The 56739-nt window shown below is 59.0% G+C and carries 53 protein-coding genes, 1 tRNA gene and 1 pseudogene (1 of these 55 only partly in view); 22 read left to right on the top strand and 33 right to left on the bottom strand.

Annotated features, from left to right (window positions below; genetic code table 11):
* The 3 genes from EOK75_RS17130 to EOK75_RS17120 form a co-directional block, all read left to right on the top strand.
* Positions 1–1181 carry the 3' end of a phage tail protein gene (locus EOK75_RS17130; protein WP_168199281.1) on the top strand. It extends 2116 nt beyond the left edge of the window, so only the last 1181 of its 3297 coding nucleotides appear in the window; its start codon lies off the left edge, out of view; it ends in the stop codon at positions 1179–1181.
* A gap of 268 nt (positions 1182–1449) precedes the next feature.
* Positions 1450–1773: a hypothetical protein gene (locus EOK75_RS17125; RefSeq protein WP_137195230.1), complete on the top strand. Its 324-nt coding sequence runs from the start codon at positions 1450–1452 to the stop codon at positions 1771–1773.
* Between the two features lie 748 nt (positions 1774–2521).
* Positions 2522–2875, top strand: a complete 354-nt coding sequence (locus EOK75_RS17120) for a DUF1353 domain-containing protein (RefSeq protein WP_137195229.1) — start codon at positions 2522–2524, stop codon at positions 2873–2875.
* A 13-nt stretch (positions 2876–2888) separates the two neighbouring features.
* Here EOK75_RS17120 and EOK75_RS17115 read toward each other — a convergent pair whose 3' ends face one another.
* The 10 genes from EOK75_RS17115 to xdhA form a co-directional block, all read right to left on the bottom strand.
* A complete protein-coding gene (locus EOK75_RS17115) occupies positions 2889–3209 on the bottom strand; it encodes a GH25 family lysozyme (RefSeq protein ID WP_338053355.1) in 321 nt (106 codons plus the stop codon).
* Positions 3210–3309: 100 nt separating this feature from the next.
* Complete coding sequence (locus EOK75_RS17110) at positions 3310–3648, bottom strand: carboxymuconolactone decarboxylase family protein (RefSeq protein WP_137195227.1); 339 nt, start codon at positions 3646–3648, stop codon at positions 3310–3312.
* A 115-nt stretch (positions 3649–3763) separates the two neighbouring features.
* Complete coding sequence (locus EOK75_RS17105) at positions 3764–4840, bottom strand: NAD(P)/FAD-dependent oxidoreductase (RefSeq protein ID WP_137195226.1); 1077 nt, start codon at positions 4838–4840, stop codon at positions 3764–3766.
* A gap of 120 nt (positions 4841–4960) precedes the next feature.
* Positions 4961–6052 (bottom strand): BMP family ABC transporter substrate-binding protein, encoded by a 1092-nt coding sequence (locus tag EOK75_RS17100; RefSeq protein ID WP_137195225.1) that lies wholly within the window; start codon positions 6050–6052, stop codon positions 4961–4963.
* A 59-nt stretch (positions 6053–6111) separates the two neighbouring features.
* The gene (locus EOK75_RS17095; RefSeq protein WP_137195224.1) at positions 6112–7044 is read right to left on the bottom strand and encodes an ABC transporter permease; all 933 of its coding nucleotides are present in this window, start codon (positions 7042–7044) and stop codon (positions 6112–6114) included.
* Positions 7044–8126, bottom strand: a complete 1083-nt coding sequence (locus EOK75_RS17090) for an ABC transporter permease (RefSeq protein WP_137195223.1) — start codon at positions 8124–8126, stop codon at positions 7044–7046. The genes EOK75_RS17095 and EOK75_RS17090 overlap by 1 nt, the downstream gene beginning before the upstream one ends.
* A 44-nt stretch (positions 8127–8170) precedes the next feature.
* Positions 8171–9706: an ABC transporter ATP-binding protein gene (locus tag EOK75_RS17085; RefSeq protein ID WP_137195222.1), complete on the bottom strand. Its 1536-nt coding sequence runs from the start codon at positions 9704–9706 to the stop codon at positions 8171–8173.
* Complete coding sequence (xdhC, locus tag EOK75_RS17080; protein WP_137195221.1) at positions 9703–10641, bottom strand: xanthine dehydrogenase accessory protein XdhC; 939 nt, start codon at positions 10639–10641, stop codon at positions 9703–9705. The genes EOK75_RS17085 and xdhC overlap by 4 nt, the downstream gene beginning before the upstream one ends.
* Positions 10634–13057 carry a xanthine dehydrogenase molybdopterin binding subunit gene (gene xdhB, locus EOK75_RS17075; protein WP_137195220.1) on the bottom strand — a complete coding sequence of 808 codons (2424 nt, stop codon included), beginning with the start codon at positions 13055–13057 and terminating at the stop codon, positions 10634–10636. The genes xdhC and xdhB overlap by 8 nt, the downstream gene beginning before the upstream one ends.
* Positions 13054–14430 (bottom strand): xanthine dehydrogenase small subunit, encoded by a 1377-nt coding sequence (gene xdhA, locus EOK75_RS17070; RefSeq protein WP_137195219.1) that lies wholly within the window; start codon positions 14428–14430, stop codon positions 13054–13056. The genes xdhB and xdhA overlap by 4 nt, the downstream gene beginning before the upstream one ends.
* A gap of 217 nt (positions 14431–14647) precedes the next feature.
* On the opposite strand from xdhA, the gene dnaE reads away from it, so the two are divergent.
* Positions 14648–18100 carry a DNA polymerase III subunit alpha gene (gene dnaE / locus EOK75_RS17065; protein WP_137195218.1) on the top strand — a complete coding sequence of 1151 codons (3453 nt, stop codon included), beginning with the start codon at positions 14648–14650 and terminating at the stop codon, positions 18098–18100.
* 1 nt (position 18101) lies between these two features.
* Here the strand turns inward: dnaE and EOK75_RS17060 are convergent, their stop codons facing one another.
* The gene (locus EOK75_RS17060) at positions 18102–18287 is read right to left on the bottom strand and encodes a SlyX family protein (RefSeq protein ID WP_137195843.1); all 186 of its coding nucleotides are present in this window, start codon (positions 18285–18287) and stop codon (positions 18102–18104) included.
* 96 nt (positions 18288–18383) lie between these two features.
* Between EOK75_RS17060 and hisS the strand changes: the two genes are divergently transcribed.
* From hisS to hisG, 3 genes are read left to right on the top strand one after another with little or no spacing between them, the layout of a single operon-like run.
* Complete coding sequence (hisS, locus tag EOK75_RS17055; protein ID WP_137195217.1) at positions 18384–19871, top strand: histidine--tRNA ligase; 1488 nt, start codon at positions 18384–18386, stop codon at positions 19869–19871.
* Positions 19868–20962 (top strand): ATP phosphoribosyltransferase regulatory subunit, encoded by a 1095-nt coding sequence (locus EOK75_RS17050; RefSeq protein WP_137195216.1) that lies wholly within the window; start codon positions 19868–19870, stop codon positions 20960–20962. Before hisS ends, EOK75_RS17050 begins: the two co-directional genes overlap by 4 nt.
* Positions 20959–21663 (top strand): ATP phosphoribosyltransferase, encoded by a 705-nt coding sequence (hisG, locus tag EOK75_RS17045; protein WP_137195215.1) that lies wholly within the window; start codon positions 20959–20961, stop codon positions 21661–21663. The genes EOK75_RS17050 and hisG overlap by 4 nt, the downstream gene beginning before the upstream one ends.
* On the opposite strand, the gene EOK75_RS17040 is transcribed toward hisG, so the two are convergent.
* From EOK75_RS17040 to EOK75_RS17030, 3 genes are read right to left on the bottom strand one after another with little or no spacing between them, the layout of a single operon-like run.
* Entirely contained in the window at positions 21660–22091 is a 432-nt protein-coding gene (locus EOK75_RS17040) for a DUF1489 family protein (protein WP_137195214.1), read from the bottom strand. The two genes, hisG and EOK75_RS17040, sit on opposite strands and share 4 nt — an antisense overlap.
* Positions 22092–22151: 60 nt before the next feature.
* Complete coding sequence (locus EOK75_RS17035) at positions 22152–22934, bottom strand: alpha/beta fold hydrolase (RefSeq protein WP_240794078.1); 783 nt, start codon at positions 22932–22934, stop codon at positions 22152–22154.
* 15 nt (positions 22935–22949) lie between these two features.
* The gene (locus EOK75_RS17030; RefSeq protein WP_137195213.1) at positions 22950–23942 is read right to left on the bottom strand and encodes a threonine ammonia-lyase; all 993 of its coding nucleotides are present in this window, start codon (positions 23940–23942) and stop codon (positions 22950–22952) included.
* A gap of 160 nt (positions 23943–24102) precedes the next feature.
* On the opposite strand from EOK75_RS17030, the gene EOK75_RS17025 reads away from it, so the two are divergent.
* On the top strand, positions 24103–24774 hold the full coding sequence (locus EOK75_RS17025) for a hypothetical protein (protein ID WP_137195212.1): 672 nt from the start codon (positions 24103–24105) through the stop codon (positions 24772–24774).
* Here EOK75_RS17025 and EOK75_RS17020 read toward each other — a convergent pair.
* Positions 24746–25591, bottom strand: a complete 846-nt coding sequence (locus EOK75_RS17020; RefSeq protein WP_137195211.1) for an alpha/beta fold hydrolase — start codon at positions 25589–25591, stop codon at positions 24746–24748. The genes EOK75_RS17025 and EOK75_RS17020 overlap by 29 nt on opposite strands.
* 140 nt (positions 25592–25731) lie before the next feature.
* Here EOK75_RS17020 and EOK75_RS17015 point away from each other — a divergent pair, with 140 nt between their 5' ends.
* Positions 25732–27516, top strand: coding sequence for an ABC transporter transmembrane domain-containing protein (locus tag EOK75_RS17015; protein WP_137195210.1), 1785 nt, complete (start codon positions 25732–25734; stop codon positions 27514–27516).
* Between the two features lie 140 nt (positions 27517–27656).
* On the top strand, positions 27657–29546 hold the full coding sequence (locus tag EOK75_RS17010) for an acyl-CoA synthetase (RefSeq protein ID WP_137195209.1): 1890 nt from the start codon (positions 27657–27659) through the stop codon (positions 29544–29546).
* A 3-nt stretch (positions 29547–29549) separates the two neighbouring features.
* Here EOK75_RS17010 and dtd read toward each other — a convergent pair whose 3' ends face one another.
* The 10 genes from dtd to EOK75_RS16960 form a co-directional block, all read right to left on the bottom strand.
* Positions 29550–29993, bottom strand: coding sequence for a D-aminoacyl-tRNA deacylase (dtd, locus tag EOK75_RS17005; protein ID WP_137195208.1), 444 nt, complete (start codon positions 29991–29993; stop codon positions 29550–29552).
* Positions 29990–30907, bottom strand: coding sequence for a carbohydrate kinase family protein (locus EOK75_RS17000; RefSeq protein ID WP_137195207.1), 918 nt, complete (start codon positions 30905–30907; stop codon positions 29990–29992). The genes dtd and EOK75_RS17000 overlap by 4 nt, the downstream gene beginning before the upstream one ends.
* A 20-nt stretch (positions 30908–30927) precedes the next feature.
* Positions 30928–31884: a phosphoribosylaminoimidazolesuccinocarboxamide synthase gene (locus EOK75_RS16995; RefSeq protein WP_137195206.1), complete on the bottom strand. Its 957-nt coding sequence runs from the start codon at positions 31882–31884 to the stop codon at positions 30928–30930.
* Between the two features lie 150 nt (positions 31885–32034).
* Positions 32035–33138, bottom strand: coding sequence for a TFIIB-type zinc ribbon-containing protein (locus EOK75_RS16990; RefSeq protein WP_137195205.1), 1104 nt, complete (start codon positions 33136–33138; stop codon positions 32035–32037).
* 1 nt (position 33139) lies between these two features.
* Positions 33140–34249, bottom strand: a complete 1110-nt coding sequence (locus EOK75_RS16985) for an SPFH domain-containing protein (protein ID WP_137195204.1) — start codon at positions 34247–34249, stop codon at positions 33140–33142.
* Between the two features lie 10 nt (positions 34250–34259).
* A complete protein-coding gene (locus tag EOK75_RS16980; RefSeq protein WP_137195203.1) occupies positions 34260–35237 on the bottom strand; it encodes a DUF2927 domain-containing protein in 978 nt (325 codons plus the stop codon).
* A 15-nt stretch (positions 35238–35252) separates the two neighbouring features.
* Positions 35253–36449: a toxic anion resistance protein gene (locus tag EOK75_RS16975; protein WP_137195202.1), complete on the bottom strand. Its 1197-nt coding sequence runs from the start codon at positions 36447–36449 to the stop codon at positions 35253–35255.
* Between the two features lie 33 nt (positions 36450–36482).
* Positions 36483–37358 carry a 5-bromo-4-chloroindolyl phosphate hydrolysis family protein gene (locus tag EOK75_RS16970; protein WP_137195201.1) on the bottom strand — a complete coding sequence of 292 codons (876 nt, stop codon included), beginning with the start codon at positions 37356–37358 and terminating at the stop codon, positions 36483–36485.
* A complete protein-coding gene (locus EOK75_RS16965; RefSeq protein ID WP_137195200.1) occupies positions 37358–37564 on the bottom strand; it encodes a hypothetical protein in 207 nt (68 codons plus the stop codon). The genes EOK75_RS16970 and EOK75_RS16965 overlap by 1 nt, the downstream gene beginning before the upstream one ends.
* A gap of 128 nt (positions 37565–37692) precedes the next feature.
* Complete coding sequence (locus EOK75_RS16960; RefSeq protein ID WP_137195199.1) at positions 37693–38577, bottom strand: pseudouridine synthase; 885 nt, start codon at positions 38575–38577, stop codon at positions 37693–37695.
* Positions 38578–38718: 141 nt separating this feature from the next.
* Here EOK75_RS16960 and EOK75_RS16955 point away from each other — a divergent pair, with 141 nt between their 5' ends.
* On the top strand, positions 38719–39174 hold the full coding sequence (locus tag EOK75_RS16955; protein ID WP_137195198.1) for a nucleoside deaminase: 456 nt from the start codon (positions 38719–38721) through the stop codon (positions 39172–39174).
* Between the two features lie 3 nt (positions 39175–39177).
* On the opposite strand, the gene EOK75_RS16950 is transcribed toward EOK75_RS16955, so the two are convergent.
* Positions 39178–39870, bottom strand: coding sequence for a metal-dependent hydrolase (locus EOK75_RS16950; protein ID WP_137195197.1), 693 nt, complete (start codon positions 39868–39870; stop codon positions 39178–39180).
* A gap of 75 nt (positions 39871–39945) precedes the next feature.
* On the opposite strand from EOK75_RS16950, the gene EOK75_RS16945 reads away from it, so the two are divergent.
* Positions 39946–40470 (top strand): hypothetical protein, encoded by a 525-nt coding sequence (locus tag EOK75_RS16945; RefSeq protein ID WP_205965508.1) that lies wholly within the window; start codon positions 39946–39948, stop codon positions 40468–40470.
* Here the strand turns inward: EOK75_RS16945 and EOK75_RS16940 are convergent, their stop codons facing one another.
* From EOK75_RS16940 to EOK75_RS16930, 3 genes are read right to left on the bottom strand one after another with little or no spacing between them, the layout of a single operon-like run.
* On the bottom strand, positions 40471–41028 hold the full coding sequence (locus tag EOK75_RS16940; RefSeq protein WP_137195195.1) for a TadE/TadG family type IV pilus assembly protein: 558 nt from the start codon (positions 41026–41028) through the stop codon (positions 40471–40473).
* A gap of 11 nt (positions 41029–41039) precedes the next feature.
* Positions 41040–41597 (bottom strand): TadE/TadG family type IV pilus assembly protein, encoded by a 558-nt coding sequence (locus tag EOK75_RS16935; protein WP_240794077.1) that lies wholly within the window; start codon positions 41595–41597, stop codon positions 41040–41042.
* Positions 41594–43186, bottom strand: coding sequence for a VWA domain-containing protein (locus tag EOK75_RS16930; protein ID WP_137195194.1), 1593 nt, complete (start codon positions 43184–43186; stop codon positions 41594–41596). Before EOK75_RS16930 ends, EOK75_RS16935 begins: the two co-directional genes overlap by 4 nt.
* A 398-nt stretch (positions 43187–43584) precedes the next feature.
* On the opposite strand from EOK75_RS16930, the gene EOK75_RS16925 reads away from it, so the two are divergent.
* Entirely contained in the window at positions 43585–45015 is a 1431-nt protein-coding gene (locus tag EOK75_RS16925) for a Glu/Leu/Phe/Val family dehydrogenase (protein ID WP_137195193.1), read from the top strand.
* A 56-nt stretch (positions 45016–45071) separates the two neighbouring features.
* On the opposite strand, the gene msrB is transcribed toward EOK75_RS16925, so the two are convergent.
* The 3 genes from msrB to EOK75_RS16910 form a co-directional block, all read right to left on the bottom strand.
* Positions 45072–45557, bottom strand: coding sequence for a peptide-methionine (R)-S-oxide reductase MsrB (gene msrB, locus EOK75_RS16920; protein WP_137195192.1), 486 nt, complete (start codon positions 45555–45557; stop codon positions 45072–45074).
* Between the two features lie 94 nt (positions 45558–45651).
* Positions 45652–46386, bottom strand: coding sequence for a hypothetical protein (locus EOK75_RS16915; protein WP_137195191.1), 735 nt, complete (start codon positions 46384–46386; stop codon positions 45652–45654).
* A 301-nt stretch (positions 46387–46687) separates the two neighbouring features.
* The gene (locus EOK75_RS16910) at positions 46688–46894 is read right to left on the bottom strand and encodes a cold-shock protein (RefSeq protein ID WP_137195190.1); all 207 of its coding nucleotides are present in this window, start codon (positions 46892–46894) and stop codon (positions 46688–46690) included.
* 246 nt (positions 46895–47140) lie between these two features.
* Between EOK75_RS16910 and EOK75_RS16905 the strand changes: the two genes are divergently transcribed.
* On the top strand, positions 47141–47458 hold the full coding sequence (locus EOK75_RS16905; protein ID WP_137195189.1) for an antibiotic biosynthesis monooxygenase family protein: 318 nt from the start codon (positions 47141–47143) through the stop codon (positions 47456–47458).
* Between the two features lie 121 nt (positions 47459–47579).
* Here EOK75_RS16905 and carB read toward each other — a convergent pair whose 3' ends face one another.
* The gene (carB, locus tag EOK75_RS16900; RefSeq protein WP_137195188.1) at positions 47580–50909 is read right to left on the bottom strand and encodes a carbamoyl-phosphate synthase large subunit; all 3330 of its coding nucleotides are present in this window, start codon (positions 50907–50909) and stop codon (positions 47580–47582) included.
* Between the two features lie 171 nt (positions 50910–51080).
* Between carB and aspS the strand changes: the two genes are divergently transcribed.
* The 8 genes and pseudogenes from aspS to EOK75_RS16855 all read left to right on the top strand — a co-directional run.
* Positions 51081–52856, top strand: a complete 1776-nt coding sequence (aspS, locus tag EOK75_RS16895; RefSeq protein ID WP_137195840.1) for an aspartate--tRNA ligase — start codon at positions 51081–51083, stop codon at positions 52854–52856.
* Positions 52857–52986: 130 nt separating this feature from the next.
* Complete coding sequence (gene infA / locus EOK75_RS16890) at positions 52987–53205, top strand: translation initiation factor IF-1 (protein ID WP_050527196.1); 219 nt, start codon at positions 52987–52989, stop codon at positions 53203–53205.
* Positions 53206–53208: 3 nt separating this feature from the next.
* Entirely contained in the window at positions 53209–53787 is a 579-nt protein-coding gene (locus EOK75_RS16885; protein ID WP_137195187.1) for a Maf family protein, read from the top strand.
* A complete protein-coding gene (locus tag EOK75_RS16880) occupies positions 53784–54818 on the top strand; it encodes a ribonuclease E/G (RefSeq protein ID WP_137195186.1) in 1035 nt (344 codons plus the stop codon). Before EOK75_RS16885 ends, EOK75_RS16880 begins: the two co-directional genes overlap by 4 nt.
* Positions 54815–54991 carry a DNA gyrase inhibitor YacG gene (locus EOK75_RS16875; RefSeq protein WP_137195185.1) on the top strand — a complete coding sequence of 59 codons (177 nt, stop codon included), beginning with the start codon at positions 54815–54817 and terminating at the stop codon, positions 54989–54991. Before EOK75_RS16880 ends, EOK75_RS16875 begins: the two co-directional genes overlap by 4 nt.
* A gap of 75 nt (positions 54992–55066) precedes the next feature.
* A tRNA-Phe gene (locus tag EOK75_RS16870) sits at positions 55067–55142 on the top strand.
* A 240-nt stretch (positions 55143–55382) separates the two neighbouring features.
* Positions 55383–55625: a helix-turn-helix transcriptional regulator gene (locus EOK75_RS16865; RefSeq protein WP_137195184.1), complete on the top strand. Its 243-nt coding sequence runs from the start codon at positions 55383–55385 to the stop codon at positions 55623–55625.
* Between the two features lie 427 nt (positions 55626–56052).
* Positions 56053–56535 (top strand): annotated as a pseudogene (locus EOK75_RS16855) (transposase); the annotation flags it as partial.
* Between the last annotated feature and the right edge of the window lie 204 nt (positions 56536–56739).

Below are 56739 nucleotides of genomic sequence, written 5' to 3'. Positions count from 1 at the left end.
AGGGAACAATAACTTGGTCTAATCTTGGCGCAGGACTACAAGACGTAATTGACGGGAGCCAAGGCGCACTTGATGCAGAGGAATTTGCACTTCAAGCATCCAACAGCGCAATCGCGGCTGCAACAAGCGCGTCAAATGCTTCCATTACTGAATCTAATGTAGCTGCCGCCGTATCTGATGCTGAAGATGCCGCTTCTGCTGCCCAATATAGCCGTGAAGTTGCGGCTAGAATATTTGGCGGACCCGTCAGTTATAACCCTCAGTTTGCAATCTGGTCAGACAAAGCTGCTGCGCCTGAATCATACACATTTCTAACTAATGAAGGTAGTGCAGGATATATTGCATCTGATATTGGCGATAATTGTGTACTACTCGAAACAGCGGACCCTCCAACTACAATTAGACCAACAATATACACGCGAAGCAGTGAACGTGGAAATACCAATCTGTTAGCAAGTGAAACTGAAACTGTTGTTATGACTTGCCGTGCAGAACTACTTGCGGGTGAGTGGGGCGGCGCGAGAATGTCCGTGGCTTGGCAAAGTGGAGACAGTATTCCTTATCAGCATAAATATCTACGAGACGAAGGTGTTAATAATGATATTGGGGTTGTAAAGGAAATCACTTGTATCTTTGAGCGTCCGTCAGGTTGGACACTCGGAGGTGATGATAAAATTGTTGCCCATTTCTATTCAGCATCTGGCGGCGGTGATGGATACAAATACAACAAAATACGTCTGCATAGTATGTCCTTTGAAGCAGTGGAAACCCACTCTACTTCGGGCATAACACAAAAGGCTGTTGCAGATATAAACGGCACTCTTGAATCTAGTATTATGCTTAAAACAAAGGCTGGTACTGCTGGCGCTGAACTTGAACTAGCATCTTACTCAAGTGGCGGACTTGATCTCTCCCTTGCCAGAATATCGGCGGATAATATTATTCTCGACGGTACCGTGAAGGCAACTCATCTAGATGCTGAATCCGTCACGACTGACAAACTGGATGCAAATTCAGTTACTGCGGCGAAGATTGATGTAAGTGAATTGTCTGCAATAAGTGCAACTATCGGAATATTGAGAACTGCAACTTCGGGCGCAAGAATGGAAATACACAGCGACAAAGTACTTGTTTATGATGCATCTAACGTAATTCGGATGAGAATGGGTAACTTAAGTTAAAAGATAGGAAAAGAAATGGCGATACATGTTTTTAAAGACGAAAATTCAACTGTAGTTAATTGTGATAGTTGCGGCTACGCAGAAGCTACAAACATAGCAGATGGAGTAGCACCGAATGAGTGGAAAACAGGACAATTGTGGCTTGATGTGTCACTTCAAAAACAGCTTCACGTACCTTTGGTCTTTTGTCCAACGTGTTCGGGCGGGATTTTTGAAGCTAATACTCTCCGTATATCATCTTATAGTCCCACCGAAGGAGAGTGAGGATATGAGCTACGGCACACAAATCCGCAGCATAGGATTGGAGAATGGAACGCTTGAGGAAATGCAAACCGCAAGAATGGTTAGAGTTCTTGAGTGCAGGGCTTGGAGTGGAAGTGTAACAGTTTCCGAATATGATGCTGACGAAGGTTTCTTTTTTGCATCTCAAATAGGAACATCGGGCGGTACATTTGCAGCACTTGTTCCAAGAATGGTATTCAACAACACAACTAAAGTGTTCTCGTGGTCTGACGGCGGCATTGGTAATCTCAATGATGGTACTTGGTCTAGAAACTTCAATGTTATGTTCTTTTCGAGTATTCCATCATGAGTTACGGCGTTCAAACATTCGATTCAACAGGAAGATTAATATATGATTCAAATGATCCTACTCTAGTTTTAGAGCGGGTTGTGTCATTAACTGGTTCTCCTATCTATTACAACTCCAACACAGTACAATCATATTATGCGCATGATTCATCCAATGAATGTGCTAGATTGTCGGGCGCTACTCAATATGAGCGGTATCCTCGCATAGGAAACTACGAGTATAATATTACAACTGGTGTTTTTGATGGAGACCCAACCGCTGATTATGCAGTGCTTGCATTTAGAGTAATACTTGATGATCTAGTCTTTTATGACAGAGGATACTCACACGCAAGAATGTGGTCCAGATCACAAGCAACCACACAGATTGGCGTCTTTAAGCCCGCTCATCTAGTTCCACTTGGTTTGGATTATGTTGGCGCAATAGCATATGATGAAAACTCAGATGTTACTTGGTCAAATAATAGACCCGTCATGACTATTCAGGGTCCATTGAGCATGGGAACAATTTCGCCAACCAATTGGTTTGTATTAAGTGGTAATAGACGCAGACGCTTAGTCGATGGTACAAATGGTGTTAATCTTCCCATTGGTATTCATAGGAACTCCAACACTTCAATTCAGACGAAGATGGGTCCGGTCAGGTTCGCGAGTGGACCGACTGACAGTTATGGTTGTGATACAGAGGACACTCCGGGGTTTGTTCTCAAGGCGATAGACGATCTAGCCAGCATGATCTAGGAGGATAAATGTCACAATACACTGATCTTAATAGCTGGTACACGCCAGACGGTGATTATTCCTATCTTACAATCAAGCCCATTACTTGGGAAGTCGGCAAGCTTGGTTCCGGTTTAATAATTGAAATTCCCGTTGGCTACAGGTTTGATGTGAGTGTGCCTTGGTACGGTCGTTGGTTTGTAGACCCTACGGACAAGAGAGTTTTGAAGGCAGCTTGCCTACACGACTACACGCTGGAGATACTCAAGTGGGATCGCGTCACGGCTGGTGGGGTCTTCAGTGAAGCACTTCGCGCCGATAAGGTGAGCAAGTTCAAACGGTTTATAATGGTTCTGGCGGTGTCGTTCTTCAAGTTCCGGTAGGGTTTACAATTGGTCATAATAATAAATAGTGATAGGCCCCGCGCGGCACCCCGGCACGGCCCGCGCTGCGCCAGTAAGTGTCAAACACAGGGTCAACAAGATCGCCGCCCTCTGTCGCTTTGAAAAACGCAAAGGATACCCCGTTGGCTTTTGCCTTTGGCCAGTCGATCTGTCCCTGCCAGCGTGAGGCATCGATCCCATGCACGGCATAGGTTTCAGGGGCGCGTCCGTCCCAGTCATGCGGATCGGCATCACCAAAACGGGCGGAGTTTGCGGTGAAGCCGGTCGTCGGTGTGGGCTGCCCACCCCCGCAAGCGGCCAAGAACAGGGTCAATATCACTGTGCCCAAGAATATCCGCACGTCTCACCTGCCCATAAGGAAACCGGCCGCCAATCTGACAGCCGGTTTGCCTCTTGTCACCTGCAATCGGTGATCAGTCGTCCGTGAGATCATCCCATGCCGCCAGCGCCTTGGCCGCATACATCAGGGATGGCCCGCCACCCATTTGCACGGCCATGCCCAGCACATCGCCCAATTCCTCCCGCGTGCCGCCGGCTTTGGCTAGTGCTTCGACGTGGAGCCCGATGCAGGCCTCGCAACGGTCCGCAATCGCAATCCCGAGGGCCACGAATTCCAGCGTTTTGACGTCAAGAACTTTCGCCTCTTTCGCCGCTTTGGACAAGGCACCAAAGCCCTTTGTTACCTCGGGGATAGCTTTATTCATCACCCGCAGATGATCACGCATCTCGGCGTTTTTCGATTTCCAATCCATGCTTTAGGCTCCGGTAGATGTTTCAATGGCGCAGGCGTCGCACAGGGGGATGCGCGACGCCTTGATGCATGTCAAAATTCGAATATGACTATCGCCGGAGTGTGTTTTGCGGCCGTCAGCTAAAGCGGCCGGGCCGGAGCGAGGTGATGATGTCCCGGTCGATTTCGCTGGGGGTGCCAGTAAGCAAATCGGCAGCCAACTGGGAGGCGGCGGGGGCTGATTGGAACCCGTAACCCCCTTGGCCCGCAAGCCAGAAAAACCCCGGCACATTGGCGTCAAAACCGATGACGGGCACGCGGTCGGGCGCAAATGTGCGCAGGCCCGCCCAATTCGCCAAAAGGCGGGTGACAGGTTCTGTCACCATTTCCTCATACCGCGCGAGGCCCTCGGCCAGGACCATGTCATCGGCAAAGGCATCATGCGGCACGCTCGGCTCTTCCTCGGCCGGTGAGACGATCAGCGCGCCGGCATCGGGCTTGGAGTACCATGTTTCCCCCGCGCCAAAGATCATCGGCCAGCGGCTGACATCATGGCCGCCGGGGGCCGGGATGCGCGCCATGGACCGGCGCAGCGGGGTAAAGCCCAAGGGGTTAACCCCCGCCATGCCCGCCACCACATCGGCCCAAGGGCCAGAGGCGTTGATCAAAATCCGCGCCGTGAAATCGCCCTTGGCAGAGGTGACACGCCAACCGGCACCGTCCCGCGCAATCGCGGTCACAGGCGCTTTGGTCAGGATCTGCGCCCCGGCGGTGCGGGCCTCACGGGCGAAACCTTGCAGCAAAAGGTCGGTATCGATATCCCACGCGTGATCGGCCACAGCCACATGGGCCACCGTTTCGGGGTTCAGGATCGGGACAATCGCCTGCGCCGCGTCAAAGGACACCGGCGACAGGTCCATGCTTGTGGCATCGGCCTCAAACGCGGCGCGCTCTTCGGCCTTGCCGACGATCATCATCCCACGCGGGGCCAGCACATCCTTGGTTTCGTGGAAATAAGTCCCCGAGGCGAGTGAGAGCGCAACCACAGGGGCCAAGCCGTAGCGCGGCTCATAGAGGGCTGCGGATCTGCCAGAGGCATGATGCGCCAAGGCGTCCTCGGCCTCCAACACCAAAATCGTGCCTCGGCCCGCCAATCTGGCTGCACAAGAAATTCCGGCGATGCCGCCGCCTATGATCAAAAAATCGTATTCCATGGGGTGACCCTGACATGGCTATGCCAACAAGAAAAGCCCCGCCAAGGGCCAGTTCAAAAAAATATCCCGAAGGTGCGCGCCCTCCGGGATATTCCGATGTTATGGCGTAAGTCGCGCGTATTACTGCGGAATATCTGCCGAGATACCTTCGACAAAGAAGTTCATGCCAAGCAGATCGCCATCGGGAGCGGTTTCACCCTCTGCCAACCAGACAGTACCGTCTTTCTTGTTAAGCGGCCCGGTGAAGGGGTGATGCGTGCCAGCGGCGATATCATCGCGCATTTTTTCGGCGGCGGCTTTGACTTCGGCGGGCACGGCGTCGGTGATCTCACCGATTTCCACTTCGCCGTCTTTGATGCCGGCCCAAGTATTGGCTTGCTCATAGGTGCCATCCAGCAACTGACCGACCCGCTCGATATAATAGGGCGCCCAGTTGTCGATGATCGAGGAGACACGCGGGCTTGGCTTATAGGCTTCCATATCCGAGGCCTGACCAAAGCCGACGACACCGGGGGTTTTGGCCGCTTCGGCCAAGGGGGCGGTGGAATCGGTATGGGCGGCGATTACGTCGACGCCTTGCTCGATCATGGCTTTGGCGGCGTCTGCCTCTTTGGCGGGATCAAACCATGTATAGGCCCAAACCACCGACAGCTCGACATCGGGGTTCACCTCTTTGGCGGCAATGTAATAGGCGTTGATGCCCATCACGACCTCGGGGATCGGGAAAGAGCCGATGTAGCCGATCTTGTTCGACTTGGTCATCATACCCGCCATCACGCCCTGCACCGAGCGCCCTTCATAGAAACGCGCGTTGTAGGAGGATACGTTTTCATGGTCACGCTTGAAGCCGGTGGCATGTTCAAACTTCACATTCGGGAATTTGGCGGCAACCTCGTTGGTTGCATCCATAAAGCCGAAAGAGGTGGTGAAGATGATGTTACAGCCGCCAAGCGCCATCTGCGTCAGCACGCGGGCGGAATCGGCACCCTCGGGCACGTTTTCCTGATAGGTGCTGGCGTCCACCTTATCGCCGAATTCGGCTTGCAGGGCCAGACGGCCTTGGTCGTGCTGATAGGTCCAGCCACCATCGCCCACGGGGCCGACATAGACGAAACAGGCCTTTACCTTGTCCATCGCTTCGGCGTGGGCCGCGCCACCAAAGGCCAGCGTCATGCCAAGTGCGGCACTTGCCATCAAAGTTCTACGGTTCATGGTCGTCTCCTCGTTGGGTGGGTCCGTTTGTGGCCCGATTGGTGTTGGCCGCGCGTAAATCAGCGCGCGGCGTGGAAATTCTGGCCCAAGGCGGCGGGCGCATTCAGTGCGGCCCGGCCCCGACCCGATGACATGATCACCAGTACGATGATCGTTATCACATAGGGCGACATCGACAAGTATTCCGGCGGGATCGGAACGTTCGCAACCTGTAAATTCAGCTGTAGTACCGAAATTCCGCCAAAAAGATAGGCACCGATCAGCACGCGCCATGGCCGCCAGCTTGCAAAAACCACAATCGCCAGCGCAATCCAGCCGGCACCCGCCGTGACGCCATCGGTCCATTGCGGCACGCGGATCAGGCTTAGATAGGCACCACCAAGCCCGGCCATGGCGCCCCCGAATAAAATCGCCAGAACGCGGATGCGGGTGACCTTATACCCCAGCGCATGGGCGGCATCATGGCTTTCGCCCACTGCGCGGATGATCAAGCCCATGCGGGTGAATTTAAGCGTGGCCCAGACCGCCGCGATGAACCCGATGGACACGTAAACCATCGGATCATGGCGAAACATCACCCGTCCCAGCACCGGAATATCGGCCAGCGGCCCGAAGGGCACCATCCCAGTGGCAGGCGGCTTGATCCCGACATAGCCTTGGCCCATCAGGCTGGACAATCCCAAACCGAACAGGGTCATCGCAAGGCCCGTCGCCACCTGATTGGCCTGCAACACTTGGGTCAGCAGGGCGAATATCAGGCTAAGCGCCGCTGCGCCCAAGGCCCCGCCAACAAACCCCAAAAACGGGCTTCCGGTTTCCACCGCGGTGATGAACCCGCTGATGGCGCCGATGATCATCATCCCCTCGACACCAAGGTTCAGAACGCCGGCTTTTTCGACCACCAGTTCGCCAATCGCGGCCAACATGATCGGCACCGCCGCTACCATAAGCGAGGCGATCAGAACGGCGGGGTTGATACTGCTCAGGTCCATCAGGCGGCCCTCCCCTTGAAAAAGCGGATACGGTAATTTGACAGCAGATCCACCGCCAAGAGGAAAAACAAAAGCATCCCCTGAAACGCCTGTATTGCGGCCGATGGCAGGCCAAGGTTGGTTGATGCCATCTCACCGCCCACATAGGTCAGGGCCATAACCAATCCCGCCAGCAAGATCCCCAAGGGGTTTAACCGGCCCAGAAAGGCCACGATGATCGCGGTGAACCCGTAGCCAGAGGCGAAGTCGATGGTGATCTGCCCCGCAGGGCCGGTGACCTCAAACATGCCGGCAAGGCCTGCCAATGCGCCCGAAATCCCAAGGCACATAACCACCAGACGGGTCGGGGCGACACCGGCAAAACGGGCGGCGCGCGGCGCTTGCCCCGCCAGCTTGATCTGGAACCCAAGGATATGACGTTGCAACAATACATAGGCCGCGATCACGGTGATAAAGGCCGCAACCACGCCCCAATGCATCCCCGATCCTGCAATCAGCTCGGTGTTGCGGGCGGCAGGAAAGCTGGAGAAATTGCGGCTGCCGGGAAAGCCCATGCCTTCGGGATTGCGCAGAAATCCGGTGGCGGCCTTGGACAGAATGGTCTGCGCCACATAGACCAGCATCAGGGACACCAAAATCTCGTTGGTGTTGAAACGGGTTTTCAAAATCGCGGGGATCATTGCCCAAAGCCAGCCGCCAAACGCGCCGGCCGCGATCATCACCGGAAAGATCCAGCGGCTTTCGGTCGGGTACATCGCAAGGCCGACACCGGCGCCAAAGACAGCCCCCATGATATATTGCCCCTCGGCCCCGATATTCCAGATGCCGGCCCGAAACCCGAGGCTTAGGCCCACGGCGATCAAGATCAGCGGCCCGGCCTTTACCAGCAACTGCCCCCGCAAATAAAAGGCGAATTCGCCAAAGAGCGGATCCCAGAAGATGGTGCGAATGGCATCAACCGGATTTTTCCCCAAAAGGGCGAATAGCCCGCCCCCCGCCAACATGGTCAGCGCGACCGCCAGAACCGGCGTGGCCCATGTCCAGAATTGCGACGGCGATGGGCGTTTTTCAAGCGTGAACATTGCGGCGCCCCTTTTGTGGTTCGGATTCGGTGAGGTGCTTTGATTTAGCCATGGTGGGCCACCTCCATCCCATGTGCGCCGCCCATCATCAGGCCGATTTCTTCGACCGTTAGCCCTTCGGTCGGGCGCGGCGGGGTCAAACGGCCCTCGTTCAATGCGGCGAAACGGTCAGAGACCTCCAGCAAGTCATCAAGGTCTTGGGAAATCACGACCACGGCTGCGCCATCGCTTGCGCGGTTCAAAATCTCTTGGCGGATAAAGGCGGCGGCGGCGGCATCAACGCCCCAAGTGGGCTGGTTGATAATGACCACTTCGGGGGCTTGACTAAGTTCGCGGCCCATCAGGAATTTTTGCAAATTCCCGCCCGAAAGCGCGCGGGCCGCGACCCAAGTGCCGGGGGTGCGCACATCATATTGCGCGACAATCTCTGCGGCCCAAGCCTTTGTCGCGCTCCAGTCGATAAAGCCGTTGCGGGTCAGCCCCTTGCGCACGGCGCCCGACAAAAGCGCATTTTCCACAAGGCTCATATCCGGGGCGGCGGCATGGCCAAGGCGGTCCTCGGGGGCGGCGACAAAGCCCATGGCGCGGCGCTCATTCGGGCCTGTATCGCCAATCGGTGTGCCTTTGTGTTTCACCATGCCCGGCGCGCTGCGCAATTCGCCCGAAAGCGCCAAGAGCAATTCATCCTGCCCATTGCCCGCAACGCCTGCGATGCCCAAAACCTCACCGCGCTGCACCGCAAAGCTGATCTCTTTGAGCGAGGTGCCAAAGGGGATGGGAGAAGATGCGCTTAGGCGGGTCACTTCCAGTGCGGGGGTGGCATCGCCCCAATCGCGGCGCGCTGCACGGGCAGGGGGGGTAAGGACTGCGCCGACCATCAGCTCTGCCATCTCGTTTGCCGAGACTTCGCGCGGGGTGCAGGTGCCCACAACCTTGCCGCGCCGCAAGACCGTTGCTTCATCGCAAAGGGCGCGGATTTCTTCCAGCTTGTGGCTGATATAAAGGATCGCGGTGCCCTCGGCTGCCAGTTGGCGCAGCGTCTGGAACAGGATTTCAACCTCTTGCGGGGTCAGAACCGAGGTGGGTTCATCCATGATCAACAGCTTGGGGTCTTGGAGCAGACAGCGCACAATCTCGACCCGTTGGCGTTCGCCTGCGGAAAGATCACCGACCATGCGCGCGGGGTCCAGCGGCAGGCCGTATTCCTCGGATACCGATTTGATGCGGGCGGCCAGCTCACGCATGGGCGGCGGGTTTTCCATGCCAAGGGCCACGTTTTCGGCCACATTCAAGGCCTCGAACAGGCTGAAATGCTGGAACACCATCGCGACACCGGCGGTGCGCGCCGCACTGGGCTGCGACGGCGCATAGGCCTGCCCGTGCAGCCGCATGGCGCCGCTGTCAGGCTTTATCAGCCCGTAGATCATCTTGACCAGCGTGGATTTGCCCGCGCCGTTTTCGCCCAGCAGCGCGTGGATTTCTCCCTTCGCGATAGAGAAAGACACATCATCATTGGCAACCACGCCCGGATAGGCCTTGGTCACGGCTTCAATGCGTAAAAGTTCGGTCCCTGTTGTCATCCCGCGTTCTCCTGTCGTGACGCGTGTTGTTTATACTTCAATAGGCTAGAGGCGACCCCGATGGCAATCATCTGGGGGTGTTTTCCAAGGGCTGGATCGCCAATTGGGCAATCAATACGGGTAATTGCGGCAGGGCTATGGCCAAGGGCCGTCAGCCGTGCCCGAAAACGCGCCCATTTGGTTTTGGACCCAATCAACCCACAGCGCGCAAAACCGCGTGTCAGCGTGGCATGGCAAAGCGCGAGGTCCAGCGCGTGCGAATAGGTCAGGATCAGATGCTCGGCCCCTGTTGGCGCATGGGCGGCCAGAACGGCGGGTTGGGCTGTGGGGATTGTGGTGACGCCTTCGGGGATCCGGTCGGGAAAGCGTGCGGCATCCACATCAACCCAAGTGATCGCCAGATCGGGCAGGGGCGCAAGTACGTCTACAATCGCGCGCCCCACATGCCCCGCCCCCCAGATCCAGATTTGGCGGGCGGGTTTGGCGACCGGTTCCACCATCCAGCCTTGCACCATGCCAGAGGGGGGGGGCACTCCTTGGCTGCGGGCCTGCGCCAGCAGCCGCGATACCGCGAGGGGCATGTCTTTGGCCGATACGGGGCGGGCAAAGATGTCATCGGGCAGCGCGGCAAGGGTGGCCGCGTCGAAAGTTTCGGTCAGCAATGTCACCATACCGCCACAGCATTGGCCCAGCTTGGGACCAAGCGGCTCAACGTCTAACTGCTGCTGCTTATCGGTTTCCAGCATGGCGCTGGCGCGGCTTGTGGCCTGCCATTCCAGCGCGCCGCCCCCGATGGTGCCTGATTGGCCACCTGCCCAAACCAACATCGCAGCCCCTGTTTCGCGTGGCGATGATCCGGCAACCTCTGCGATCACCACGCGCGCCACAGCGCCATGCGCCGCCACCGCAGACCGGAGCGTGTCCAGATCAAACATCGCGTTGCCGCTGCACGGCTGCCAGCACGCGCTCTGGCGTGGCGGGGGCATCAAGTGCCGGATAGCGCGTGCCATCCCCACATGCGGCCACCGCATCCGACAGCGCCATCAGCGCCGAGATCCCCAGCATGAACGGTGGCTCCCCCACGGCTTTGGAGCGGCCAACGGTATCTTCGCGGTTGGGGCGGCTCCACAGGGCGACGTTGAACACAGGCGGACGGTCCGAACATGCCGGGATTTTATAGGTGCTGGGGGCATGGGTGCGCAGCGCGCCCTTGGTGTCCCAAACCAACTCCTCCATCGTCAGCCAGCCGGCACCTTGGACATAGGCCCCCTCTACCTGCCCGATATCCAGCGCGGGGTTGAGGCTTGCCCCCGTATCATGGAGCAGATCGGCACGCAAAATCCGGTTTTCGCCGGTCAGCGTGTCAATCACCACCTCGGTCACGGCGGCGCCATAGGCAAAGTAAAGGAAGGGCCGCCCGCTGCCCTTGATGCGGTCCCATGTGATCTTGGGCGTTGCATAAAATCCGGTAGAGGACAGCGACACGCGCCCGCCATAGGCCAAGGCCGCCGCCTCGGCAAAGCTGTAGTCAGCCGTGCCGATGACAACGCGGCCATGGGCGAATTGTACGTCTTCGGGGGCCGCCTGATGCCTTTGTGCCAGAAATGCCGCCATCCGGTCGCGGATGGTGACACAGGCCGCCCGCGCCGCCATCCCGTTCAGGTCGGACCCGGAAGAGGCCGCCGTCGCGCTGGTATTGGGCACTTTGGCGGTATCGGTCGCGGTGATCTTGACCGCATCCATCCCCACGCCAAACACGCCCGCAGCCACCTGTGCTACTTTCTGGAACAGGCCTTGGCCCATCTCGGTCCCGCCATGGTTCAGCTGGATTGAGCCGTCCTGATAGACATGCACCAAAGCGCCGGCCTGATTAAGATGGGTCAAGGTAAAGGAGATCCCGAACTTTACCGGCGTCAGGGCTATCCCGCGTTTCAGGATCGGGCTTTTGGCGTTCCATTTGGCAATCTCTGCCTTGCGTCGGGTGTAGTCGGAGGTTTCCTCCAGCCTGGCCACCATCTTATCGCCGATGAAATCTTCAACAGGCATATGGAACGGGGTGTTTTGTACGTTTGCAGGCGGTGGCGGGATCTCGCCATATTCAACCATACCAACCGCCCCGCGAGAGGTCAGATCCTCGCCCTCCTCCACATCAACCGATTTGGCGACAGGTTTGGCGCGCGCGGCAGGGGCGGCGGCTGCGCTGTCCTGCATTCCGCCATAGAAATTCGCGCGGCGCACCGCCAATGGTTCCAGCCCCAGATCGAAGGCGATGTGATCCATCACGCGTTCAATCCCGATCATGCCTTGCGGCCCGCCAAAGCCGCGAAAGGCGGTGGCGCTTTGGGTGTTGGTGCGCAGGCGGTGGCTTTCCAGCCGGACATCCGTCAGGTGATAGCAATTGTCCGAATGCAGCATCGCGCGATCGGCCACGGGGATCGACAGATCAAGCGCCCAGCCGCAGCGAAACAGATGCGTGAACGCCACCCCCGTCACGCGGCCCGAGGCATCAAACCCCGCGCGGTAACGGATGCGCAGATCATGGCGCTTGCCAGTGATCATCATATCATCATCACGGTCATAGCGCATCTTGCAGGGCCGTCCCAAGCGGTCCGCCGCAATGGCGCAGGCGATGGCCAGCGCGTTGCCCTGGCTCTCCTTGCCGCCAAAACCGCCACCCATGCGCCGCGTTTCCACACGCACGGCATGCATGGGGCGGTGCAGGGCGTGTGCAACCTTGTGCTGGATCTCGGTGGGGTGCTGGGTAGAGGAATGGATCAACATATCCCCGCCCTCTTGCGGGATCGCGGCTGCGACCTGCCCCTCAAGATAAAAATGCTCTTGCCCGCCGACCTCCATCTCGCCCTCTATCTGGTGGGGGGCGGCGGTGATGGCGGTATCGGCATCGCCCTTGGACCAGACCACTGGCCCATCCTCAAAACGCGCATCGGCGGCGAGGGCATCATCCACCGTCAGGATGGCGGGCAGGGGAGCGTATTCGACCACGGCCAGACGCGCGGCCTTGCGTGCCGCCAGATGGCTGGTGGCGACCACCAAAAATACCTGCTGGCCAAGGTAATGCACGCGCCCCGTGGCCAAAAGCGGCTCATCATGCGCCGAGGGGGAGCAATCGGGCACCTCGTCAAAGTCATCGGCGCTATAGACGGCCACGACGCCGTCGGCGGCACGCACCGCCGACAGATCCAACGCTGTGATATCACCATGCGCGATGGTCGACAGACCAAAGGCCAGATGCAGCGCGCCGGCAGGCAGCGGGATATCATCGACATAGCGCGCGCTGCCCGTCACATGCAGGGGGGCGGCGTCATGGGGAAGGGCGGATCCGATGCTCATGGGGCCACCTCCAGCACATTCACGGGCGTTCCCGAAAGGTCATGGTAATAGCGGATCATCATATTTCCGGCCGCCGCGGCCCGGTAAGCCGCCGAAGCGCGCATATCGCTGAGGGGTTCAAAATCGCTGGCCAGTGCTTTGCGGGCGGCCTCGGCGGTTTCCATGTTCCATGGTTGGCCGATCAGGGCGGCCTCGGCCCCTTGGGCGCGTTTGGGGGTGCCTGCCATGCCGCCAAAGGCGATGCGGGCGGCGCTGACCTTGCCATCCTGAAGGGTGATGTTGAAACAACCGCATACCGCCGAGATATCCTGATCAAACCGTTTCGACAGCTTGTAGCACCGTAGGTTCGGCGCATCGGTGGGGAAGGTTACGGCTTCTACAAACTCGCCCTTCTGGCGGTCTTGCTTGCCGTATTCGATAAAGAAATCCTCCAGCGGCATATCGCGGCGAATGTTCCCTTTGCGCAGGTGCAAAGTGGCCCCAAGCGCGATCAGCGCGGGCGGCCCATCTCCGATGGGGGAACCATTGGCGATATTGCCGCCGATCGTCGCCGCGTTGCGCACCTGATCGCTGGCATAACGGCGCAACATCTCGGCAAAGGAGGGCAGCTTGGGGGCGACTGCAGCCATCAGATCGTTGATGGTGACGCCTGCGCCCACGCGCAAACTGGCGCCCTCGGTGGTGATCTGTTGCAAGTCCTTGATGCCGCCGAGAAAGGCCACAGGGGCCAGATCGCGCAGCTGTTTGGTGACCCAAAGGCCGACATCGGTGGCCCCTGCGATCAAGGTGGCATCGGGGTTTTGGGCGTACCATTCGGCCAAATCATCGCTGGTCGCGGGCCGCAGGGCAGAGCCTTCGGCGGTGGCACGGGAAGCCGCATCCACCTCGGCGCGAAGCCATTCGGGAACAGGCGCATCCTCAACCGCTTTGGCGGCGCGGATGATCGGGGCATATCCGGTGCAGCGGCACAGGTTGCCCGCCAGCGCTGTATCATGGTCGCTGCGCCCTTGCGCATGGGTGGTGGCCATCGCGACGACAAAACCGGGGGTGCAAAAGCCGCATTGCGAGCCGTGATGGGCAACCATCGCCTCTTGGGCGGGGTGGGGGGTGCCATCTGGGGCGGTAAGCCCCTCAACCGTGCGGACCGATTTGCCGTGCAGCTGTGGCATGAACAAAATGCAGGCGTTCAGCGCCTTTGGCCCCTCGGCATCGCTGACCATTACCGTACAGGCCCCGCAATCACCCTCGTTGCAGCCCTCTTTGGTGCCGGTCAATCCGCGGGCTTCACGCAGCCAGTCCAAAAGTGTCAACGTCGGGGAGCTCCCCGAAAGGCGAACCGGCGCTCCGTTCAGAAGAAACGCGATTTCCGTCATGTTAATATCCGCCGCGGTCTATGCGTCTTGGGTAAATGCGGGCCTGCCCGATGCGGGGTAAAGCAGGTACGCGCCCTAGGGTATTCCGGTATCAAAGCCGTGGTGCGACAAAATAGCAAACCTATTCTGCGCTGCAGGTGCGATTTCTATTTTGAATTTTACCGTGACCCTGCTTGTTGCGCTTTCGCCGGGCTGCGGGCTGGGCTAGTCTTTGCCCATGTCAGCACCCCGATTCATACATCTGCGCAGCCACACTGAATATTCCCTTCTTGAAGGGGCGGTGCCGCTTAAACAGCTTATCAAACTTTGCGCCGAGCAGCAGATGCCTGCGGTGGCCGTCACCGATACGAACAATATGTTCGCGGCGTTGGAGTTTTCGACACTGGCGGCGGGGGCGGGTTTGCAGCCGATCATCGGCTGTCAGGTCTCGGTGGCCTATGATCCGCCGCAGCCGGGAGAAAAGCCGCGCAACCCCGCGCCGGTGGTTTTGTTGGCGCAGAACGAGGCCGGTTACCGTAACCTGATGAAGCTGAACACCTGCCTTTATGTGGATACGGGCGGGCAGTTGCCGCAGGTCACGCTGGAACAGCTAGAGGCGCATTCCGATGGGTTGATCTGCCTGACCGGCGGAGCAGAGGGGCCAGTGGGCAAGCTGTTGCAAACCGCGCAAACGGCCAAGGCAAAGGCCCTGATGACGCGTCTGGCGGCGGCCTATCCGGACCGGCTTTATGTGGAATTGCAACGCCATCCCGGCGCGGGTGGCCAGTTGACCGAGGGTGAGCGTAGCAGCGAGCGCGGCTTTGTCGAAATGGCCTATGCGCTGGGTCTGCCTTTGGTTGCGACCAATGATGTCTATTTCCCCAAGGCCAAAATGTACGAGGCGCATGACGCCCTGCTGTGCATCGCGGACGGGGCCTATGTCGATCAGCAACAACCGCGCCGCCGCCTGACCCCGCAGCATTACTTCAAGTCCGAGGCAGAGATGGCGACGCTTTTTGCCGATCTACCCGAGGCGCTTGAAAACACTGTTGAAATTGCCCGCCGCTGTGCGTTCAAAGTGGCCAAACACGCACCGATCCTGCCCAAATTCGCTGATGATGAGGTGAATGAGCTGCGCCGCCAGGCCAATGAGGGGCTCAAGGCGCGGCTGGCGGTCATTCCCCATGCGGTCAGCGTCGAAGAGTATCAGGCCCGGCTGGATTTTGAGCTGGATATCATCATCGGGATGCAGTTCCCCGGTTACTTCCTGATCGTGGCGGATTTCATCAAATGGGCCAAGGATCAGGGTATTCCTGTTGGGCCGGGGCGTGGGTCAGGGGCGGGGTCATTGGTGGCCTATGCCTTGACGATCACCGATCTGGACCCGCTGCGCTACTCCTTGCTGTTTGAACGCTTCTTGAACCCCGAACGGGTTTCCATGCCCGACTTTGACATCGACTTTTGCATGGATCGCCGCGAGGAGGTCATCCAATATGTGCAAGCCAAATACGGCCGCGACAAGGTCGGGCAGATCATCACCTTTGGTGCGCTGTTGTCCAAGGCGGCGGTGCGCGATGTCGGCCGCGTTTTGCAGATGTCCTATATGCAGGTGGACCGCCTGTCCAAGATGATCCCCGTCGAGGGGGTGAAACCTGTGTCGATCACCAAGGCGCTGGCGGATGAGCCGCGCCTGCGCGAGGCGGCCAAAGAAGAGGTGGTCGCGCGCTTGCTCAACTATGGTCAACAGCTTGAAGGGCTGTTGCGCAATGCCTCGACCCACGCGGCGGGCGTGGTCATTGGCGACCGGCCATTGGACGAATTGGTACCGCTGTACCAAGACCCGAAATCCGATATGCCCGCGACCCAGTTCAATATGAAATGGGTTGAGGCGGCGGGGCTGGTGAAATTCGACTTCTTGGGCCTCAAGACGTTGACGGTGATCCAGTCGGCGCTGGATTTGCTGCGGCTGCGCGGGATTGATATTGATATCTCCTTGATCCCGCTGGATGACGAAAAGACCTATGAGCTTTACGCCGCCGCCAAGACGGTTGCCGTGTTTCAGGTGGAAAGCAGCGGCATGATGGATGCGCTGCGGCGCATGAAACCCACCTGTATCGAGGATATCGTGGCGCTTGTGGCGCTTTACCGTCCCGGCCCGATGGAAAACATTCCGGTTTACTGTGAGGTTAAAAACGGGCTGCGGGAAATTGAATCCGTCCATCCCACCATTGACCACCTGTTGGCCGAGACCCAAGGGATTATCGTTTACCAAGAGCAGGTTATGCAGATCGCTCAGGTCATGGGCGGCTATTCGCTGGGCGGTGCGGATTTGCTGCGCCGTGCGATGGGTAAAAAGATCGCCGAGGAAATGGCCAAGGAGCGCCCCAAGTTTATCGAGGGTGCCAAGGCCACGCATAATGTCGATGCGAAAAAGGCCGGCGAGGTTTTCGACCTGCTGGAGAAATTCGCCAACTATGGCTTTAACAAATCCCACGCTGCGGCCTATGCGGTGGTCAGCTATCAAACCGGCTACCTCAAGGCGAATTATCCGGCAGAGTTTATGGCCGGCGTGATGAACTGCGATATGCATCTGACCGACAAGCTTGCGGTGTATAAGCGTGAGGTGGACCGGCTGGGGATCAAGACCGTGGCCCCTTGTGTCAACGCCTCGCTTGCGACCTTTACGGTGCGGGATGGTACTTTGGTCTATGCGCTGGGCGCGTTGAAAAACGTGGGCGTTGAGGCGATGAAGATGATCGTCGCGGGCCGCCAGACGGATGAGGGCGAAAAGCCCTATGCCACCCTGTTTGATCTGGCCCGCCGTGTTGATCTGAAACGGATCGGCAAGCGGCCCTTGGAGATGCTGGCCCGCGCCGGTGCTTTTGACAACCTTGACCCCAACCGCGCCCGCGTGTTTGAGGCGCTGGACGGCCTCGCCGCCTATTCCGCCGCGATCCATGAGGCGAAAACCTCTAACCAAGTCAGCCTCTTTGGTGACGCGGGCGAGGATGTGCCGGAACCCCGCCTTGGGTCGCGCGATGACTGGCTGCCGGTGGAACGGCTGACCGAGGAACATAAGGCCATCGGTTTTTACCTTTCCGGCCATCCGCTTGATGATTACATGGCCCCGCTGAAACGCAAAGGGGTATCCACCCTGACCGAGATCACTGCCAAGGCCGTGGACGGCGCGATGATTGCAAAAATCGCAGGCTCTGTCAGCTCCAAGCAGGAACGCAAATCGGCGCGCGGCAATCGTTTTGCCTTTATACAACTGTCGGACCCAACCGGCCTTTATGAGGTGACGGTGTTTTCCGACACGCTAGAGGCCGCGCGCGATGTGCTGGAACCGGGGATGAATGTGGTGCTGACGGTCGAGGCCACGCTGGAAGGCGAGACCCTGAAGCTTCTGGCGCGTGGGGCGCAACCGATCGATCAGGTCGCGGCCGAGGCTGGCGGCAATGCGATCCGCATCCATATCGACAAGGCCGAGGCTGCAAGCGCCGTCGCCGCCCTTCTGGCCCGTGTGGCCAAGGATGGTGGGCGCAACAAAAGCCCGGTCACGATCTGCGTGCCCGATAGCGCCACGGGGCAAGAGATTGACCTCGAACTTCCTGCCGAATACCCCATCTCACCCCAGATCAAAGGCGCGCTCAAAGCCGTTGGCGGCGTGGTGATGGTCGAGGAAATCTAGCCTACCAATGCGGTGGGCGCTGGTCGGTAAAGACGGCGCCGCCCTCGTCAGGGGCCTCCATCCGCTCGGTCATCATCGCCATGCGGCGGGTCAGGCGGTCGATCTCGGTCGCCTGTGCGGCCACGATGTCCGAAAGATCATCCACCGTGCGCATTAGATGCGCCATCCGCTCTTCCATCGCGTCCATTCGGTCGTCATTCTGTTCTGGCATATGCATCCCTTGCTTGCCGCGCCTGCCCCCATCCGCTACACCGCCCGACGACAAGCTGCAAAGGGTTTCCCGATGGCCAAAGACAAACAACCCCGCAAACCACGCGCCGAGACGCCAAAAGGCTTTCGCGATTATTTTGGTGCGGATGTGATTGAGCGCCGCGATATGCTGGCGAAAATTTCCGAGGTCTATGAGCGTTACGGCTTTGACCCGCTGGAAACCAGTGCGGTGGAAACGGTAGAGGCCTTGGGCAAATTCCTGCCCGATGTCGACCGCCCGAATGCCGGTGTTTTCGGCTGGCAAGAGGAAGAGGGCGATTGGCTGGCTCTTCGCTATGATCTGACCGCGCCCTTGGCCCGTGTCGCCGCGCAGTTTCGCAACGACTTGCCAACCCCCTACCGCCGCTATGCCTTTGGCCCGGTTTGGCGCAACGAAAAGCCCGGCCCGGGGCGGTTCCGCCAGTTTTACCAATGCGATGCCGATACCGTCGGCGCACCCTCTGTCGCCGCCGATGCCGAGATTTGCGCCATGCTGGCCGATGCCCTAGAGGCCGTAGGGATTGAGCGCGGCGACTACATCGTACGCGTCAACAACCGCAAAGTGCTGAACGGCGTGATGGAGGTTGCGGGGGTTCTGGACCCTGCCGATCCAACCAAGTTCGAAGAGGAACGCGGTATCGTTTTGCGCGCCATCGACAAGCTGGACCGCCTTGGCCCGGACGGCGTGCGCGCATTGCTGGGCGAAGGCCGCAAGGATGAGAGCGGCGATTTCACCAAGGGCGCAGGGCTGGGGGCCGATCAGGCCGATGCGGTCATGGGCTTTATGGAGGCCAAGGGCCATACGGGCGCGGCCACGGTTGCACGGTTGCGCGACGTGGTTGGTGTCTCGGCGCTAGGGCTGGAAGGCGTGGAAGAGCTGGAAACCATAGCGGATCTTTTGTCGGCCCAAGGCTATGGCCCTGACCGGATCGAGATTGACCCGTCCGTCGTGCGCGGCCTCGGCTACTACACCGGCCCTGTGTTCGAAGCCGAACTGACCTTTGAAATTCTCGACGAAAAAGGCCGCAAGCGACAGTTCGGCTCGGTCGCGGGGGGCGGGCGCTATGATGATCTGGTCAAGCGTTTTACCGGCCAGGCGGTGCCTGCCACGGGGGTTTCCATCGGGGTGGACCGGCTTTTGGCCGCCCTGCGCGCCAAGGGGCGGCTCGGGGATGCAGCTGCGGGGCCGGTGGTTGTGACCGTGATGGACCGTGATCGCATGGCTGATTACATGGCGATGGTTGGCGATCTGCGCCGCGCCGGTATCCGTGCCGAAATGTATCTGGGCAATCCGAAAAACTTTGGCAACCAGTTGAAATATGCGGATAAACGCGGCTCTCCCATCGCCGTTATTCAAGGCGGGGATGAGGCGGCCAAGGGTGTTGTTGTCCTCAAGGACCTGATCCTTGGCGCAAAGATCGCCGAAAATGCCACGTTGGAGGAATGGAAAGACCGCCCTGCGCAGGTCGAAATTCCGCTGGCCGATCTGGTTTCCGAAGTTCAAAAGATGCTTGCCCAATGACAGATCGCGCCACCATACGGGCCGAGGCCGAAACCCTCTTTGCTGCCTTCAAATCTGCTGGTGCCGTCGCTGTTGAGGCGGACACATTACTGCCCGCCGAAACCCTGCTGGACCTTTACGGCGAGGATATCCGCGCCCGGGCCTATGTCACCTCTGACCCTTTGCGCGGCGAAATGATGCTGCGGCCCGATTTCACGGTGCCTGTGGTGCAGGCCCATATGCAAAGCGGGGCAGAGCCTGCGCGCTATTGCTATATGGGCGAGGTGTTTCGCAAACAGGACCGCCCCGGGGGGCGTGCCAATGAATATCTGCAAGTCGGGTTTGAGCTGTTTGACCGCACTGCCCCCGAGGCCGCGGATGCAGAGCTGTTCGCGCTGTTCCACGGGTTGCTTGCGCCCTTGGGCTTGCGCCCCGCGACGGGTGATATCGGGATATTGATGGCGGCGGTCAAAGGGCTTTCGACCAGTCAGCGCCGTAAGGCAGCACTTTTGCGGCACATCTGGCGGCCGGCACGGTTTCGCAAATTGCTGGACCGTTTTGCGGGTCGTGCGGCCCCGCCCCAAGCGCGCCAGGAGATGCTGGCCCGTCTGCGCAGTGGCGATATGGCCGCGCTGATCGCGGATGCAGGCCCGATGATCGGCCTGCGCTCCGAGGCAGAGATCACAGCGCGGGCAAATGCGCTGATCGAGGATGACCAGACCCCGCCGCTTGCCGCGCCTGAGGCGGCCCTGCTTTATGACCTTTTGACCTTGCAGGCACCTGCCCGTGCGGCCCTGTCGCATATGCGGGGTATCACCTCGATGCTGCCCGCGATCGAACCGGCCGTAGACCGTTTCGCCACGCGACTTGACGCGCTGGAGCGTCACGGCATCAACCCCTCGGACCTGCCGTTCGCGGCAAGCCACGGGCGCTCGTCGATGGAATATTACGACGGCTTTGTGTTCAGCTTTGAGGGCAACGGCCTGCCGGTTGCCTCGGGCGGGCGCTATGATGCGCTGACGGCGGTGCTGGGGCAGGGGCGCTCTATTCCGGCGGTGGGGGGCATGATCCGCCCTGCGATGTTGGCAACCCTGCGGGAGGCATTGGCATGAGCTTGAAGATCGGGGTGCCGTCCAAGGGGCGGCTGATGGAAAAGACCTTTGACTGGTTCGGCGCGCGTGGTGTGACCATGGGGCGCTCTGGCTCTGACCGTGAATATGCGGGGGCCGTTGAGGGTGTGGACGGCGTTGAGCTGGTCTTGCTCTCGGCCGGTGAGATTCCGCGTGAACTTTCGGCGGGGCGCATCCATCTGGGCGTGACCGGATCGGATCTGGTGCGTGACAAGCTGGCCGATTGGTCAGCGCAGGTGGCCGAGGTCGCGGCTCTGGGCTTTGGCCATGCCGATCTGATTATTGCGGTGCCGACCGCGTGGATTGATGTCGATACCGTTGATGATCTGGATGCGGCGGCGGCGGCCTTTCGGGCCGAATACGGTTTCCGGCTGCGGATTGCGACGAAATATCACCGGCTGGTACGCGACTATCTGACCGCGCAGGGGGTTGCCGATTATCAGCTGGTTGACAGCCAAGGTGCGACCGAGGGCACGGTGAAAAACCTGACCGCCGAGGCGATTGCCGATATTACCTCCTCGGGGGAAACCCTGCGCGCGAACCACCTGAAGATCCTGTCGGACGGGCCGATCCATGCCTCGCAAGCCACGCTTTTTGCGGCGCGCGGGGCCGAATGGGATGCCGCAACACGGGCCACATTAGCCGAATTGGCAAAACAGCTGGGCGTAAAGGCCGAGGTTTAGCGCAAGCCGATATCGGCCAGCGCGCGGGCCAGATCGGGGGGCAGGGCCTCTTCGGTCTCGCGGTTCTTGGGCAGGTCGCGCGGGGCATCCTCGACGGACAGGTAACGCCAGCCCTGAAACGGGCGGCGCGGTGCGGGTTCGGTCGGGATGATCTGCGGATCAAGCACGAGGGCACAGCGCAAAATGCCATCTTCGCCGCGCTGTTCCTCCAGCGCCGTGAGGGTTTGCCGTGCAAGCACAACCCCTTTGAAAACCCAATAGAGCGACCCGCCGTTCAAAAGCGCGTCGCCGCGTTTCGGCCACATCCGCGTGACATGACGCGGCAGCCCGTCGGGCCAGGCCTTCCGCCGCTGTTCCTGCCATGCGGCCAGATCGTCAATGCCATTGGCGCCAACGCAGAGTTTTAACAGATTTACGGTGTCTGCCACGAATCCCCCTTCGGTTAACGTGAACTTAGCGCCTTGGACGTCGGGGGCAAGCAGCCGTGGCTAGATGTGACCGATGTTATGCAGGAAATCGGATAGGGTGGCGGCAAAGGTCTGGGGTTGTTCCAGCATCGGCAAATGGCCGGATTTGCGGATTACGGCAAACTCCGCGCCGGGGATCAGATCGGCCAGATCCCGCAGCATATCGGCGGGGGTTATGGCATCCTGATTGCTGGCGATGACAAGGCTTGGCAGGCGCAAACTGGCGGTGGGGGTATAAAAATCCGTGCCGGAAATCGCGGCGGCACAGCCCAGAACACCATCAAGCCGCGGCGCAATTTGCCCCGCCTGCCATGCCGCAAAGGCAGGGGAATTGCGGAAACCGGCAGTGAAATGCGTGCTTGGGTCAAGCGGGTTGCCGCCTGCTTGCAGGGCGGTAATTTGGCGGGCCCATGTCTCTTTTGTGCCGATCTTGGTGGCGGTATTGGCCAAGACCAAGGCGCGGATCTGATCCAAGCGTTTCACGGCCAAGCCTTGCGCAATCATACCTCCCAGGCCGGACCCCAGAAAGACGCAGTTGCGCACCTCTAGCCCGTCAAGCAGGGCCTCGGCGTCGCGTACCAATGCGCCCATCCCGTAAGGTGGTGGCGGGGTGGCCGATGCCCCGTGACCGCGCAGATCAAACCGGATGATCCGCAAGCCCTGTGGCAGCAGGGGCAGCACCGGGTCCCATATGGATTGATCCAACCCCAGACCATGCGCCAACACAAGGGCGGGGCCGCTGCCTTCGGCTTGATAGGCGATCATCTGATCGCCGCAGCGGGCGTGTTGGATATGGCTGGGCATAGCGTGCCTTGAAGGTCAATCGGTCAGGGTTGCAAGGGCGCGCGTGAACACATCCGGATCGACATTCCCGCCCGAGGCGACACAAATCACATCCGAGGTCTTGATCCGCTCGCCGTGGAACAGCGCTGCCGCCAGTGCAACGGCCCCGCCCGGCTCCAATACAATCTTCAGTCGGGACCACGCGAGGGCCACGGCCCGCATCGCCTCCTCATCCGTGACGATAATGCCGGGGCCGCAAAGGCGCGCCATGACCGGCAGCGTCATCAGGCCGGGGGTCGGTGTCAGGATTGCATCACAGACAGAACCTGCATTGCTTGCATTGCGCTGGCGCGTTCCGGTGGCAAGGCTGCGGGTCACATCGTCAAAGCCAGCAGGCTCTACCGGGCGGGCGCGCAGATGGGTTGATCGCGATTCCAGCGCCAATGCGATGCCCGCAGTCAGGCCTCCGCCACCACAGCAGACCAGAACATCCGCATCGGTAATCCCGTCCTCGGCGGCCTGCTCGGCAATCTCCAGCCCGGTTGTGCCCTGGCCCGCAATCACTCGCCTGTCATCAAAGGGTTTGATCAGGGTCAGCCCGCGCTCGGCGGCGAGGGTTTCGGTTAGCGCGTCACGGTCTGCGGTCAAGCGGTCATAGAGCACGACCTCGGCCCCCAATGCGCGGGTATTTGCAACCTTCATCCTTGGTGCATCGCTTGGCATGACGATTACGGCAGGCACCCCGTGTTGGCGCGCGGCCAGCGCCACGCCCTGCGCATGGTTGCCCGAGGAACAGGCGATAACCCCTTTGGCGCGGATCTCATTTTCCAACCCCGAAATGGCCGACCATGCGCCGCGAAACTTGAAGGAACCGGTGTGCTGAAGGCATTCCGCCTTGATAAACACCCGGCGGCCGGCGATTTCATCCAGAAACGGAGAGGTCAGAAGCGGTGTGCGGCGGGCGTGGCCCTCAAGGCGGCGCGCGGCGGCCTCAATCGCGGTGATATCGGGTGCAGTCGTATTGGGCATAGCGCTTTCCGGAATGTTTCTGTCGTCAAGGGCGGCTTTCGCGCACCATAGCTGACGGGTTTGCAAGAAACAGTCAATGTTTAGTCAATTCCTTAACTTTTGGTTAACGATTTTTTGGTCTTGCTGATCAACTCCCGCGCTTTTGGGAAAAGAGGGGCGTATGCGCTGGATTTTGGTGATCTTGTTTTGGGGCTGGGCGGTAAGCGCACAGGCAGGCGCGTGGCCGCGCGGCGAGGGCAAGGTGTTTGTGGCGCTTTCTGCCGATGCGAACCGCAGTCAGCTTTACGCCGAATATGGGATCCGTGGGGATTGGACGCTGGGGGTGGAAGTCTCTATGCCCAAGGACCGCCGCCTGCCCGATTACACGCAGTTCATCCATTATCCGGTCTGGCGCGGCAAGGGCGGCGCGATCCTGTCGGCCGGCCTTGCCGTAGAGATGCGTGAGACCACCGCCGCCGCGACCATTCCCGCCCTGCGCGGCGAATCCGAGATTGCGGGCCGGGCGGGTGTCTTTTGGGGCAAGGGCTTTGACAGCCCTTTGGGCAGTGGTTGGGCCACGGTGGATGCGCAGCTGGAAAAACTGATCACAACTGATTGGCTGGGTACAGGCCTGACCTACAAGCTGGATGTCGGGCTTGGGGTCAAACCGATGGAGCGGCTGTCAATTATGGCCCAAGCCCAATACTGGCAACGCGGAGATGCACAAGATCTGCGGCTGGAGGCAGGGGCCGCGTGGAAAATGGGCTTTGCGCAGGTGGTTGTCAGCCCCTCGGTCGGTGTGATCGGCGACAAGGACCCGCTTGTTAAGCTTGGGCTGTGGGTGGATTTTTAACGCGGTCCAACCATGCGTGGAGCACGGTGATCGACTCCGGCTCATCCAAAAATGGGATATGGGCGCGGTCGGGGACATTGATGAATGCCATGTCGGGACGGCGTTTGCGCATTTCGTCAGCGCAGCTTTGGGTGAGCAGATCGGAATTGGCCCCACGGATCAGCGCCAGCGGCAGGCCTGCACAGGCATCAAACAGGGGCCAGATATCAACCTCTGGCCCCTCAAAGGCCGCAATGAAGGCTTGGCGCAGCTCAGGGTCATAGGTGATGCGCAGCCCATCCGCAGTGGCGGTGTAATGCAGGCGCGCTTCTTCCATCCAGCGGCTTTGGGGAACATTGGCGAAACCGGGCATCGCCTGAGGCAGGGCGGCGGCCAACTCGTCATGGGATTTGGCGCGCGGGTTGCGCCCGACGTAATCCATGATCTTGGCCAGACCGGGCTTGTAGATTTCAGGCCCGATGTCATTGAAGCAAATCCCGAGCAGCCGCTCTTTGGCCATTGCCGCCAGTAGCATCGCGATCAATCCCCCCCGAGAGGTGCCGATAACAGCGGCCTTTTCCACCTGCAAGTGGTCCAGAAGTTCAATTGTATCCTTGCCCTCTTGCGGCACGGTATAGCTGGCCGGACCGGTGAAATCACTTTGCCCGCGTCCACGGTAATCCATGCGGATTAGGCGGCAGGGGGGCAGATGGGGTTGCATGTAATCAAAGTCATGCATCGTCCGCGTCAGCCCTGAAAGACAGAGCACAGGCGTGCCCGTCCCCTCATCACGGTAGGCAATGCGGGTGCCGTCGGTTGTGGTGAAAAACTGGGTCATAGGGCACCTGCATTTTGGGGTTGAGAAGCCGAAACTGGCACAGGCCTGCGCCAAGGGAAAGGGGGCGCGGCAATCGGGCTGCTTGCGACCGGGCCATTGAGCGCATAAAGGGGAAGGGGTTGACGGGAAGGCAAAAAGATATGGCACGCGGCGCACCATCGTTAGAAGAGCGAGAAAAATCCAAGAAGGTCGGGGCACTGCGAGGCCTCGTTCCCTATCTGGCCCCGTATCGGGGCTTGGTTTTGGGCGCGATTGGCGCCTTGATCGTGACGGCCTGCGTCTCGCTTGCGCTGCCTTTGGCGGTGCGGCGTGTGGTCGATGGTTTCGCCTCTGACAATGCAGCCTTGTTGGATGAGTATTTCGCGGCTGCCCTTGGTGTGGCCATCTTGTTGGCCTTGGGCACGGGCGCGCGCTATTATCTTGTGACACGGTTGGGCGAACGGGTTGTCGCCGATATCCGCAAATCCCTGTTCGATAAAGTCATGGGGATGAGCCCGGCTTTCTTTGAGCGTATCATGACCGGCGAAGTCCTGAGCCGACTGACCACCGATACCACGTTGATCCTTTCGGTGATCGGGTCGTCGGTGTCCATTGCCCTGCGCAATTTCCTGATCTTTCTGGGCGGGATGGTGGCGCTGCTGCTGACCTCGGCCAAGCTGACAGGGTTGGTGTTGCTGATCGTGCCGGGGGTTGTGATCCCGATTGTCGTGCTGGGCCGCCGCTTGCGTGTCCTTAGCCGCGAAAATCAAGATCTGATCGCCTCCAGCTCCGGCAGTGCATCCGAGGCGCTTTTGTCGGTGCAAACCGTGCAGGCCTTTACGCATGAGCGTCCGACCCGTGCCGCTTTTGCCAAGGTGACAGAGGCGGCCTATGCCTCGGCGCAACGCCGTATCGGAACGCGGGCCGTGATGACCATGATCGTGATCTTTCTGATTTTTGCGGGTGTTGTCGGTGTGCTTTGGATTGGTGCACGTGACGTACAGTCCGGCGTGATGAGCCCGGGCGAGCTGGTGCAATTTCTGATCTATTCGGTGATGGTGGCCGGCGCTGTTGGCGCGCTATCCGAGATTTGGGGTGAGTTGCAGCGTGCAGCGGGCGCGACGGAGCGGCTGGTAGAGCTGCTTGTGGCTGTCGATACCGTGAATGATCCTGCCAATCCTGTGGCCCTGCCGCGCCCTGTCAAAGGCGCGATTACCTTTGAGGGTGTGTCCTTCCGTTACCCTGCGCGGCCCGATACCAGCGCGCTGGACGGTGTGGATTTGGTGGTGCAACCGGGGGAAACGGTGGCACTTGTTGGCCCGTCGGGCGCAGGCAAGACCACGATTTTGCAACTGTTGCAGCGGTTCTATGACCCGCAAGAGGGCCGCGTGACCCTTGATGGTTTGGCGCTGACCGATCTTAAACGCGATGATTTCCGGCGTGCGATCGCCCTTGTGCCGCAAGACCCGGTGATCTTCGGGGCCTCGGCCCGCGAGAATATCCGCTTTGGCCGCCCCGAGGCAAGCGATGCCGAGATTGAGGCCGCCGCCCGCGCCGCTGCCGCCCATGAATTCCTGACGGCCCTGCCGGATGGCTATGACACCTTTGTTGGTGAACGTGGTGTGATGCTTTCAGGTGGGCAAAAGCAGCGCATCGCCATCGCCCGCGCTATTTTGCGCGATGCGCCGGTGCTGTTGCTGGATGAGGCGACAAGCGCGCTGGACGCCGAAAGCGAACGCGCCGTTCAGGCCGCAGTGGACGAGCTGGCGAAAACCCGCACGACCTTGGTCGTGGCGCACCGTCTTGCCACCGTAAAAAAGGCCGACCGTATTGTGGTGTTCGATCACGGGCGCATTGTGGCCATGGGCACGCATGATGAATTGGTCGCAGCGGGCGGGCTATATGCGCGTTTGGCGCGGTTGCAATTCACCGACGGGCAAAGCTGAACTTCGGTTGATCGGGCAAATTTTCCTATAACGTTGCGTATTTAGGGCTGTCTTTGCTTGCAGGGCCACCAAAATGCCAGCATCCTTGATATAATGCTGCGCAAGACGTGCAGGCGCTCAGGTTGTTGGGAGGATAGCAAATGAAGGCTTTTGCATCGGTTGTGGACCGTGATGCCATTGAGAATGAATTGCCTTGGGAGGAGCGGGATACCGCTAAATCCATCTATCAGTTCCTGACCCGTGCGCGCGATGCGCATGGCAATCAACCTGCCGTCAGCTTTCAATTGATGTCGGGCGTCAAGGATCGCGCGCAGACACTCACATGGGCGCAATATCATGCGCGCGTGACCCAAGCGGCGAACCTGTTTCATGATATTGGTGTCGGGCGCGATGATGTTGTGGCCTTCATTCTGCCCAATTGTCTGGAAACGGCTGTGACCGTTCTGGGCGGCGCTGTGGCGGGGATTGTCAATCCGGTCAACCCTTTGCTGGATGCCGATCAGATCAGCTCTATCCTGCGCGAGACGGGCGCGAAAGTGGTTGTCACGCTGAAGGCTTTTCCAAAAACCGATGTGGCGCAAAAGGTTGCCGAGGCCGTTCGCCACGCGCCCGACGTCAAGAACGTGCTGGAGATTGACCTCAACCGTTACCTCTCGCCGCCCAAAAGCTGGATAGTGCCGTTGATCCGACCGAAAAACCCGGTGGAACATCACGCCCGTGTGCGGAACTTCAATGCCGAATGCGCGCGCCAACCCTCGGACCACCTTATCTTTGACGATGTGTTGGAGGACCGTGTCGCGGCCTTTTTCCACACCGGCGGCACCACCGGCATGCCCAAGGTCGCGCAGCACAAGGTTTCAGGCATGGTCTATAACGGCTGGCTGGGGGCAAGCTTGATTTTCAAGCAATCAGACGTGGTGATCTGTCCGCTGCCGATGTTCCATGTTTTCGCGATCTATCCGATTTTGATGTCGATGATCGCCTCGGGCGGGCATGTCGTGTTTCCAACGCCCGCAGGCTATCGCGGCGACGGTGTTTTCGACAACTTCTGGAAGCTGGTCGAACGCTGGAAGGTTACCTATATGATCACCGTGCCAACGGCGCTTTCGGCCTTGATGCAACGCCCTGTGGATGCCGATGTCAGCAGCTTGCGCGGCGCATTTTCAGGTTCTGCCCCCTTGCCGTTGGAATTGTTCAAACGGTTCGAGGCCGCCACTGGCGTGGAGATAATCGAGGGTTACGGCCTGACCGAATGCACCTGTCTGGTATCATGCAACCCACCGGAAGGTAAAAAGAAAATCGGATCGGTCGGGATTCCATTGCCCTATACACATGTGCGCATCCTGCATCACGACGCCGCCGATAACCCTGTCGATTGCGGTATCGATCAGGTGGGTGAGATATGCGTGGCCAACCCCGGTGTCTTTCCCGGCTCCACCTATACCGAGGTGGATAAAAACCATAACCTCTTTGCCGAGGAGGTCTATCTTCGTACCGGCGATTTGGGGCGGATTGATGCCGACGGCTATTTGTTCATCACCGGCCGCGCCAAGGATCTGATCATTCGCGGCGGCCATAACATCGACCCTGCCGAGATTGAGGAAGCCCTTGCAGGCCATGATGCCGTGGCAATGGTCGGCGCGATTGGCCAACCAGATGCACATGCGGGCGAGGTGCCTTGTGCATATGTCGAGCTGGTCACGGGGGCCGAGGTAACGGTTGAAGCTTTGATGGAACACGCACGCAAATATATCCATGAACGCGCGGCCGTGCCTAAAGTTATCGAGATCTTGGACGAACTACCGAAAACCGCCGTTGGCAAGGTTTTCAAGCCTGATCTGCGTCGCCTTGCCATCACCCGCACCTATAATGAGGCGCTTGCCTCGGCCGGTTTGGGCGTAAAGGTGGTTGCGGTGATCGAGGATAAAAAGCGCGGGCTGGTGGCACAGATCGGGCGCGTTGACGGGGTCACAGATGAGGCCGTTACCGCCGTTCTGGGCGGGTTTGTGCGCCCGTGGGAATGGGTTTGACCCCTAGCCGGCGGTATCAAGCCAGATCGTAACCGGCCCGGCGTTGGTCAGGCTGACATCCATATCCGCGCCAAAGGAGCCTTCGGCCGTGGGGATGCCGAGGGCTTTGATCGCGCCGATGAAGTGTTGGTAAAGTTGGCGGCCCTCTTCGGGCGGTGCGGCGGTCGAAAAGCCGGGGCGGTTGCCTCGCGCGGTATCGGCCGCCAGCGTGAACTGGCTGACGATCAGGGCACTGCCGCCCGTGTCTTTCAGCGACAGGTTCATCTTGTCGGCATCATCCTTGAAAACCCGCAGCTTGGTGATCTTGGCGGCCAGTTGGTCGGCCTGTGCCTCTGTGTCGCCCTGCATGGCGCAGATCAGGATCAGCAAGCCGGGGCCGATCTCGCCAATGGTTTCGCCATCAACCTTGACGGCGGCACTATGGACGCGCTGTAACAGTGCCCTCATAGTTCGTGCTTCCACGGTGGGTTTGCGCCGGGGCGCGAGACGGTTACAGCGGCGGCGCGATTGCCCAGCGAAAGGGCAGCATCCAGCGTGCTGTCGGACAGGGCGGTGATTGCAGCTTTGGAAAGGGCGCCGGCACCGTGCAGTGCGGCAAGCGCGCCTGCGTTAAAGGTATCCCCCGCCCCGACGGTATCGGCGACCTTAGCCGGATTGGCGGCAACAAAACGGTTCTGCGTGGCGGTGATCGCGCGCGCGCCTGCGGCCCCTTCGGTCAGAAACACCAGCTTGGCCCCGCGCGCCAACAGATTTTGCGCAAGGGCTTGCGGATCGCCCGCCCCTTCAAGCCAATGCAGATCCTCATCGCTGATCTTTACAATATCGGCGCGGGCAAGCATCGTGTTGATGCGGTCGCGGTAGGCGGCTTGATCGGTGATAAAGCTGGGCCGGATGTTGGGATCGATCATGGTGATACGGTCGGCGGCACGTTGTTGAAGCAGGGAAAAACTGCTGGCCGCAGGGTCATTCACCAAAGAAATACCGCCAAAGAACAACGCCTTGATGTCATCTGGCAGGGTTGGCAAATCCTCGGGGGCCAGCATCCGCCCCGCCGTATTTTCATCATAAAAGGCATAGGTAGCTTGACCGTTTTTCAGCGTGACAAAGGCCAAAGTGGTCGGCCGGTCTGAAAGTGGCGCGAGCGTGATATCAACATTCGATGCGGCCAGCGCGCGGGTCAAAATCTGTCCGAAAAGATCCGTGGACAGGCCCGAAAAATATCCGGTGCTTACGCCCAAACGCCCCAAGGCGATGGCCGTATTGAACACCGCCCCTCCCGCGTGGGGGGCAAAACCCGCCTCTCCCGCTTGGGTTTCCCGAGGGAGCATGTCGATCAAGGCTTCGCCGCAACATAAGATCATGGTCAGGCTCCTAACGGCGCTTAGGTGAAATAAGGTGCAAGGTTTGCGCGGACCCGGTCCAGTGGCGTTGCGTCGGATGTATCGGGGACAAACTGCTGGCCGGTGATCGCTTCATAGGCATCGATATAGGTCTGGGCGGTCGCCGCGATCTTATCCGCTGGGATCTCGGGGATCTCGTCGTGATAGGGGTCACAGCGGTCGGCAACCCATGCGCGGATGACGTCCTTGTCAAAAGAGGGCGGGCGACTGCCGCTTTCCAGCGCCTGCGCGTAGCCATCCGCCAGCCAATAGCGCGAACTGTCGGGCGTATGGATTTCATCGGCAAGAATGATGTTGCCCTCGGCATCGGTGCCGAATTCGTATTTCGTATCCACCAAAATCAACCCGCGCTTGGCCGACACTTCCTGCCCTCGGGCAAAAAGCGCAAGAGAGATCGCGGAGATTTGCTCCCATTGCGCGGCGGTCAACAGCCCCTGAGAGACAATTTCATCTGCTGTCATCGGCTCGTCATGGCCGCCGTCAAACGCCTTAGAGGTGGGGGTGATGATCGGCGTCGGCAATGCCTGATTGTCGCGCAACCCATCGGGCAGGTTATGCCCGTACATCTGCCGCGCACCCTTTTTATAAAGCGTCAGGATAGAGGTGCCGGTGGTTCCCGCAAGATATCCGCGCACAACAATCTCAACCGGCAAAATAGTCAGCCGCTTGCCGATCACCACATTCGGGTCGGGATATTCGAGAACATGGTTGGGGCAAATGTCGGCCGTGTGATCGAACCAGTACCGCGCGGTCTGGGTCAGAACCTGTCCCTTGTACGGGATCGCCGCAAGAATACGGTCAAAGGCCGAAATCCGGTCCGAGGAAATCAGGATCCGGCGATCGTCGGGCAGATCATAGCAATCCCTGACCTTGCCGAAATAGGGATTCGGAAGTTCGGGAATACGGGCATCGTTGAGGATGCGGGTCAGGTCGATCATCGGGGCCTCCTGTTGATCTGCGTTCTATCGGGCGGGATTGCACCAAAGTCAATCTTTGCACGGGTTTTTGACTGATTTAGCCTGTCGCTTGCGGTCATCCATGGCAATCCGTGCGCAGGGGGGCTCAATGCCCCACAAGCGCGGTTTTTGCTATTGTTGGCCGAAATAGGCAAAGGCGCCCAGCAACAGGGCGCCAGCCAGCACGGCAAATGTGATCTTCCAGACCGAATAGGGGCGCTCTCCCTGCACTTTGCCAGTTTGTCCGTTCACCACAAAACGATAGGTCTTGCCATTATATTTATAGGCCGCCATCCAGATCGGCAGCAGGATATGCTTGAAAGTCTCGGCGCTATGGTTGGTCTCCACCGCACTTATGCGTTGTTCATCGCCGCCAATATCACGCGCCACATCCCGTGTGATCACCTGCGCCATGATCTCTTTTGCCTGACCATTGCCATCCGAAAGGCTGATCGTATATCCCTCGGCCATAAATCCCGCCAGATAATCGGCGCGGTAGGGCTCTAGCGCGCCCAGATCCCATGGCTCCAACCCTCGGGTATAGTTGCGCGGCAGGCTTTGCGCCGCCATCACAAGGACATCGTCAAAGGCGCGGGCCACACGGCCTGACACGGACCGCCAGCGGGTTTTGCGGACCTGTTCGCGCCGCTGTTGTCGCTTGCCATCCACCACGACGGTGACAGTGCGGGTCTCATAATAATAGGTGCCGCGCTGACCGGAATAACGCGACTGCGTCGCCGCATCAAAGGTCCAATAGGGCACATAAAGCCCCGAGAGCGTGCGCCCTTTGCGCGCGTATTCCACCAGCCCGCCCGGCGCGAACCAAAGGCTGCCGAGCCATTTGCCCATCGCATCACGTGCCGTACGTTCGTCCAGTTGAAACGGGATCAGGGCTTGGGGTTTTATCTGACGGTTTGTGCCGGTGCCGATAACCAGCGGGGTTGCACAAAATGGACATGCGGTGGCATGTTTTGCCCCTTCGAACTCAACCAATGCACCACAATTCGTACATCGGGTGGTCTGCGGCTCTTCCATCGCGGTTTGTGGCAGGTCGTTGCGCAGCCCCTGCGCCAGCGGATGTTCCACCAAGGCTGCGTGTCGGTCATGCACCGCAGCTGCGGGGATATCTTGCACGTTACCGCAATGGTCGCAGCGCATTTGGGTCTGACCGGGGGCAAAGCGCAGCTCTGCCCCGCAGCTGTCACAGGGCCAGCGCCGGTCGTGCTCTGCGCTCACCTTACGCTCCGGGTGGTGGTGGCGGGGCGACGGTGAACAGCTGTGCTAGTTCTGAAATCTCACCAGCTGCAGTCCAGCCATCCTGACCCGCGGTCCAGACAAGCGTGTCACGGGCAAAGCTGCCTTCGGTAATCATCCGGCCAAGGTGACTGCGTGAGAATGGTCCCGCGGTCGTGCCGTTCTTGGCGGTGTGCCACAGCTTTTCGGGTGCAGGGGGTGGCGGCGGGGGCGGCATTTGTGCGGGTTGCGCTTGGGCTGGCACAGCGCCCCAAGGCCCCATGCTTTGCGCCATGCCCATCCCGATACCGGCGCCCATGCCCGCACCCATCGCAGCACCTGCTGCCGAGCCGGGTTGTGACATGCTCTCGGCGGCGTTGAATTTCATATAGCGGTCCAGATCCCCGACGACGCCCATCGAGGTGCGCTTGTCCATCGCGGCCTCCACCGCCTCGGGCAAAGAGATGTTTTCGATATAAAGCTCTGGCAGGGACAGGCCGTATTCCGCGATTTGCGGGTTGATCGCGGTGGCAACCAGCTTGCCCAGATCGGCGGTATTGGCGGCCATATCCAGCACCGGGATCTGGCTTGCGGCCAGCGCGCGGCTCATCTCTTGCAAGATCACGTTGCGGATCTGATAGCTGATCTCATCGGCGGTGAATTCGCCGTCCGTGCCGACAATCTCGGTCATGAAGCGGGCCGGATCGGTGACGCGCATCGAATAGGTGCCGAATGCGCGGATGCGCACGGGGCCGAATTCCGGATCGCGGGTCATGATCGGGTTTTTAGTGCCCCATTTCAGATCGTTGAAACGGGTGGTGTTGATGAAGTAAATCTCGGATTTGAAGGGCGATTGGAACCCGTGATCCCAGTTCTGGAGCGAGGTCATCACCGGCATGTTGTTGGTTTCCAACATATAAAGGCCGGGACCAAAGACATCGGCCAATTGGCCCTCATGGATGAACACGGCGGCCTGACCTTCGCGGACTGTCAGTTTCGCGCCGTATTTAATCTCGTTTCCGTGGCGCTCGAATCGCCAGACCATGGTGTCGCGGGTGTCATCCGTCCATGCGATGACGTCAATAAATTGGCCTTTGAGAAAGTCGAATACCATCTGTGGCTCCTTAACTGTCGCCGCCGACAAGGGATTCGGCGAGTTGGTCGATAATGGGGCGGGCCTCTGCCAGCGTCATGCCGGGCGTAAGGCGTTTGTCATAGAGCATTTGCAGCATCATCTCATCCATCGGGGTCAGCAGGGCAAATTCCTGATCGTCGTTGAAGATGGAGGGACGCGCCTGCGGGCTGTCATTGGGCAGGCCAAGACCTTGGCTGATTTCCTCATGCAAACAAGACAGGTGCAAAAGGTCGGGATGCTCGGCGCGGACGACGGCAAAGGCGCGTTCGATCAAGCTGGTGCTGTCATCGATCGAGGTGGTGACCTGACAATAGGTCGATTCCGGCATGTTGATGATTGAGTCCAGCTCTGCTTCGCCGATGCTGGGATCGGTACGGCGTACTGTCGGGCCAATGGACTTGATTTCATCCGTGTTCAGGATGTGCAGGTGAAAGTTCACGCCGCTGTCTGCCAGCTGAATGGAATGGCCCGTCAGCCGTGTCAGCCGTGCCAGAAAAGAGCGGACCCGCGCCCGTTCAATCGCGCGCTGCTTTTGCGGAACGGCCTCGCCAAAGTTCAACCCCACGCGCACAGGCTTTTGCCAGCGGCGTAGACGTTTTTCGGTGCTGCGTGCGACCAGCCTGCCGGAAGAGCTGTCGAACTCATCGAAAAATGCGATACGGGCAAAGTTATTTGCCAGCATACGTGCCGAAAAAGGGGCATCCTTGGCGCCGGTGTCCGTGCGCATCAACCCTTGGGACAGAAGTTCGGCCTGCACACCGGCGTAATAGCTACGCAGGGCCTTGCTGGCGGGAGAGGGGGATGCCTCTTCGGGCGGCAAAACCCTTGCGGGGGGCGGCTGCGTGGCACGATCCTGGGGGCCAGAGGAGGTTACGCAGCCCGTCAAAAACCCGGCAGAGGCGATCATAATGATCGCCCCTTTCAAAGTATTTGCGGGCGGGATCAGGGAAAAAGGCGCGCGGGCCATCCTGTTTGGTATCCTTTATTTCCGGCCGGGTGTGCTGGTGCCAACTGTATCGCCCAAACCGTCCTTGCGCCCCTTGGCCGCGGCCAAGGTGTCGCGTAGCTCATGCTCCATCTTCACCAGCTCCTCCTCGGCGGCGGCGCGTTTGGCCTTGCCCTCATCCGCGATGGTGAGGCTCTCGTTGATTGTGGCGATCAACGTCGCATTGGCCGATTTCACTGCTTCGATATCAAACACGCCACGCTCCATTTCTGTGCGCACTATACGGTTGGTTTGTTGCAGATTTTCGGCGTTTGAGGTCAGTAGCTCATTTGTTAGATCATTTGCGGCGCGGATGCTTTGCGCAGCCTCACGGGATCGCTGGATGGTGACCGCCTGCGCCAGCTGGGTTTCCCACAGCGGCACGGTATTGACGAGGGTGGAGTTGATCTTGGTCACGAGGCTTTTGTCATTTTCCTGAACCAGACGGATCGAGGGCAGCGACTGCATCGTGACCTGCCGCGTCAGCTTGAGGTCATGGACGCGACGTTCCAGATCATCGCGGGCCGAACGCAGATCGCGCAACTCTTGCGCTTTCATCACCTGTTTTTCTTCCGGTGCAGCTTTGACCTCGGCCTCTTTTGCCGGAATATCCTTGGCGTCCAGCTCTTTGATCTTGGCCTCACCCGCCGCAATATAAAGCGCCAGCTCATCATAGAATGTCAGCGTTTTGTCATAAAGCACGTCAAGCGATTTGATATCCTTAAGCAGCGTATGCTCATGGCCCAAAAGGGTTTCGGTGATGTCGTCGATCTGGCCCTGAACCCCTTCGAATTTCGCAACGAAATTGGCAAAGGGCGCGGCGCGACCCAGCAGTTTTTCCCACCATGTCCGATCACGGCGCACGTCAAGCTCGGACACGGAGAATCCGCGAATGGTGCCGACCATCTTGCGCAGACTGTCACCCGCTGGCCCCACGTCCTTGTTTTTGACGTCGGCCAACATTGCTTGGGAAATCACCTGCAGTTCTGCCTGCGCAGAGGAGCCGAAAGAGATGATGGATTGGGTGTTGTCGATATTAATCTCGGCCATCCGTCGCTGGATTTCCGCGGCATGTGCTGGGGCGGCTGCCTCTAGTGTGACCACCTCGCGGCCCGGCTCGGGCAAGATCACGGCGGTGACTTGTTCAACTTCTGCCAAAGCGGCAGCGGCTTTTTGCTGGGTCGATTGGGCCATCAGTACTCTCACTATTCAATGCGCGGACGCAGATTAACGGTTCTCAAAGGCCAGACGTTCCCGCAGGACTTCGATTTCGACATTCAGATCGCTGTGATTGTCGGACAAAAGGGCAGTGGTGCGGCTGGCGAAATTGGTTTCCAGATCGTTCAGCAGCGATTCATATTCGGCGCGGATGTTCGGGTCGCGGTTGCGGCTATAGAGATCAACAAATTTGACCGTCGCATCGCGCGCGCCTTGCAGGTAGACGCCAAGGTATTTTCGGGCCGCCGTCAGGTCGCGCGGGTCGCTTTCGACGGTGCGAAACAACTGCCGCGCAATATCGCAGAAGCGATCGACGCGGCGTTCAAGCTGATGGTCGCGGGCACGGGTGATGGCAGCTTTCATCGCCGTCAGATGGCCCTCGCCGGTGTCGATCGCCTTTGTCACGCGGTCGGTCTGGAAGCTGTCGACGCCCGCGATGCCTTTGTCGGCCATCGGGTCAAAGCCGAAAGCGCCGATATGCAAAAACGCCCCCAGCGTGGCAATAACCGTCGCGATGACAGAGGATTGCCCCGCCATCAACATGCCGACACCAAGCCCGCCACCGATCAACAGCGCACCGATTGCCTTGCGCGGCAGCGCAGGCCTGCGCGCAACGCCGCGTGCGTCATAAGCCTCTTGCGCGAAAAGCCCTTCGCGCGTCATCCATGCCCCGCCAATCATCATGGCAAAGGCGATAAGCCCGTAGATCAACGCGGTCGGCTCCCCCTGAAACGCATTCCAGGCAAAGGGCAGTGGCAAGATAAACAGCAGGTTGGCTTTTAATCCGGCCTTGCTGCGCCGCTTGCCCTCAAAGGGGTTTGGTGCGCGGGCAGTTTTATTTTGATCGCCGTTCGGGCTGTATTTCCCACCAAAGCGTTGCCCCATCAAACCACCTCCATCGTTGCGACATAAAGCGTCAGCGCCGCAAGCAGGCAAAAGGACAGGGTCTGCAAGCCAAAAAGCGGGCTGGATTGGGCAGGCGCGGCGATGGTTTGAGGGGCGGATTTTGCCCCCTGTACCTTGGCCACGACAAATATGATCAGCGCGAAGGGTATCAAAACCATGATCACCCTGAGCAACATTACAATCATCGGTCAGCCTCCGGCTTGGACAGTTTTGCAGGGGCCTGTGGTCGAAAACTCCTGCTATGGTTGACTATAAGCGCGCAATGCCTCGCTTGCCAGTGCGCATCGCGGGGAAATTTTCGATTTTCGGGGCCTTAGGCGCGGCGCGGGCGGGGTTGTGCCGGTTTTCCTGCACGCTTTGGGCCGGGTTTGCCCGTCGGGGGCTTGGCGGCGGGGGCCGGCTTGGCGATACGCGGGCCATTGGGGCGGGGTTTTGGGGCCACGGCATCCTCAGGGGTTTCGCGCTGGCCAAGCTGGTCGCGCAGAACGCGGCCCTTCACCTCGGTCACCATGCCCGGTGTCATATCAGCAAGGCGGAACGGGCCATAGCTGATACGGATCAGGCGGTTAACGGTCAGGTTGATCGCGGACATGGTGCGCCGGATTTCGCGGTTTTTGCCTTCACGCAGGCCCACCGTCAGCCAGGCATTTGCACCCTGAATACGGTCAAGGATCACGATCATCGGCTGGAATTTTTCTCCGTCGATGGTGATGCCGCGGCGCAACGGGTCCAGATCGGGCTCGGTTGGGTTGCCTTTCACGCGGACCCGGTACTTGCGCAGCCACCCGGTTGAGGGCAGCTCCAGCTTGCGCTTGAGGCCGCCGTCATTGGTCAGCAGCAACAACCCTTCGGAGTTGAGGTCAAGCCGGCCAACCGACATCACGCGGGGCAGATCCTCGGGCAGGTGGTCAAAGATCGTGTCACGGCCCTTTTCATCGCTGTTAGAGGTCACCAGCCCGTCGGGTTTGTAATAAAGCCACAGCCGTGCGGGTTCGGGCTGGCCAATCGGTTGGCCGTCCACGGTGATGCGATCACGGTCGGTTACGTTCAGCGCGGGGCTATCGATGACCTTGCCGTTCACCGCAACCTGCCCGATGGCGATCATGCGCTCGGCCTCACGGCGAGAGGCGACACCTGCGCGCGACAGAACCTTGGCGATACGGTCGCCTGCGGGGGTGGGATTTGGGGGTGTGGTCATGGGCTGGCCTTTTCTGGCGACGTCATCGCGACGTGGCAAAGCGCCGGAGATCAATTATCCCCGAACCCTCAGGATATTTCGTTTGGCTTTTAGGAGCAAGGGGGGATTGAGTTTTTCTGTCAAGGCAGGCAAGGCTGTGGCATGACCGGATTCACCTCATATATGGATATCGCGCTGGAAGAGGCGCGCGCGGCGGGCCTGCGCGGCGAGGTGCCTGTGGGGGCCGTTCTGGTTGGCCCGCACGGCGTGGTGGCGCGTGCCGGCAACCGTGTCCGAGAGCTGCACGATCCGACCGCACATGCCGAGATGCTGGTGATCCGCGCGGCTTGTAAGGTTTTGCAAAACGAGCGGTTGGGGGGCTATGATCTTTACGTCACGCTGGAACCTTGCCCGATGTGTGCCGCCGCGATTGCAGGGGCGCGGGTGGCGCGGCTTTACTATGGCGCCTCTGACCCGAAATCCGGCGGGGTAGAGGTGGGCGCGCGTGTGTTTTCGCACGCCCAATGCCATCATGTGCCCGAGGTCTATGACGGTATCGCGGCCGAGGATTCCACCGCGATGCTGCGGGATTTTTTCGCCAAACGGCGCGATGGATGAACCCTAGAGCGTGATGGTTTGCATCACTTCGGGTTCGATCACCTTCACATCCGGCAGGGCATCGATCAGCACTTGCGCCGATTGGGCCAGCAGCGGGAAGGTGCGATAGTGACAAGGGATTATGGTTTTAAAATTGAAGTACCGTTTGGCCGCATAGGCTGCGCGGGCCACATCCATCGTATAATGCCCGCCTGCACAAAGGATGCCGATATCGGGGGCGTGTAGGTCGCCCATCCACTCCATATCGGCCATGATGTCGGTGTCGCCGGAAACATAGATCGTGTGGCCTTCGCCCGCGATCATAAAGCCGGCCTCTGATCCGGCGGGGGTGGGCAGCCCGTCTTTGTAATCGATCGAGGAGGAATGGCAGGCGTTGACCATCGTCACCTTGGCACCGTTGAGATCAATGGTGCCGCCCTTGCCAAAGCCAAGCGTCGTGGCGCCGTCCTCGGCGAGGATCTGGGACAGCTCATGGATACAGGCAACCGTGGCGCCGGTCTCTTTGGAAATCGCTGCGGCATCGCCGGCATGATCGCCATGGCCATGGGTCAGCAGGATATGGGTTGCACCTGTGATGGCCTTGGCGCGCTGCTCGGCGGGAAAGACCGGATTTCCGCTGAGGAACGGATCGATCAATATAACCGCGTTTTCGATTGCCAGACGAAAGCCGGAATGGCCAAGCCAAGTGAGTTGCATGTGACGCTCCTGTACCGTTTTGCGCCAGTTTGGCGAGGAGTGGGGGCAGGGTCAATGGGCGTGCTGGCGCTTCGGGTGCAACATGTTATAGCGGGTGAAACAGATGGAATGGATATGGCGATGGATGAAGACAGTGTATTGGCGCGGTTGACCCCTTCACTGCCCCGTCGGGTGGCCGGTGTTGTGACGCAGGGGGCATTCGGGGCGTTGTTGATCGGCGTTGCCATGGATATTTCGCGGGATCAGATGGTGTTGCGGATCGCGGTATTGGCCGCCGGAGTGTTGTTGATTTACGGCGCTTACCGGATGTGGGCTGCCACGCGGATTGGCCTCATCCTGACGCAAACGGCGCTGCGCGATAGCAACGGGCGCTTGTTGGCCGAGGTGGCGAATATCCGCGAGGTGTCACGCGGGGCGTTCGCCTTTAAGCCCACGCATGGGTTTTCGCTGATCCTGACCAAGGGCATGGGGGGCGCTTGGGCGCCCGGCCTTTGGTGGCGGGTCGGGTCGCGGCTGGGTGTGGGTGGTGTCACCCCTGCGCAACCCGGGCGCTATATGGCCGAGGCCATCACCGATCTGGTCGCCAGACGCGGGCTGTGATCAGCAGTCCTCGGCCTCATGGCAAAGCTTTGGTAAAAAGCGTGGCCGTGTGACGATAAACTGGTCAATCGCTTCCGGAGCCAGACCAAAGGCCATCGGGGCGGTATAGGGGACATGCGTTTCCACCAGCACGGCGGCATCACCATCGGCCAGGGTCGGCAAATTTGCGGTCAGGGTAAGCAAATCGGCATCGGTCAACTGTGGCATCGCCCCGTTGGGGGAGCGGGAAAAGATTATCGTATAGGCATTGTCGAGGTCACTCCACCGATAGGAGGTGACACGGATCTGCCCCGCATCACCGGCGTCCAGCATATAGTTCATGGTGTTGCGCATACCGGCAATATAGGCGTCGTTCACCGGCCCCTGGCTGCGGGAGATCAGATCCGAAATCGTATAGGATGCCTTTTGTACCGTATTGATGCTGCGGTAGGCATCCCAGTAACTGAACAACCCGGCATAGGCCCAAGCGAGCATGGGTACGACCATCACGGCCTCGACGATGACTGAGCCTTCTTCATTCTGCGTGAACCGGCGAAGCGCTTTGGTTATTAATGACATCTCGGTATTCCTTACGGTTCGTTCACAAAGGCCGACATAGCAACAAGCCCGTATCCACCCTGACCGTCCTTGGGCAGCTTGAGCCCGATGCCGGTGGTCGGGAAGACCGCATCCTGAACCACGCAGACGCGCACCAGCATGATCTCATGCGCGGCCCCGGGGTCGAAGGTCAACGCGGGCTGCACGTTATCCTCGCGGTCGACACAGCCCATGTTGTTGCCCGGCATGTTCCATGCTGTGGTGCTGATCGGCATCATCTCGATCGAGATGGCTTGTTTGCAGTCGTTCATAATGACGGTGCGGCTGCAAATCTCGTCTTTCAACAGGTCAGCGTCGGGGTTTGGGTATTGGCCCAGACGCAGGTTGCGCATGACCATATCCACCGATTGCTCCAACATGATGAAACGGGTCATCAATACGCCCGATTCCATCGAGGCCATGAAAACGGCGAGGATCACGGGAATGGCCAGAACAAATTCCAGCGAGGCAACACCGTCCTCGGCCCGGATGGTGTGCAAGATGCGTTTGCGAAGCCGCCGCAGGATGGCGGGGGTGATTTGGCGTATCATTGCGTCAACCTCAATTGGCTGATGTTATTGGCAATCGCGCGGAATGCGCTGGTGATCTCTAGCCCGCTGGCGTCGAAATAGTGGCTGTCCGTGGTGGCGCAGGCCCGCAGTTGGTTGCGGCCGTTTGTCGGCGCTTCAAAGCCGATCCCGTAAACCACAATCCCGTCTGCCTTGGCGGCGCTGCAAATCTGCTGCAACCGGCTGTTTTTGGTAGAGCTGACCCAATCCATAAACGCGTTTTGCCAGCTGCTGGAGCTGTGGCCCAGGGCATTCGCGTAAAAGTACTGGGCAACATAGCGTACCGAGTATTCTTCCCACACCTCGGGCCATTCCAGTTGGCGGGAATCGGAGTTTCCGCCATCGCGATAGGTGTTCCACCCGCCGGTACGTGGCCACCACCAGTCATAGCTGCCGGAACGGTTGAAATAGACCGAAACCCTGCCGTTTTCGTCATTCCGCCAGATGTTGGACAAGCCGGAGTTGTAGGGATCGTCGATCTTGTACTCGGTGGTGTTTTGGCCATCCGTCATCACGACCAGAACTTTTAAGGTCTGGATGCTGCCTGCATCCAGCGGGCGATTGTTGAACACGGCCTCGACCTCACCGGCGGTAACTAGGTCGGACACAACCGAGTTCGCGTTATGGTTCAGCAAAAGCGCGCCCCATTTAACGCCAACATCAATCGACGTGTTGCCATCGGCGTATAGGCTGTCGATGGAGTTGTGTAGTTCTGTCGTGCTTTGGCTAAGGGCAACAACCTCATTCCCGCTTTGCGGAGGGCAGTTGTACAGCAGGCTAGAGGCCCCTGACCGCGTGTAATAGGGGTCGAAATGGGCATTGTGCCGGAACTTCGTCGTGGTCGACAGATCGATGGAACTAAAGACAGAATCCGGTAGTTCGATACAGGAAGAGCTATCGTGGTTCGCGTCTACGTTGAAGGAATTCATCATCGGGCGGCCAATGTTGACCTGCGCGTTATAAGGGATGATGGAGATGGACACGCGGCCCGGACTGGAACTGCCAAGGACCGCCGTCACGAATTCCCGCGCGGCGGGGCGCAGGTTATCGATGCGCGATCCCCGCATGGAGCCGGAGATATCCAGCACCAGTGACACTTCGATGTTGGAGATACGCTGCTCGGCGCCAGAGGCGGCGGCAGGTGTCAGGCTGTTGATGCCGATCATTTGCATGAAGAACGGTTTCAGCGTTGATTTTGCCGAGGCCGTCACCGTCCGGTAGTTCAGGCCGGTCTCGGCTTTGACATCATGCAGGTATTCGGAAAGGCCGGCCTTGTCGAAATAGTCGTTTACCACGGCTTCGGGGTCGAGTTGCTGGTTAATTGCAGCGGCCGCCAGAACCGACCGGTCCAGCGTTTGCTGCAATTCCGTCCGGCGTTGTTCGTACCGCATCAGGTCAACAGCAAGGCCGCCCAGCATCGTCATCAGGACAAACAACACAATGCCGAATATAAGCAACGCGCCATCTTCGCGCCGTTTAAAGCTACGCAAACGGCCCCTCATCCCGTGAAGGCTGAAAGGATAACCCTGTGATGTGGTCGCTGGCAGCCTCAGCTCAAATACGCTTTTCATGATGAAATTCCTTGATACGCCTACGCCCGAAGGATGTTAATTCCGGACGCAGATACAGCTTTTCCCAGCCCTAATTGGCGCGTGACGTGGGGCAAAAATGTGGCGTTTTCGGTTGAAAATATCGACAAATCGATACGTATGGAAACTGTCGGGGTTGTGGCGCGGCATTGTCGATCAGGGCGTGACAACGCAGATTTTTGGCGCGGCTGAAAATTTGCCCTATGGTTAATGCAGCCGCCGAAATGACAGCCCGTAGAATCAGCAGTTCCGCCCGTTACGGGGGCCTCCGCTCTTCGCCGCGTTTTGGCGTTTCTGTGCTGGAAATTTAGGCAATCTTCGCTAGACTTACCTTGGAAGGCGCCCGTTTTTTGCGCAACGGGCGATCAAAGGAGGATCATATGCAAAATTCTGGCGAGCCGAGCTTTCGCGACTCAGTTGATTTGATGTTCAACCGCGCGACCGCGCTGATGGACCTGAGCCCCGGTCTGGAACAAAAGATCAAGGTTTGTAACTCCACCTATACCGTGCGTTTTGGGGTGCGGTTGCGTGGCAAGATCGAGACCTTTACCGGCTACCGCTCGGTTCATTCCGAACATATGGAGCCGGTGAAAGGCGGTATCCGTTATGCGCTTTCGGTTAACCAAAACGAGGTAGAGGCGCTTGCCGCCTTGATGACCTATAAATGCGCGCTGGTAGAGACGCCGTTTGGCGGCTCCAAGGGTGGGCTTTGCATTGATCCCCGCGCGTGGGAGCCGCACGAGCTGGAATCCATCACCCGCCGTTTCGCCTATGAGCTGATCAAACGTGACCTTATCAATCCGGCGCAAAACGTCCCCGCGCCCGACATGGGCACCGGAGAGCGTGAGATGGCATGGATTGCCGATCAATACGCGCGGATGCATACCGCCGACATCAACGCCAAGGCCTGTGTCACCGGCAAGCCACCGCATGCGGGCGGTATTCAGGGCCGGGTCGAGGCAACGGGGCGCGGCGTGCAATACGCGCTGCAAGAATTCTTCCGCCATCCGGAAGATAAGGCGCTGGCGGGGCTCTCGGGTGATCTGGACGGCAAGAAGGTTATCGTTCAGGGCTTGGGCAACGTTGGCTATCACGCCGCCAAATTCCTGTCCGAGGAGGACGGGGCCAAGATTGTCGCGGTGATCGAATGGGACGGTGCCATCGTTAACGATGACGGCATCGATATTGAAGATCTGCGCCAGTGGATCGTCAAGCACGGCTCTGTCAAAGGTTATGCGCAAGGCACCTATGTTGAAGAGGGTGCCGTGGTGCTGGAAAAGGAGTGTGACGTTCTGATTCCGGCGGCGCTGGAAGGGGTCATCAACCTGAGCAATGCCGCGCGGATCAAGGCCAAGCTGATCATCGAGGCTGCGAATGGCCCGATCACTTTTGGGGCAGATGAGGTGTTGCGCAAAAAGGGTGTGGTGATCATTCCCGATATGTATGCCAATGCGGGCGGTGTCACGGTCTCTTATTTTGAATGGGTCAAGAACCTGAGCCATATCCGTTTTGGCCGGATGCAGCGTCGTGCCGAAGAGGCGCGCCATGTCTTGCTGGTGAACGAGCTGGAGAGGCTATCAAGCGATAAGGGCCTGGGCTGGACCATGTCACCGGGTTTCAAGAGCAAGTACCTCAAGGGTGCCGGAGAGTTGGAACTGGTGCGCTCCGGTCTCGATGATACGATGCGGACGGCCTATCAGGCGATGCGTGAGGTGTGGCACGGGCGCAATGATGTCGAGGATCTGCGCGTTGCAGCTTATATTGTCTCCATCAGTCGGGTAGCGGCGACCTATCAATCCAAAGGGCTGTAATCTGGCCACAGGGTCCGGCACTTCCGGTCCCTGTGGCGCAACATATGCGTGTTGGTTCAGGCGGGCGTAAAGGTCATTGCCAAACCGTTGAGGCAATGACGCTTGCCTGTCGGCTGTGGGCCGTCATCAAAGATGTGGCCAAGATGCCCGCCACAGCGGCGGCAATGTACCTCGGTGCGGCGGCTGAACAGGCTGTTATCCTCTTTCGTGCCAACAGCCCCTTCGATGGCGGCGTAAAAGCTGGGCCATCCGGTGCCGCTGTCATATTTCGTGGCCGATGCATAAACGGGCAAGTCACACCCTGCGCAATGATAATTGCCTTCGCGCGCCTCTTTCAAAAGCGGTGAGGTTTCGCCTTTTAGGGTGTTGGAGAATGCGCGTTCTGTCGCTTCCTCCCGCAGCACCGCATATTGGGCAGGGGATAGTCTGGCCTTCCACTCTGCGGGCGTGAAGGTGATCTCGAATTCAGCTGCCCAGGCTGGCAAGGCGCAAAGCCCGGCGGCGGCAAGCGTGGTGGTCAATAGACTGCGGCGTGAAAGCATGGTGTACTCCTTATACTCCTACCGAATATAGGACAGAACTGGTGCAAAGGTCGCATCACATCAAGGCACAAGCCTGTGACCGTCGTATTCTGCGTTAGGCCCATGGCGGGGCCGCCAGAATGAAGTGGGTAACGGTCGCATCAAGGGCGTAATATCCCCAATGAAGCGCGTAAGCCCAGCGAAACCCGTGGCGGGCATGCAGGTAGAGATAGGGTAGCAACGCCCCGAAAAGGGTGGCTGAGAGGGTGAAACGGAAAACATATGTCGGCGTAAACCCGTCAAAGGCCAGCAGTAGATGGAAACCGCCAAAAGCCATTGCCATCCCGATTGTGATGGGCAGCAAACGATAGCCCGACCTTGCCGCAGTTAGAATAATCCCTGCCGCCAATGTTTGTTGAAACAGGATGTCGGCCGATTTTGGCAGGTAATACCAAGCGGAGGCGAACATGAATTCGGGCGGATCAAAGGGCGCGCGCAGGATGGATACTTTTGGCAGCAAGGGTAAACCATAGACCACAAAGAGTGCAAAGCCTGCCAAAACGGGCAGCAACATCACCCCTTCGCGGGCCAGCGTGCTTTGGTTCAGGCTGGTGGTGATCAGGGTGCGGAACAGCCAAAGCGTAAGTGCGGCCCAGCCAAGATAGTAGGCGGCGAATAGCACGGGTGCATTGTCATAACCGCTTTCCAGGCCCAATGTGGCGACTATCTGGTAATACCCCTGACTTGAAGCCAACCAGAGAATGGTCACGATCACAATAGCTCCCGGCATTTGCCCGCGCCCTTGGATATTGGTTTGCGCGGTCGAAGATAGGGAAGGGTTTCCAGTCATTGCAATCGTCTCCGGCCGTTTGGCGCCTCATACGCTGCCGGGATTGTTAGCAGCCTCTTTTTCTACGGAGGTGCGGCCGGTTTCTGTCGTCAGAAATGGTGGAATTAATGTGCAGACCAAGCTTTTCTGTACAGGCAGTCGTTGTGCTGGTTCAACTTTAGGGCGTGGGTGATTCGCGATGCACGCCTTTGGGGGTGCAATGCGGCCGAAAAGTGGGGCGCATCGCCCAGAATCCATAAAAAAAGGGCGGACAAAACTGCCCGCCCTTCTAAATTCCGCCCGATAAATCGGGAGAAGCAGATTAATCCAGCGTGAGGTTAGTCGCGGATTCGCGACCGTCACGGCCTGCTTCGATATCGAAGGTCACAGCAGCGCCATCAGCCAAGGTGCGCAAACCAGCGCGTTCCAAAGCCGAGATGTGTACGAACACATCTTTGCTGCTGCCTTCGGGGGCAATAAAGCCGAAGCCTTTAGTTTCGTTGAACCATTTCACGGTGCCTTTGGCCATCGTGAGATCTCCTGTCTTTTGTTCCACCCACACTATGCGGCGGCGCGGCACGTCAGCTAAGAATCCAGTTGCTGTGGCCGTAAGACGGAAAGGCAATGGTCGGCAGAGTTAACGTTGCAATGAAGAACATAGGGGTGTTCGCCTATTAACGCAAGGGATTCGGGAAAATTGATCATTTTAGCTTGTAAAAATCCGGTATACGGCATTGCGATTTGTGCCATGATGGCCCGAGAGGAGGGCCAAACCATGCCAGTGATTGAGAAAAATTTCGACGGACAAACTGTAATCACCACATTTGAAATGACGCCCGGAACCGCCGCAGACCTGATGGAGGCCCTGAATTGTGCCTATGCAGAGTTCATTAGCCGCCAACCCGGCTTTTTGGGGGCGGGTCTACATATGAATGATGCACAGACCCGGATCGCGAATTATTCCAAATGGCAGCGTCGCGAAGATTTTCAGGCGATGCTGCGCACCCCCGAGATGCGCGAACGCAATCGCATCATTGCGGGTCTGTGCAGCCGGTTTGAGCCGGTCATGTATGAGGTGGGTGAGGTTTATTAAGGGCGTGATGATGTAAAAGCAGCCCGCCCTTGAGGGGCAGGCTGCTGATGCTTGGAAAATGCGAAAGGCGTAGGCCCTGTGTCAGGCGTGTTTGATATCCTACCTGACGGGGCCGTTTGCCTTACCCCTGCAACGTGCGGACCCCGATCCCCTCGCTCCGCGCTTTCATGGCGCTTACGGCGGCGATGGAGCCTGCTGCGGTGGTGAAGTAGGGGATCTTGTCCATCAAGGCGACGCGCCGGATTTCGCGGCTGTCGCTGATGGCCTGAGTGCCCTCTGTCGTGTTCATCACCAAGGCTATGTCGTTGTTTTTCAACCGGTCGACGATGTTCGGGCGGCCCTCATAAACCTTATTCACAGGCGTTGCCGCCGCCCCGACCGAGGCCAGCCACGTCGCGGTGCCCTTGGTTGCGACAATCTCGAACCCCATCGCCACAAGATCGCGGGCCGCATTTGCCATGGCATCGGTTTTGTCCATGTCTTTGATCGACAGGAACACACGGCCGGTTTCCGGCAGGTCATTGCCCGCCCCCATTTGCGCCTTGAGGAAGGCCAGCGCAAAGGTGCGATCCCAGCCCATAACCTCACCGGTGGAGCGCATCTCTGGCCCCAAGAGCGGGTCGACGCCGGGGAATCGCGCGAAGGGCAGCACGGCCTCTTTTACGGAAAACCATGGCGTGATCGGATCGGCCAAGGTCATCGGGTCGGCCAGCGGCAGGTCGGTATCGGGGCCGACATCGCTTGCATAAGGCGCGCGTAGCGGGAAGTTCGACAGCGGCTCTCCGGCCATCAGGCGGGCGGCGATGGAGGCAATGGCGCTATCGGTCGCTTTGGCCACGAACGGCACTGTGCGGGATGCGCGGGGGTTTACCTCCAACACATAGATATCATTGCCTTTCAGCGCGAATTGCACGTTCATCAACCCGACCACCTTCAGCGCGCGGGCCATGGCGACCGTTTGCACTTTCAGCTCTTCGATCATCGCGGGTGAAAGGGAATGCGGCGGCAGCGAACAGGCACTGTCGCCAGAGTGCACGCCGGCCTCTTCGATATGCTCCATGATGCCCGCGACATGCACGTTATGTCCGTCGGACAGCGCATCGACATCAACCTCGATCGCGCCCGAAAGATAGCTGTCGAGCAATACGGGGTTGTTGCCCGAAACCTGCACCGCCTCGCGGATATAGCGTTCAAGCTGTGCGTCGTCGCGGATAATCTCCATCGCGCGGCCACCCAAAACAAACGAGGGCCGAATGACCAATGGATAGCCCACATCGGCGGCAACGGCAAAGGCTTCATCGCGCGACCGTGCCGTACCGTTATGGGGCTGGCGGAGGCCAAGCTTGGTCAGAAGTTGTTGGAAGCGCTCACGATCTTCGGCCAGATCGATGGCATCGGGTGTGGTGCCAAGGATCGGGATACCGGCCTCTTCCAAGGCATTCGCCAGTTTCAACGGGGTCTGCCCGCCGAACTGAACGATGACACCGTGCAGGGTACCGTTTTCACGCTCTACGCGCAAAATTTCCAGAACATGTTCCAACGTCAGCGGCTCAAAATACAGCCGGTCCGAGGTGTCATAATCGGTTGAAACCGTTTCCGGGTTGCAGTTGATCATGATCGTCTCATACCCCGCCGCCGTCAGGGCATAGCAGGCATGACAGCAGCAATAATCAAACTCGATCCCTTGCCCGATCCGGTTGGGGCCGCCGCCAAGGATAACCACCTTTTTGGCATCCGAGGGCCGCGCTTCGCATTCCGCCTCGCCCATCGCGGGGGCCTCATAGGTGGAATACATATAGGGGGTCTGGGCCTCAAACTCGGCGGCGCAGGTGTCGATGCGTTTGAAGACGGCGTTGACGCCAAGGCTGTGGCGCGACCGACGGATCTGACCCTCGTCCTGACCCGTTAGCATCGCCAGACGGGCATCGGTAAAGCCAAGCATTTTCACGCTGCGCAGCCCATCGGCATCCGTGGGCAGGCCCTTGGTGCGAATCTCTTCTTCGGCGTCGATGATCTCGCGGATACGGGCAAGGAACCACGGATCAAAAGAGGTCGCGCCCTGAATTTCATCATTGCTCAGGCCAAACCGCATGGCTTGGGCGATTACGCGCAAACGGTCGGGGGTTTGCAGGCTGAGCGCCTTGAAGATCGCGGCGCGGTCGGGCGCGCCGGGAATTTCGATCTCATCAAAACCCGACAGGCCTGTTTCCAGCGAGGCCAGCGCCTTTTGCATCGATTCGTGGATGGTGCGGCCAATCGCCATCACCTCGCCCACCGATTTCATCGCCGTTGTCAGATGCGGCTCTGATCCCGGGAACTTTTCAAAAGCAAAGCGCGGGATCTTGGTGACGACATAATCGATCGACGGCTCGAACGACGCAGGCGTCACCTTGGTGATATCGTTGTCCAATTCGTCCAGCGTATAGCCGACAGCCAGCTTCGCCGCGATCTTGGCAATCGGGAAGCCCGTCGCCTTGGATGCCAGCGCCGAAGAGCGCGACACACGGGGGTTCATCTCGATCACAACCATACGGCCGTCGACGGGGTTCACCGCCCATTGCACGTTGGAACCGCCGGTTTCTACGCCAATCTCGCGCAGCACGGCGATAGAGGCAGAGCGCATCATCTGATATTCTTTATCGGTCAGCGTCAGGGCAGGGGCCACGGTGATACTGTCGCCGGTATGCACGCCCATCGGGTCGATATTTTCAATCGCGCAGATGATGATGGCGTTGTCGGCAGTGTCGCGCACCACCTCCATCTCAAACTCTTTCCATCCCAGCAGCGACTCATCGACCAAAATCTGCGCCATCGGGCTGGCCTCAAGGCCGCTCCGGCAAATCGCCTCATAGTCGTCGCGGTTATAGGCAACACCGCCGCCGGTACCTCCAAGCGTAAAGGCGGGGCGGATGATCGCGGGCAGGCCAACATACTCAATCGCGGCCATCGCCTCGGCCACACCGGCGTTGATGTCATATTTGCCATTGGCCATTTTCGGCGCGGCGACGATGGTTGCCTTGGGGTTTTCCAACCCGATGCGGTCCATCGCCTCACGGAACAATTTGCGATCTTCTGCCATCTCAATGGCTTCGCGCTTGGCGCCGATCAGCTCAACATTGTACTTTTCCAACACGCCCATATCGGCCAGCGCCAAGGCGGTGTTCAAACCGGTCTGCCCGCCCATGGTGGGCAACAGCGCATCGGGGCGCTCTTTTTCGATGATCTTGGCGACCACTTCGGGGGTGATCGGCTCGATATAGGTCGCATCCGCTAACCCCGGATCGGTCATGATCGTCGCTGGATTGGAGTTGACGAGGATGACGCGATATCCCTCTTCGCGCAGCGCCTTGCAGGCCTGAGCGCCGGAATAGTCAAACTCGCAGGCTTGGCCAATGACGATAGGCCCCGCTCCAATAATCATGATAGATTGGATATCGGTTCTCTTCGGCATGATCGGCCCCCAAACTGCGCAAAACTTCGGGGGTTATAGCCAGCGTGCGCGGGGGTGCAAGGGCCGAAATGGCGCAGAGGGCCGTTCTGACGTTACGCGGGCTTGACTTCACCGCCCGCGCGATGTGTATCACGGTCAACCGGAAAACCAGCCCTTGGAAAGGGAATGATGATGCACGCCTACCGCAGCCACACTTGCGCCCAACTCAACGCCAGCAATGTCGGGCAGGATATTCGCCTGTCAGGCTGGGTGCATCGGGTGCGAGATCACGGCGGCGTTTTGTTCATCGATTTGCGCGATCATTACGGCGTGACGCAGATTCTGGCCGACAGCGATAGCCCGGCCTTTGCTGCTTTGGAAAAAGTGCGCGCCGAATGGGTGATCCGCATCGACGGCACCGTGAAGGCGCGCGATGCAAGCCTTGTGAACCCCAAGCTGCCCACCGGCGAGATTGAGGTTTATATCCGCGAGATGGAAGTGCTGGGCGCGTCGGATGAATTGCCGATGCCGGTTTTCGGTGAGGTGGATTATCCCGAAGAGACCCGCCTGACCTACCGTTTCCTCGACCTGCGCCGCGAAAAGCTGCACGCCAATATGATGCTGCGCTCAAACGTTGTGCGGTCCATCCGCAACCGTATGTGGGACTTGGGCTTTAACGAGTTTCAAACCCCGATCATCACCGCGTCCAGCCCCGAAGGTGCGCGGGACTTTTTGGTGCCATCGCGCCTGCATCCCGGCAAATTCTATGCCCTGCCGCAGGCACCGCAGCAGTTCAAACAGCTGATCATGGTGTCGGGTTTCGATAAATATTTCCAGATCGCGCCTTGTTTCCGCGATGAGGACCCGCGCGCAGACCGCTCGCCCACCGACTTCTATCAGCTTGATATGGAGATGTCTTTTGTCCGCCAAGAGGACGTGTTTGCCGCCGTGCAACCCGTTGTTCAGGGGATCTTTGAGGAGTTCGGTAAGGGAAAGAAAGTCGATGCCGACTGGCCGTTGATCGCCTATAAGGACGCGCTGAAATTGTACGGATCGGATAAACCCGACCTGCGCAACCCGATCAAAATGCAAGAAGTGTCCGAGCATTTCCGCGGCTCCGGCTTTGCGATCTTTGCCAAGCTGCTGGAAAATGAAGACACTGAAATCCGCGCTATTCCCGCACCAACGGGCGGCAGCCGCAAGTTCTGCGACCGGATGAACGCCTTTGCACAACAGCAAGGCCTGCCGGGCATGGGCTATATTTTCTGGCGCAAAGGTGAAGACGGCCAGATGGAGGCCGCTGGTCCCTTGGCCAAAAACATCGGCCCAGAACGTACCGAGGCAATCCGCCAACAGCTTGACCTGAATGAGGGCGACGCCGCCTTCTTCCTCGGCGGCAAGCCTGAACAGTTCGAAGCCGTCGCTGGCCGTGCCCGCAACGAGATCGGCAACGAGTTGAAGCTGACCGAAACCGATACATTCCGCTTTGCGTGGATCGTCGATTTCCCGATGTATGAGAAAGACGACGAGGGCAAGATCGACTTCAGCCACAACCCGTTCTCGATGCCGCAGGGCGGGATGGAGGCGCTGGATGGCGATCCGCTGGATGTGCTGGGTTATCAGTATGACCTTGCCTGCAACGGCTATGAGCTGATCTCGGGCGCGATCCGGAATCACCAGCCAGAGATCATGTTTAAAGCGTTCGAAATCGCGGGCTATCCGAATTCCGAGGTTGAAAAACGCTTTGGTGGTATGGTCAAGGCGTTCAAATACGGCGCCCCGCCCCACGGTGGCTGTGCCGCAGGGATTGACCGCATCGTGATGTTGCTGGCCGAAGAGGCCAACATCCGCGAGGTGATCATGTTCCCGATGAACCAGCGCGCCGAGGACCTGCTGATGGATGCCCCATCCGAACCGCTGAACGAACAATTGCGCGAGCTTCATCTGCGCGTGATTCCGAAAGAATGAGGCGAAATCAAGCGGGCAGGGGGGCGCATTGCAGTCCTGCCCATGCTTTTTCCCTTGAAAATCGAGCCTTTTGGGCGCATATGCTCGCAAAAGCCTGCATTTTTGCGGGCTCAAACTTATTGGAGTGACCATGGCCAAAGAAGATATTCTTGAATTCCCCGGTGTCGTAAAGGAACTCTTGCCCAATGCGACATTCAAGGTCGAACTTGAGAACGGCCACGAGCTGATCGCAACAATGGCGGGCAAGATGCGTAAAAACCGTATCCGCGTGCTTGCTGGCGATAAGGTTCAGGTCGAAATGACGCCCTATGACCTGTCAAAAGGCCGTATCAACTATCGTTTCAAATAATCCATGCGTCTGATTCTCGGCTCTGCCAGCCCGCGTCGGCGTGAATTACTGGCGCAGATCGGTGTGGTGCCGGATTCTGTTTTGCCGCCCGATATTGATGAAACCCCGTTGAAGGGCGAGTTACCGCGCCTCTATTGCGCGCGGATTGCCCGTGAAAAAGTGCAAGCCGTTCAGGTCGGGGCCGATGACATCGCACTTTGCGCCGATACCACGGTGGCTCTTGGTCGCCGGATCATGGGCAAGCCCGTTGACGCGGGTGAGGCTGCGGCCTTTCTGATCGCCCTTGGTGGTCGTCGCCACAGCGTTATCACCGCTGTGGCCGTGCGGCGCGGTGATCAAATCTGGACCCGAGAGGTGGTTTCGGCCGTCAAGATGAAGCGTCTGTCGGATGCCGAGATTAACAGCTATCTTGCCAGCAATGATTGGCAGGGCAAGGCCGGGGGGTATGGTATCCAGGGGCTTGCGGGGGCATTTATTCCTTGGATATCCGGATCGTATACCGCAATCATGGGGCTACCAGTGGCCGAAACTGCCGCGATGCTTGTCACGGCGGGCTATCCAATTTGGAAGGGGCAGCCATGAAGGGCCGCATCGTTATTATGGACGAGGTGCAGGGCCGTCCTGCCGCCGCTTTGCTGGTCGATGGCCAGCTGCAAGACTTTCTGGTTGATCCAGAAACGGATGCTGCCCTGCCGGGTGCCATCTACCGCGCCGTTGCCGACCGGCCGATGAAGGGCCAAGGTGGGGTGTTTGTGAAACTTCCCGAAGGCTCTGGGTTTTTGCGTCAAACCGCAGGCATTGCGCCCGGTGCGAGGCTGTTGGTGCAAGTGACTGGCCCTGCCGAGGGCGGCAAGGCCGTGCCCGTGACCACACGCCTTTTGTTCAAAAGCCGCTATGCGATTGTGACGCCGGGCGCGCCGGGCCGCAATATTTCCCGCCGCATCAGGGATGAGGATACCCGCGCAGAGCTGGAAACCCTTGCGGATGCAGGGATGAAGGGCGCAGACGAGGGCCTCGGGCTTATTTTGCGGTCGGCCTGCGAAGGTATGGATGCACAGGATATCGCCGAAGATATCGCAGGTATGCGCCAGCTTGCCGAGGCGGTTCTGGCCGATATCAATGGCGGCCCTGAACTGTTGGTCGAAGGTGCGGGCGCGCAGGAGACGGCATGGCGCGACTGGGCTGATCCGGCACCGGATGAAGTGCTGACAGGTGGTTTCGCCGATTATGGCGTGCTGGAAATGATCGATGATCTGCTCTCCCCTCGTGTGGAGCTGCAGGAATCGGGCCATATGATGATAGAGCCGACCCGCGCTTTGCTGGCGGTCGATGTGAACACGGGTGGCGATACGACCCCTGCGGCGGGGCTAAAGGCCAATATCGCCGCGGCTCGTGAACTGCCGCGACAGCTGCGCCTGCGCGGGCTGGGTGGCCAGATCGTGATTGATTTCGCCCCGATGCCCAAGCGTGACCGTGCAGTGCTTGACCAAGTACTGCGCGCGGCGTTCAAGGGCAGCGCGGCAGAGACCAGTCTGGTCGGTTGGACCACGCTGGGGCTATACGAATTGGTCCGCAAACGTGACCGTTTGGCGCTGGCTGAGGTGCTTGCATGAGCTGCCCTATTTGCGCCCGTGACACCGACCCCAAGTACAAGCCGTTTTGTTCCCGCCGCTGCGCCGATATTGACCTTGGCAAGTGGCTCAACGGCTCTTACGCGATTCCTGCGGCCATCACGGCACAGGATGAGGATGACGATGTGCCTGACCAAACCCTACCACTTCAGTAAATTACGGAGTCCATGCGTTTTTTTGATTAAACCCTCTGGACAGCCCCCGCGTGCTGGCCTAATACCCCGATACGTGCCCGGATAGCTCAGTTGGTAGAGCAGCGGATTGAAAATCCGCGTGTCGGCGGTTCAAATCCGTCTCCGGGCACCATTTATCCTATTGAAGTAATTAAGTTTTCCTTACATGCATTTTTGCATGTCGTTGGTCTTGTTGTTTCTGGACTACCTCTGGACTACTTTACGCAAATGCAGCTTTGGTTTGTGGCTGAGGGTGCGCGCGTCCGTGACGAAAGATTCGTTGTCAAAAAACAAAAATCCCAACGGCGGATTTTGCGGAACCTGTCTATAGTAGGAATGTAACCCCAATGTAGAAGTAAGCCGAGGATAAGAGATGACGAAACACTTCGCAACAGACGACATCTATTTGACTGTGGAAGAGGTCGCAGAGCGATATCGAGTATCACCCGCCACGATCTGGCGTTGGAAGCGTGCCGGAGATTTTCCTCGTGCGGTTAAAGTTGGCCCAGGGTGCACGCGGTGGCGATTGAAAGACATAATCGAGCATGACAGCACTTTACGGACCTGCTTCGCGACGAATGCAAACTTCTTGTTTTCTTCGGAGCAAGCCCATTAGCCGTTAGCTCTCGGGTGCGAGACCAGCCAAGGGGAACGGCTGACTTTCCACTGCTAAACGCCTCATCCCGCGTCGAGAAGCTCCCTGAGCGCCTTCACCCGCGCTGGTGTGACCTGTGGATCACTGCCGCAGCTGATGACCCTGATGAACTCAATCCATGCCTTCTCGTTCTCGGTTAGCTGATCCCACGGTCCAGCTGGGGCTGTTGGCAAAGTGAAGATTGGTTCGCTCATTTGTTGGAGATCCCTCTCAGCACAGCACGCGAGCGTCCTGTCAGACGTGGATCGCTGTTGTCCGACGCATCGCGAAGCTCATCAAGCCAACCGCGTTCGTTCTCGGTTGCTGGTGTTCCGAAGATATCTGTAATCGCTTTCGCCGCCGTCGCACCAACGGCTTGGTCAAGCGCGAGGCGCATCAGGTACGCTGGGTCATCACAGCAGCCTTCCCGGAAGCCGCTGTCCAGACCTGCATCGTGCATCTGGTGCGTCATTCCCTGAACTTCTGCGCCTGGAAAGACCGCAAGGCCGTCGCAGTCGATCTGCGCGCGATTTACGGGGCCGCAACCGCCGATCAGGCCGCTGCACAACTCGATGCGTTTGAGCAAAAATGGGCAGGGAAATATGCGTCCATCGCCCCGGCCTGGCGTCGAGCTTGGCAAGAGGTGATCCCATTCTTCGCCTTTGATCCCGCAATCCGAAAGATCATCTACACCACGAACGCCATCGAAAGCCTGAACCGCGTCATCCGCAAATCCATCAAGACACGGGGCTCGTTCCCGACGGACGATGCAGCCACAAAGCTGATATACTTAGCCATCCGCAATTTTGAAAAGGACGGCAGAAATGTCCGAGAATGGTTTGCCGCCCGCAATCAATTCGCTATCATGTTCGATGAACGCTTCAATGCGTGACCGTATCTGAAACCCGCATGGGCCGGACCAGATACACAGAGTTCATGACACTCCCGGAGCTACCAGCTGATGCGGTGCCTGTAGGAGGAACACAACCTCCGTCTCCGGGCTCCACTTTTATTTGACTCAATTGCACTACCTGAAGCTGGGCCGTCGACCCGCTCCGGCGCTCTGCGGTGTATTCAGATTCGTACCGCAGAGCCA

This window comes from Pseudorhodobacter turbinis (genome assembly GCF_005234135.1).
GTDB lineage: Bacteria > Pseudomonadota > Alphaproteobacteria > Rhodobacterales > Rhodobacteraceae > Pseudorhodobacter > Pseudorhodobacter turbinis.
This window is presented reverse-complemented; position numbering and strand designations above follow the sequence as displayed.

Excerpts from the sequence above, each read along its gene's own strand:
- EOK75_RS17125 (WP_137195230.1), top strand. The coding sequence starts at position 1,450 with ATGAGCTACGGCACACAAATCCGCAGCATAGGATTGGAGAATGGAACG.
- EOK75_RS17120 (WP_137195229.1), top strand. The coding sequence starts at position 2,522 with ATGTCACAATACACTGATCTTAATAGCTGGTACACGCCAGACGGTGAT.
- EOK75_RS17110 (WP_137195227.1), bottom strand. The coding sequence starts at position 3,648 with ATGGATTGGAAATCGAAAAACGCCGAGATGCGTGATCATCTGCGGGTG.
- EOK75_RS17105 (WP_137195226.1), bottom strand. The coding sequence starts at position 4,840 with ATGGAATACGATTTTTTGATCATAGGCGGCGGCATCGCCGGAATTTCT.
- EOK75_RS17100 (WP_137195225.1), bottom strand. The coding sequence starts at position 6,052 with ATGAACCGTAGAACTTTGATGGCAAGTGCCGCACTTGGCATGACGCTG.
- EOK75_RS17095 (WP_137195224.1), bottom strand. The coding sequence starts at position 7,044 with ATGGACCTGAGCAGTATCAACCCCGCCGTTCTGATCGCCTCGCTTATG.
- EOK75_RS17090 (WP_137195223.1), bottom strand. The coding sequence starts at position 8,126 with ATGTTCACGCTTGAAAAACGCCCATCGCCGTCGCAATTCTGGACATGG.
- EOK75_RS17085 (WP_137195222.1), bottom strand. The coding sequence starts at position 9,706 with ATGACAACAGGGACCGAACTTTTACGCATTGAAGCCGTGACCAAGGCC.
- xdhC (WP_137195221.1), bottom strand. The coding sequence starts at position 10,641 with ATGTTTGATCTGGACACGCTCCGGTCTGCGGTGGCGGCGCATGGCGCT.
- xdhB (WP_137195220.1), bottom strand. The coding sequence starts at position 13,057 with ATGAGCATCGGATCCGCCCTTCCCCATGACGCCGCCCCCCTGCATGTG.
- xdhA (WP_137195219.1), bottom strand. The coding sequence starts at position 14,430 with ATGACGGAAATCGCGTTTCTTCTGAACGGAGCGCCGGTTCGCCTTTCG.
- dnaE (WP_137195218.1), top strand. The coding sequence starts at position 14,648 with ATGTCAGCACCCCGATTCATACATCTGCGCAGCCACACTGAATATTCC.
- EOK75_RS17060 (WP_137195843.1), bottom strand. The coding sequence starts at position 18,287 with ATGGACGCGATGGAAGAGCGGATGGCGCATCTAATGCGCACGGTGGAT.
- hisS (WP_137195217.1), top strand. The coding sequence starts at position 18,384 with ATGGCCAAAGACAAACAACCCCGCAAACCACGCGCCGAGACGCCAAAA.
- EOK75_RS17050 (WP_137195216.1), top strand. The coding sequence starts at position 19,868 with ATGACAGATCGCGCCACCATACGGGCCGAGGCCGAAACCCTCTTTGCT.
- hisG (WP_137195215.1), top strand. The coding sequence starts at position 20,959 with ATGAGCTTGAAGATCGGGGTGCCGTCCAAGGGGCGGCTGATGGAAAAG.
- EOK75_RS17035 (WP_240794078.1), bottom strand. The coding sequence starts at position 22,934 with ATGCCCAGCCATATCCAACACGCCCGCTGCGGCGATCAGATGATCGCC.
- EOK75_RS17030 (WP_137195213.1), bottom strand. The coding sequence starts at position 23,942 with ATGCCCAATACGACTGCACCCGATATCACCGCGATTGAGGCCGCCGCG.
- EOK75_RS17025 (WP_137195212.1), top strand. The coding sequence starts at position 24,103 with ATGCGCTGGATTTTGGTGATCTTGTTTTGGGGCTGGGCGGTAAGCGCA.
- EOK75_RS17020 (WP_137195211.1), bottom strand. The coding sequence starts at position 25,591 with ATGACCCAGTTTTTCACCACAACCGACGGCACCCGCATTGCCTACCGT.
- EOK75_RS17015 (WP_137195210.1), top strand. The coding sequence starts at position 25,732 with ATGGCACGCGGCGCACCATCGTTAGAAGAGCGAGAAAAATCCAAGAAG.
- EOK75_RS17010 (WP_137195209.1), top strand. The coding sequence starts at position 27,657 with ATGAAGGCTTTTGCATCGGTTGTGGACCGTGATGCCATTGAGAATGAA.
- dtd (WP_137195208.1), bottom strand. The coding sequence starts at position 29,993 with ATGAGGGCACTGTTACAGCGCGTCCATAGTGCCGCCGTCAAGGTTGAT.
- EOK75_RS17000 (WP_137195207.1), bottom strand. The coding sequence starts at position 30,907 with ATGATCTTATGTTGCGGCGAAGCCTTGATCGACATGCTCCCTCGGGAA.
- EOK75_RS16995 (WP_137195206.1), bottom strand. The coding sequence starts at position 31,884 with ATGATCGACCTGACCCGCATCCTCAACGATGCCCGTATTCCCGAACTT.
- EOK75_RS16985 (WP_137195204.1), bottom strand. The coding sequence starts at position 34,249 with ATGGTATTCGACTTTCTCAAAGGCCAATTTATTGACGTCATCGCATGG.
- EOK75_RS16980 (WP_137195203.1), bottom strand. The coding sequence starts at position 35,237 with ATGGCCCGCGCGCCTTTTTCCCTGATCCCGCCCGCAAATACTTTGAAA.
- EOK75_RS16975 (WP_137195202.1), bottom strand. The coding sequence starts at position 36,449 with ATGGCCCAATCGACCCAGCAAAAAGCCGCTGCCGCTTTGGCAGAAGTT.
- EOK75_RS16970 (WP_137195201.1), bottom strand. The coding sequence starts at position 37,358 with ATGGGGCAACGCTTTGGTGGGAAATACAGCCCGAACGGCGATCAAAAT.
- EOK75_RS16965 (WP_137195200.1), bottom strand. The coding sequence starts at position 37,564 with ATGATTGTAATGTTGCTCAGGGTGATCATGGTTTTGATACCCTTCGCG.
- EOK75_RS16960 (WP_137195199.1), bottom strand. The coding sequence starts at position 38,577 with ATGACCACACCCCCAAATCCCACCCCCGCAGGCGACCGTATCGCCAAG.
- EOK75_RS16955 (WP_137195198.1), top strand. The coding sequence starts at position 38,719 with ATGACCGGATTCACCTCATATATGGATATCGCGCTGGAAGAGGCGCGC.
- EOK75_RS16950 (WP_137195197.1), bottom strand. The coding sequence starts at position 39,870 with ATGCAACTCACTTGGCTTGGCCATTCCGGCTTTCGTCTGGCAATCGAA.
- EOK75_RS16940 (WP_137195195.1), bottom strand. The coding sequence starts at position 41,028 with ATGTCATTAATAACCAAAGCGCTTCGCCGGTTCACGCAGAATGAAGAA.
- EOK75_RS16935 (WP_240794077.1), bottom strand. The coding sequence starts at position 41,597 with ATGATACGCCAAATCACCCCCGCCATCCTGCGGCGGCTTCGCAAACGC.
- EOK75_RS16930 (WP_137195194.1), bottom strand. The coding sequence starts at position 43,186 with ATGAAAAGCGTATTTGAGCTGAGGCTGCCAGCGACCACATCACAGGGT.
- EOK75_RS16925 (WP_137195193.1), top strand. The coding sequence starts at position 43,585 with ATGCAAAATTCTGGCGAGCCGAGCTTTCGCGACTCAGTTGATTTGATG.
- msrB (WP_137195192.1), bottom strand. The coding sequence starts at position 45,557 with ATGCTTTCACGCCGCAGTCTATTGACCACCACGCTTGCCGCCGCCGGG.
- EOK75_RS16915 (WP_137195191.1), bottom strand. The coding sequence starts at position 46,386 with ATGACTGGAAACCCTTCCCTATCTTCGACCGCGCAAACCAATATCCAA.
- EOK75_RS16910 (WP_137195190.1), bottom strand. The coding sequence starts at position 46,894 with ATGGCCAAAGGCACCGTGAAATGGTTCAACGAAACTAAAGGCTTCGGC.
- EOK75_RS16905 (WP_137195189.1), top strand. The coding sequence starts at position 47,141 with ATGCCAGTGATTGAGAAAAATTTCGACGGACAAACTGTAATCACCACA.
- carB (WP_137195188.1), bottom strand. The coding sequence starts at position 50,909 with ATGCCGAAGAGAACCGATATCCAATCTATCATGATTATTGGAGCGGGG.
- aspS (WP_137195840.1), top strand. The coding sequence starts at position 51,081 with ATGCACGCCTACCGCAGCCACACTTGCGCCCAACTCAACGCCAGCAAT.
- infA (WP_050527196.1), top strand. The coding sequence starts at position 52,987 with ATGGCCAAAGAAGATATTCTTGAATTCCCCGGTGTCGTAAAGGAACTC.
- EOK75_RS16885 (WP_137195187.1), top strand. The coding sequence starts at position 53,209 with ATGCGTCTGATTCTCGGCTCTGCCAGCCCGCGTCGGCGTGAATTACTG.
- EOK75_RS16880 (WP_137195186.1), top strand. The coding sequence starts at position 53,784 with ATGAAGGGCCGCATCGTTATTATGGACGAGGTGCAGGGCCGTCCTGCC.
- EOK75_RS16875 (WP_137195185.1), top strand. The coding sequence starts at position 54,815 with ATGAGCTGCCCTATTTGCGCCCGTGACACCGACCCCAAGTACAAGCCG.
- EOK75_RS16865 (WP_137195184.1), top strand. The coding sequence starts at position 55,383 with ATGACGAAACACTTCGCAACAGACGACATCTATTTGACTGTGGAAGAG.